Source organism: Agromyces sp. NPDC058064 (genome assembly GCF_042885275.1).
In the GTDB taxonomy this organism is placed as follows: Bacteria; Actinomycetota; Actinomycetes; order Actinomycetales; family Microbacteriaceae; genus Agromyces.
Map to the genome: position 1 here is coordinate 1 of NZ_JBHVSE010000005.1, position 56795 is coordinate 56795.

Consider the following 56795-nt stretch of genomic DNA (forward strand, 5'->3'; position numbering starts at 1 on the left):
GCGCCCGCCCCCGCCCGGGCGGGGTTTTTGGGGGGCCCGCGCGGGGGGCCCCGCGGGGCGTTTTTGCACGGGGGGGGGCGGGGCCCCCCCGGGGCGCCCCCCACCGGCGCACCGAACGCCCGGTGCAGGCCCCGACGACGAAGCGAGCGGATGCCGTACGGCATCCGCTCGCTTCGTCGTGTCGAGTCGCGGCTTCGGCTAGAGCGTCGTCGCGCGGCGCACCAGCTCGGCCTGCTCGGTGGCGTGGCGCTTCGCCGAGCCGGTCGCGGGCGACGCCGCGGCCTGGCGGGCGACGACCGTGACCTCGCGCGGGCCCAGCTTGTTCGTCTCGATGATGAAGTACGGCCAGGCGCCCTGGTTCTCGGGCTCGTCCTGGGCCCACATCAGCTCGGCCTCGGGGTACGAGTCGGCGACGGCCTTGAGCTCGCCCGCGGGCAGCGGGTAGAGCTGCTCGAGGCGCACGACCGCGATCTCGGTGTTCTGCTGCTTGTCGAGCTCGGCGATCAGGTCGTAGTAGATCTTGCCCGAGACGAACACGACGCGCTTGATCGCCGACTTGTCGGTGATGCGCGGGTCGTCGAGCACGGGCTCGAAGCGGCCCTCGGTGAAGTCGGAGACCTCGCTGGTCGCGCCGCGCAGGCGCAGCATCGCCTTCGGCGTGAACACCACGAGCGGGCGACGGGGCCGTGCGTAGGCCTGACGACGCAGCAGGTGGAAGTACGACGCCGGCGTCGAGGGACGGGCGACCGTCATGTTGTTCTCGGCGCAGAGCTGCAGGTAGCGCTCGATGCGGGCGCTCGAGTGGTCGGGGCCCTGGCCCTCGTAGCCGTGGGGGAGCAGCAGCACGACGCTCGAGCGCTGGCCCCACTTCTGCTCGGCCGAGGAGATGAACTCGTCGATGATCGTCTGCGCACCGTTGGCGAAGTCGCCGAACTGCGCCTCCCACATGACGAGCGCGTCGGCGCGTTCGACCGAGTACCCGTACTCGAAGCCCATCGCCGCGTACTCGCTGAGGAGCGAGTCGTAGATCCAGAACTTCGCCTGGTTCTCCGACAGGTTCTGCAGCGGCAGCCACTCCTGGCCGTTCGCACGGTCGTGCAGCACCGCGTGGCGCTGCACGAAGGTGCCGCGGCGCGCGTCCTGGCCGGCGAGGCGCACCGGGGTGCCCTCGACGAGCAGCGAGCCGAGCGCGAGCAGCTCGCCGAAGCCCCAGTCGATCTTGCCGTTGCGGCTCATGTCGAGTCGCTTGGTCAGCAGCTGCTGGATCTTCGGGTGCACCGTGAAGCCGGCGGGCTTGTTGTTGAACGCGTCGCCGATGGCGTGCACGACCTCGACGCCGACGCCCGTCGTCTCGAGCTCGCCGGTCGGCTGCTCGGGCACCTGGGTCTGCTCGGTCGCGCCGATCACGGCGATCGCACCGGTCTGCACGGCGTGGGTCTCGGCGAAGGCGCGCTCGAGGCGGTCCTGGAAGTCGCGGTGCGCCTCTTCGTACTCGGCCTCGGTGATGTCGCCGCGACCGACGAGGGCCTCGGTGTAGAGCTTGCGCACGCTGCGCTTCTGCTCGATGAGGTTGTACATGAGCGGCTGCGTCATCGAGGGGTCGTCGCCCTCGTTGTGGCCGCGTCGGCGGTAGCAGACGAGGTCGATGACGACGTCGCGCTTGAACTCCTGGCGGTAGCGGAACGCGAGCTCCGCCACGCGGACGACGGCCTCGGGGTCGTCGCCGTTCACGTGGAAGATCGGCGCCTGGATCGTCTTCGCGACATCGGTCGAGTAGATCGAGGAGCGGGCGTCGCCCGGCACCGTCGTGAAGCCGACCTGGTTGTTGATGTTCACGTGGATCGTGCCGCCCGTGCGGTACGCGCGCAGCTGCGACATCTGCATCGTCTCGACGACGATGCCCTGGCCGGCCATGGCGGCGTCGCCGTGCACGAGGATCGGGAGGGTCGAGAAGGTGCCGATCGGCTTGCGGTCCTGCTTCGCGCGGACGATGCCCTCGAGCACGCCGTCGACGGCCTCGAGGTGCGAGGGGTTCGCGGCGAGCGAGACGGGCACCTGGTGGCCGTCGTCGGCGGTGAAGGTGCCTTCGGTGCCGAGGTGGTACTTCACGTCGCCCGAGCCCTGCCCGGCCGTGGCGCCCTCGAACTCGCGGAACACCTGGCCGTAGGTCTTGCCCGCGATGTTCGTGAGCACGTTGAGGCGGCCGCGGTGCGCCATGCCGATGGCGACCTCGTCGAGGCCCTCCTTCGCGGCGCCCTGGAGGATCTCGTCGAGGAGGGCGATGACGGACTCGCCGCCCTCGAGGCTGAAGCGCTTCTGCCCGACGTACTTCGTCTGCAGGAAGGTCTCGAACGCCTCGGCCTCGTTGAGCTTGCCGAGGATGCGCATCTGCTCGTCGTGGGTCGGCTTCTCGTAGGGCCGCTCGACCTCGTTCTGGATCCACTGACGCTGCACCGGGTCCTGGATGTGCATGTACTCGATGCCGATGGTGCGGCAGTAGGAGTCGCGGAGCACGCCGAGGATGTCGCGGAGGAGCGCGGTGCGCTTGTTGCCGAAGCCGCCGGTGACGAACTCGCGATCGAGGTCCCAGAAGGTGAGGCCGTGGCTCGCGATGTCGAGGTCGGGGTGCGAGCGCTGCACGTACTCGAGCGGGTCGGTGTCGGCCATCATGTGGCCGCGCACGCGGAAGGAGTTGATGAGCTCCTGCACGCGCGCCGTCTTGTCGATCGCGCTCGCGATGTCGACCGCGATGTCGGGCGCCCAGCGGATCGGCTCGTACGGCAGGCGGAGAGCGGCGAAGATGCCCTCGTAGAAGCCGCGCTGGCCGATGAGGAGCTCGTGCACCTTCTTCAGGAACTCGCCCGAGCCGGCGCCCTGGATGACGCGGTGGTCGTAGGTCGAGGTCAGCGTGATCGTCTTGCCGATCGCGAGGTTCGCGAGCGTCTTGTCGCTCGCGCCCTGGAACTCGGCCGGGTACTCGAGGGCGCCCGCGCCGATGATGCAGCCCTGGCCCTTCATGAGGCGGGGCACCGAGTGCACGGTGCCGATGCCGCCCGGGTTCGTCAGCGAGATCGTCGCGCCCGAGAAGTCGTCGGCCTTGAGCTTGTTCTGGCGCGCCCGCGAGACCAGGTCTTCGTAGGCGGTCAGGTACTCGTTGAACGACATCGTCTCGGCGCGCTTGATCGCGGGCACGAGGAGGGCGCGGGTGCCGTCGGGCTTCGGGATGTCGATCGCGATGCCGAGGCCGATGTGCGCGGGCTTCACGAGGCTCGGCTTGCCGTCGACCTCGGAGTAGAAGACGTTCTGGCTCGGGAACTCCTTCAGCGCCTGGATGAGCGCCCAGCCGATGAGGTGGGTGAAGCTGATCTTGCCGCCGCGGGTGCGCCGCAGGTGGTTGTTGATCACGATGCGGTTGTCGATCATGAGCTTCGCGGGCACGGTGCGCACGCTCGTCGCGGTCGGCACGGTGAGCGAGGCGTCCATGTTGGCTGCGAGGGCCTTGGGCATGCCCTTGAGCGGCACGACCTCGTCTTCGGCGGGGGCGTCGGCCACCACCGGCTGCGGGCTCGTCATGGGCACGTCGGCCGGCACCGGCTGCGTGCGCGGGGCCACCGAGGTCGTGCGCGCGGCCGGGGTCTGCCCGATCACGGGCACCGGCGCGGTCGCGGGGGAGGCGGGCGTGCCCGCGTCGGCGGCGGGGGCCGCCTGCGGGGGAGCCGCGGGCGCCTCGACCGACGTCTCTGCGGCCGGCGCGGCCGCGTCGCCCTGCGGGGCGGTGCCGTTCGTCGGGGCCGATGCGCCCTGTTCGCTCTGCGCGCGGCGCCGCTCGAGCACCGGCCTCCAGGTCTGGTCGACCGAGTCGGGATCGGCGAGGAACTTCTCGTACATCTCGTCGACGAGCCACTCGTTGGCTCCGTATTCGCCCGACGCCGTTTCGTCGGATCCCGCTCCGGTCAATTGGCTCGACACAGCCGCTCGCCCACTCTCTCCGTTGATGCTGGATTCTCGGAGATCGACCCGGCCGCGAACGCGTCGTGGCCGATCACCCACACAAGCCTAAACCCCGCGCGAGGCGCCTCGTGCACGCCGCAGGGGCGCGGCCTACGCTGAGGGCATGGAGTTCTACCGGACGGCCCCGACCCACGACCTGACCTACTCCGACGTGTTCCTCGTTCCGAGCCGCTCCGGAGTGACGAGCCGGCTCGACGTGTCGCTCGCCCCCGACGACGGCTCGGGGGCATCCGTGCCGATCGTCTCGGCCAACATGAACTCGATCACCGGGCCGCGACTCGCCGCGACGCTCGCCCGGCGCGGCGGCATCGGCGTGCTCCCGCAGGACCTCCATCTCCAGGACCTGGCCGAGTCGATCCGCTCGGTGAAGGCGCAGTCGCCCCGCTTCGACACCCCGCACGACTTCCACCCCGATGCGACGGTCGCCGACGCGCTCGAGTCGCTGCCGCCGTTCGAGGGCCACGGCATCGTTCTCCACGACACGGCGGGGCGCTACGTCGGATGCCTCGCCGCGACGCGGCTCGCGAGCGCACTGCCCGACGCCCGCCTCGGCGACCTCGTGCACGGCGGCATCGCCTCGCTCGACGCCGACGACGTCGACAGCCCGCGGCGCGCGTTCGACCTCATGGTCGAGGCCGAGCTCGACTTCGCCCCGGTGCTCGAGCACGGCCGGGTCGTCGGCACCCTGAGCCGGCGGAGCGCGCTGCGCGGCACGATCTACGAGCCGAACGTCGACCGCGAGGGTCGGCTGCGCGTCGCGGCGGCGGTCGGGATCAACGGCGACGTGGCCGCGAAGGCGCGCGCGCTCGCGTCGGCCGGCGTCGACATGCTCGTCCTCGACACGGCCCACGGGCACCAGGAGGGCATGATCCGTGCGGTGTCGACGGTGCGCGACCTCGATCTCGGCATCCCGATCGTCGCGGGCAACATCGTCACCGCGGCCGCGGTCGCCGATCTCGTCGAGGCGGGCGCCGACGTGCTGAAGGTGGGGGTCGGCCCCGGCGCGATGTGCACGACCCGCATGATGACGGCCGTCGGCCGGCCGCAGTTCTCCGCGGTGCTCGAGACGGCCGAGGCCGCGCGCGAGCTCGGCGCCCGGGTGTGGGCCGACGGCGGCGTGCGCTACCCGCGCGACGTGGCGCTCGCGCTCGCGGCCGGCGCAGCCTCGGTGATGATCGGCTCGTGGTTCGCGGGCACGGTCGAGGCGCCCGGCACGCTGCGGCGCGACGCGTCCGGCCGCCTCTTCAAGGAGAGCTGGGGCATGGCCTCGACGAAGGCCGTGCGCGAGCGCTTCGACCGCCTCTCGCCGTACGAGCTCGCCCGCAAGGAACTGTTCGCCGAGGGCATCTCGTCGTCGTCGATCTACCTCGACCCACTGCGGCCGTCGCTCGAGGACCTGCTCGACATGATCACCTCGGGGGTGCGCAGCTCGTTCACCTACGCGGGCGCGCGCACGCTCGCCGAGTTCCGCGAGCGCGCGCTCGTCGGCATCCAGTCGGCCACGGGCTACGAGGAGGGCAAGGCGCTTCCGGTCAGCTGGTAGGCGGCACGGCGTCCGCACGGGTCGCCCGCATATACTTGAACGACCATGGATGATCCTCCCTCTGCGAAGAACCCCGGCCATAGACCCTCGCCCGTGACCGTTCGGGGAGGCAGCGTTGTCTGAGTGGATACTGCTCGGCTTCGGACTCCTCCTCACGATCGGCACGGGCTTGTTCGTTGCGAGCGAGTTCGCGCTCGTCAATCTCGACCGCGCCGATCTCGAGGCGCGTCGCGAACGGGGTGAGACCCGCCTCGGCATGACGATCGCCGCGCTGAAGATCACCTCGACCCACCTCTCGAGCGCGCAGCTCGGCATCACGCTGACCACGCTGCTCACCGGCTACACGATGGAGCCGGCGATCTCCTCGCTCCTCGCGGAGCCGCTGGCCGCGATCGGCGTTCCGGCTGCGCTCGTGCGTCCCGTCGGCGCCACGACGGCGATCGTCGTCGCGACCCTGCTCTCGATGATCATCGGCGAACTGGTGCCGAAGAACTTCGCGCTCGCGCTGCCGCTCGCGACCGCGAAGGTCGTCATCCCGTTCCAGGCGGCGTTCACCTGGGTGTTCCGGCCCGCGATCGGCCTCCTGAACGGCAGCGCCAACGCCATCCTCCGCGCCTTCGGCATCGAGCCGAAGGAGGAGCTCTCGGGCGCGCGCTCCGCCGAGGAGCTCTCCTCGCTCGTGCGCCGCTCGGCCAGTGCGGGCCTGCTCGAGAAGGACACCGCGACCCTCCTCGGCCGCACGCTGCGCTTCTCCGACCACGACGCCTCCGACGTCATGACCCCGCGCCCGCGGGTCGCCGCGGTGCAGCGGCTCGAACCGGCCGAGGCCGTGCTCGAGCTCGCGCGCCAGACCGGCTTCTCGAGGTTCCCCGTCTACGACGAGAACCTCGACGACGTCGTGGGCGTCGTGCACGTGAAGCAGGCCGTCGCCGTCCCGCGCGAGCGTCGCGCCGAGGTGCCCGCGTCGGCGCTCCAGTCCGACGCGCTGCGCGTGCCCGAGACGATCAAGCTCGACGCGCTGCTCGGCGAGCTCCGCGGCCGCGGGTTCCAGATGGCGGTCGTCGTCGACGAGTACGGCGGCACCGCCGGGGTCGCGACCCTCGAAGACCTGGTGGAGGAGCTCGTGGGCGAGGTCGCCGACGAGCACGACCGCACGCGCGCGGGCATCGTGCGCCGCGGCGACAACGTGAGCTTCCCCGGAATACTGCGACCCGACGAGCTCGTCGAACGCACCGGCATCCGCGTGCCCGAGAACGGCGACTACGAGACGGTCGCCGGCTACGTGATGGCCGAGCTCGGGCGACTGCCCGTCGTGGGCGACGAGGTCGCGATCGACGAGGGCACCCTCAGCGTGCAGCGCCTCGACGGCCGCCGCATCGACCGGCTGCGCTTCGTCCCGAGACCCGTGCCGGCCGACGAGGCCGCCGGTGACGAGGAGGCGGGCCGATGAGCGCAGTGATCCACGGTCCGGCCGACCGGGTGGACCAGAACGAGGAGGCGGGCCGATGAGCGCAGTGACGCACGGTCCGGCCGACCGGGTCGACCAGAACGAGGAGGCGGGCCGATGAGCGCAGTGACGCACGGTCCGGCCGACCGGGTCGACCAGAACGAGGAGGCGGGCCGATGAGCGACTGGGCCGGCATCGCCTGGCTGTTCGTGCTGCTCGCGGCGAACGCCTTCTTCGTGGGCGCCGAGTTCGCCGTCATCTCGGCGCGGCGCTCGCAGATCGAGCCGCTCGCCGAGCAGGGCAAGCGCAGCGCCAAGACCGCGCTCTGGGCGATGGAGCACGCGACGCTCATGCTCGCGACGAGCCAGCTCGGCATCACGGTGTGCTCGCTGCTCATCCTGAACGTCTCCGAGCCGGCGATCCACCACCTGCTGGAGGTGCCGCTGCACCTCACGGGCTGGTCGGAGGAGGTCGTCTCGACGGTCGCGTTCATCGTGACCCTGGTGCTCGTGTCGTACCTGCACGTCGTGTTCGGCGAGATGGTGCCGAAGAACCTCTCGTTCTCGGTGCCCGACCGGGCGGTGCTGCTGCTCGCGCCGCCGCTCGTGTTCGTCGCACGCGTCTTCAAGCCGATCATCGTCGCCCTGAACGCGACGGCGAACGGGGTGCTGCGCCTGTTCGGCGTCGAGCCGAAGAACGAGGCCACCTCGACGTACACGCTCGAGGAGGTGCAGACGATCGTGCACCAGTCGCGCCGCGAGGGCGTGCTCGACGACGCGAGCGGCACGCTCACGGCGGCGTTCGAGTTCACGACGAAGCGGGTGAAGGATGTCGCGGTGCCCATGGCGGGCCTCGTGAGCCTGCCGCCCGGGGCGACGCCCGGAGACGTCGAGCGGGCCGTCGCCCGTCGCGGCTTCTCGCGCTACCCGATCCTCGGGGAGGACGGCGAGCCCGACGGCTACGTGCACCTGAAGGACGTGATCGACCTCGACGACGACGAGTTCGACGACCCGATCCCCGCGAAGCGGGTGCGACGGCTCGTCTCGATCTTCGACGGCACCGACCTCGAGGACGCGCTCGCCACGATGCGCCGCCTCGGCACGCACGTCGCGCGCACCTTCGAGGAGGACGGCTCGACGAGCGGGGTGATCTTCCTGGAGGACATCATCGAGGAACTGGTGGGCGAGGTGCAGGACGCGACCCGTCGAGGGTAGTCGCGAATGGGGGAGGGCGGCTGCCGGGTCGGCGGCGTAGAATTCTGTCGACCCGAGGAACACGAGGAATCATCATGTTCGAGAAGCTCATGGCGTGCGCCGTCCTCCCCGCCGCCGACATCGACCGGGCGCGAAGCTGGTGGCACGACGTACTCGGTCGCGACCCGGTGTACGAGGAGACCGAGGGCGGGATGCTGTTCTACGACGTCGGCGGGGTGGGGGTCATGGTGTACCGCACCGACTACGCCGGCACTGCGCAGAACACCGCGTTCAACTTCTTCACCGACGACCTCGACCGCGACATGACGGCCCTCCGCACGCACGGGGTCGTGTTCCACGACTACGACCTGCCGGGGCTCACGACCGTCGACGGCGTCGCCGAGATCGGCGACGAGCGCAGCGCCTGGTTCAGCGACAGCGAGGGCAACATCTTCGCGATCGGGCAGATGTCGGCCGAGTCGGCTGAACGCATGGCGAAGATGCGTTCGGGCTCGATGGGCTAGCCCCGAGCGGTCGTCGTCACCACTCGCCGTCGTTGTGCTCGGGCCTCGCCCGCAGGTACTGCGGCGGCCACATCGAGGTGCCCGCGCCCAGCTCGTGCGCGGCCCGCATCGCGAAGTGCGGGTCGCGCATCATCGCCTTGCCGAACATGACGGCGTCGGCTCGGCCCTCGGCGACGAGCTCCTCGGCGTGACGGGCGTCGGTGATGCGGCCGACGGCCGACACCGCGGCCTCCGCGTGCTCGCCGACGTACTCGGCGAAGTGCGCCTGGTACCCCGGCGCGACCGGGATGTCGGCCGCGGCGACGAGCCCGCCCGTCGAGATGTCGAAGAAGTCGGCACCCGCATCCTGCGCCCACGCGACGACGACGGAGGTCTGGTCCTCGTCCCAGCCGCCTGGCACCCAGTCGGTCGCCGAGAACCGCACGAACAGCGGCATCGCCTCGCCGATCTCGGCGCGCACCGCACGCACGATCTCGAGCAGGAGCCGGGCCCGGTTCTCGAGGCTCCCGCCCCAGCGGTCGTCGCGCTGGTTCGAGAGCGGGGAGAGGAACTGGTGCACGAGGTACCCGTGCGCGGCGTGGACCTCGACGAGGTCGAACCCGGCCTCGACCGCGCGCCGGGCCGCCGACCGGAAGTCGTCGATGACGCGGGCGATGCCGGCCTCGTCGAGGGCCAGCGGTTCGCGATAGCCGTCGAACGCGACGGCCGAGGCCGACACGGTCGGCCAGCCGCCCTCGTCGAGCGGCTGCGAGCCGCGTCGGCGCATCGGCTCGGGCCAGACCGAGGCCTTGCGCCCGGCGTGCGCCAGCTGGATGCCGGAGGCGGCGCCCTGCGAGCGGATGAACCGGGTGATCCGCGACCACGCCTCGGCCTGCTCGTCGTTCCAGAGCCCCGTGTCGTGATCGGAGATGCGGCCCTCGGGGCTGACCGCGGTCGCCTCGGCGACCACGAGCCCCGCGCCGCCCGCGGCCATCGCTCCGAGGTGCACGAGGTACCAGTCGTGCGGCACCCCGTCGCGCGCCGTGACCGAGTACTGGCAGAGCGGCGGCACCCAGACGCGGTTGCGGATCTCGAGTCCGCGGACCGTGATCGGGCGGAAGAGCGCGGGGCCGGCGGGCCCGGGCGCGCTCACGCGAGGCTCCGGAGCCAGCGCTCGAGCGCCGCGGCATCCGTGAAGACGTGCCCGTCGCCGCCGACCGCGCGGGCGCCCTCGACGTTCTCGGACCGGTTGTCGACGAAGAGGAGCTGCGCCGGCTCGATCGCCAGCGCGTCGATGACGTGCTCGTAGATCGCGGCCTCGGGCTTCACGAGCTCGAGCTCGCCGCTCACGAACACCTGATCGAAGAGCGGCGCGAACGAACCGTGGCGGAGCCAGCCCGAGAAGTCCGCCCCGGCGTTCGAGAGGAGCGCGATCCGCGTGCCGCCGTCGACGAGGGCGTGCAGCACCGCGAGGGTGCCCGGGTCGACCGACAGCCAGCTGCGATGGTCGATCGCCCAGAGCTCGTGCACGTCGAGCGAGCCCCACGTCGCCCCGGTGTCGTCGGCGACCGCCCGCCAGTAGCGGGCGATCGAGGTCGTCCCGCGGTCGAGGCCCTCCCGATGCGCCCAGTACGCGCCCCAGAACTCGTCGGCCGGCACGCCGGCGCGCGCGAGGAGCGCGGCTCGGTCGGCCTCGCTCGGCTCACGGGAGATCACCTCGCCGTAGTCGAAGACGACGACCGAGGGCGAGAGGCTGATCGGGGGGAGGGCTGTCGGAGTCATCCTGCTCAACCTATCGTTGGTACATGGGCGAACCGTGGCAGGAATGGACCGCCGACGAGGCGGCCGGCTGGGTGAGGGCGCCCGGCTCGGGCGACGACAAGTACACGCGGGGCGTGCTCGGCGTGATCACCGGGTCGACCGACTACCCCGGGGCCGCAGTGCTCGGGGTCGAGGCCGCGACGCGCGCCGGCGTCGGCATGGTCCGCTACACCGGTCCGCGCGGCGTGCGCGCCGCCGTGCTGCTGCGCCGGCCCGAGACCGTCACGGTCTCGGGGCGCGTGCAGGCCTGGCTCATCGGCTCGGGCATCGACCCGGGCCGGCGCTCGTTCATGCTGCAGGGCGACCTGCAGCACGCACTCGCCTCCCGCCTGCCCGTCGTGCTCGACGCCGGAGCGCTCGACCTCGTCGGCACCCACACCGCGCCCACCGTGATCACCCCGCACGCGCGCGAGCTCGCGAACCTGCTCGTCACCCGCGAGGTCGACGTGACCCTCGCCGAGGTGCGGGCCGACCCGGCCGGGTGGGCCGACCGGGCCGCGCGCGAGCTCGGCGTCGCCGTGCTGCTGAAGGGGGCGGTGACCCACGTCGCCGACCCCGACGGCGACCGCTACACGGTCACCGCGCCGACACATTGGCTCGCGAGCGCCGGCACCGGCGACGTGCTCGGCGGCATCCTCGGCGCCCTCGTCGCGACCCATCACCAGGAGCTCGCGGTGAACGCCGAGGCGCTGACGAAGCTCGCCGCCACCGCCGCGTGGATCCACGGGGAGGCCGCGCGTCGCGCGAGCGCCGCGGTCGAGGGCGGGCCCGTCGCCGCGCTCGACATCGCCGCGACGGTGCCGCAGGTGATCGGCGGGCTGCTGCAGCGCTGAGTCGTCGGCCGCGGGCCGCTCCGGCGCCCGCGTGCGCGCGGGGCCGCGAGCCCGCGGGTCGCGGGGCGTGGGGCGCGCGCGTCGCGGTGCTCAGCCGTCGAGGAAGCGCGACAGGAACTCGCGCGTCCGCGGCTCGCGCGGCGACGCGAAGAACTCGGCGGCCGGAGCCTGCTCGAGGATGCGACCGCCGTCGAGCAGCACGACGCGGTCGGCGACGTCGCGCGCGAAGGCCATCTCGTGGGTCGCCATCACGATCGTCGTGCCGCGCTCGGCGAGCGAGCGGACGAGCTCGAGCACCTCGCCGACGAGGGCGGGGTCGAGGGCGCTCGTCACCTCGTCGAGGAGCAGCAGCTCGGGGTCGCCCGCGATCGCCCGCACGATCGCGGCCCGCTGCTGCTGGCCGCCCGAGAGCCGGTCGGGGAACGCGTCTGCGAACTCGGCGAGGCCCACCGAGTCGAGCAGCTCCCGGCCGCGGCGCTCGGCCTCGCGCCGGGGTTTCCGATGCACGAGACGGGAGGCGAGCGTGACGTTGTCGAGCACGCTGAGGTGCGGGAAGAGGTTGTAGTGCTGGAACACGACGCCGATGCGGGCGCGCACCGCGTCGGCGTCGACGCGGGGGTCGCTGATGTCGTCGCCGCGCAGCACGATGACGCCGTCGTCGATCGGCTCGAGGAGGTTGATGGAGCGCAGCAGGGTCGACTTGCCCGAGCCGCTCGCGCCGATGAGCGCCACGACCTCGTGCGCGCCCACGTCGAGGTCGATGCCGTCGAGCACGACGGTGTCGCCGAAGGCGCGCCGGATGCCGCGGAGGCGGAGGAGGGGTTCGGCCGTCGCGGTCATACGATGCTGCCGATCTGCTCGCGCTCGCGCATGCGCGCGGTCACCCAGTCGGTGAGCCGGATCATCGGCCAGGCGAGCAGCACGAACAGCAGGCCCGCGACGACGTACGGGGTGAAGTTGAAGTAGTGGGCGGTCTCGATCTGGGCCGCGCGCACGGCGTCGACCGCGCCGAGCACCGAGATGAGCCCGACGTCCTTCTGCATGGCGACGAAGTCGTTCATGAGGGCCGGGGTCACCTTGCGCATCGCCTGCGGCAGCACGACGCGCCGCATGGTCTGGCCATGGCTCAGGCCGAGCGACCGCGCGGCGAGGCGCTGCGAGGGATGCACCGCCTCGATGCCGGCCCGGAACACCTCGGAGACGTACGCCGAGTAGGTCAGGACGAGGGCGATCGTGCCCCAGAACGCCACGGGCAGCGGCGGGAAGAAGTCGAGGCCGGGGATGCCGTAGCCCACGAGGTACAGCACGATGAGCAGCGGGACCCCGCGGAACAGGTCGGTGTAGCCGGCCGCGAGCGCCCGCAGCGGGAAGAACACCGGACCGCGGAGGGTGCGGAGCGTCGCGAGCACCAGGGCGAAGACCAGCACGCCGACGCTCGCCGCGACGAGCACCTGGATGTTCAGCCAGAGACCCTCGAGGATGCGGGGGAGCGACGCGATCGCGACCTCGGGGTCGAAGAACGACTGCTGCACCGCGGCCCAGCCGGGCGAGCCGATGAGGGCCCAGCCGAGCAGGGCGGCGAAGACGACGGTCGAGCCCGCGCTGATCAGGACCGAACGTCGGGTCTGCCGCCGCCGGAACGCGCGTCGGTCGAGTTCGAGCGCGCTCGGCCGCCACGCGGTCGCGCCGGCGTCGTCGGGGCGGGTCGCGGTCACGACGACCACGCTCGCGGCAGCACGGGGTTGCCTCGGCGGCCCGCGTTCGGCCGGAGGATCACTCGAGGACCGGTGCCGCGCCCTCGCCGCCGAGCCACTCCTCCGCGAGGGCGTCGAGGGTGCCGTCGGCCCGGAGCGCGTCGACCGCGGCGGTCACCTCGGCGGTGAGCGGCGAGTCCTTCGCGAGCACGAAGCCGAACTCGTCGCCGCCGGCCGAGGTCTCGGGCAGCTGCCCGATGATCTCGCCGCCGTCGAGCTCTGCGCCGGTCAGATAGAACGCGGTCGGCAGGTCGACCACGATGGCGTCGACGGTGCCGTTCTGCAGCGCGAGCTTCGCGTCGTCGTTCGTGTTGAAGACGCTCGCACCGGCGGTCGGCTCGATGATCTCCTCGACGGCGTCGAGGCTCGTCGTACCGGTCTGCGCGCCGACCTTGAGCTCCTTCAGCTCGGCGATCGACGTCGCGCCCGAGGCGGGCGAGCCGGCGACCGTGATGACGACCTGCGTCGTCGCGTAGTACGGCGACGAGAAGTCGACGTTCGCCGCGCGCTCCTCGGTGATCGAGAACTGCTGGAGGTTGAGGTCGAACGCCTTCGGGCCCGGCGCGATGGCCTGGTCGAAGGTCGTGCGCACCCAGACGACGTCGTCGTCGGCGTAGCCGAGCTGCTCGGCGACGGCGTAGGCCACGGCCGCCTCGAAGCCCTCGCCGTTCTCGGGGGCGTCGTCGACGACCCACGGGAAGTACGCGGGCTCGCCGGTGCCGATCGTGAGCTTGCCCGCCGTGACGTGGCCGTCGCCCGCCGCCTCTGCACCGGCGTCGCCCGACCCGGCGGAGGCGCAGCCCGCGAGCGCGAGCGCCGCCGACGCGACCAGGGCGAATGCGGCGAGCGTGCGTCGGGTGTTCGTGCGTCGAGTCATGGTGGCCTCCCGGGTTCCGTCGTCGTCCAGCATCCCCGATCCCGCCGACGCGGCGCGTGCGCGTGGCGGAATATGACGCTCGGCTAGGCTCGACGCGTGACCGGGGGAGGCGAGCGCGAGACATCCGCTGCCCGAGTTCGACGTGTCCTCGCCGGTCGCGGCGCCCTCTGGACGGCCTTCGTCGCCGTGCACCTGCTGCTGGCCTGGCTGAACCTCTCCGCCCCCGGCTACCCGATGGGCGACGTCACGGGCGTCTACCGGCTCTGGGCCGAGAACGCCTCGCACGGCTGGCTGCGGATGGGCATCGACGCGCCCTGGGTCTACCCGATCCTCGCGTTCGCCCCGATGGCGGCGGCGCTCGCGTTCGGCGAGGCGTACATGGCCCAGTCATGGCTGGCCATCGTCATCCTGCTCGACGCCATCGCCTTCTCGATCCTGCTCGGCCGCGCGGCGCTCTCCCGACCGCGACGGGCGGCGGCGTGGTGGTGGCTCGGGTTCCTCGCCCTCCTCGGGCCGATCGCGCTCGGCCGGATCGACGCGGTGACCGTGCCGTTCGCGATCGCCGGCCTCCTGTGGGCGGCCGGCCGACCCCGGGTCGCGGCGACGCTGCTGACGATCGGCGCGTGGATCAAGGTGTGGCCGGCCGCGCTCGTGGCCGCGCTCGTCATCGTCTCGCGCCGGCGCGGCGAGGTCGTGACGATCGCGCTCTCGCTGAGCGCCGCGATCATCGGCGTGAGCCTGCTCGCCGGTGCCGGCACGAACGCGTTCGGCTTCATCGCCGAGCAGACCGGTCGCGGGCTCCAGATCGAGGCGCCCGCCGCCGTGTTCTGGCTCTGGCGGATCGTCGCGGGCGCGCAGGACGTCTCGATCGAGTACTCGCGGGACATCCTCACCTTCCAGATCGTCGGACCGGGGGCCGACGTCGCGGCCGCGCTCACGACCCCCCTCATGCTCGTCGCGGCGCTCGTCGTCGCCGGGCTCGGCGCCCGGGCGGTGCGTCGCGGTGCGCGGTTCGTCGTGCTCATGGCCCCGCTCTCGCTCGCCTTCGTCGTCGTGCTGATGCTCGCCAACAAGGTCGGCTCGCCCCAGTTCGCCACGTGGCTCGCGGCGCCCGTCATCCTCGGGCTCGTGCTGCGCCCGGCGCGCTTCGCCGCACCCGCGCTGCTCGCCGCTGCGGTCGCGCTGCTGACGCAGATCATCTACCCCTACTGGTACGGGTGGCTCCTCATCGCCGACCCCGCGTTCGTGTTCCTGCTCACGATGAAGGTCGCGCTGCTCGTCGCCCTGCTCGTCTGGTCGCTCGTCGTCGTGTGGCAGGCTGGCAGCAGGCGGGATGCCGCGCTCGCGACGAGCTGAGCGACCGATCGATCGCACCCGCCGGGGAGGCAGCATGCTGGTGGCGTTCTCCGTCGCGCCGAGCGGCACGGGCCGCGCCGACGGCTCAGTGCACGACGCCGTCGCCGCGGCGGTCAGGATCGTCCGCGAGTCGGGGCTCCCGAACCGCACGACCTCGATGTTCACCGAGATCGAGGGCACGTTAGCACGGCAGGGGAGTTAGGGGACGGATCATGCTTGTTGCATTCTCAGTAGCGCCGAGCGGCACGGGCCGCGCCGACGGATCCGTGCATGACGCGGTCGCGGCGGCCGTGAAGATCGTCCGGGACTCGGGGCTCCCGAACCGGACGACGTCCATGTTTACCGAGATCGAAGGTGAGTGGGAAGAAGTCTTCGACGTGATCCGTCGGGCGACCGAGGCCGTCGGCGAGTACGGGTCGCGGGTGTCGCTCGTGCTAAAGGCCGATATGCGGCCGGGTTACGTCGGCGAGCTCGACGCGAAGGTCGAGCGACTGGAGAGGGCTCTTGGCGACGAGTGAAGACGAGGACCCGTTCGACTTCGGGGGCGAGGGCAACGCGGCGCTCGATACGATCGACGCTTCGCTGCACGACGAGGGATGGGCGACGCACTACACCACAAGGCGCGGCCTCCGTACTTGGTTCGCGGTGGCCGAAAAGAGATGGGCGGACTCCGATACCGTCGATGACTACACCAACGATGTCTGTGCTCGGGATGCGCTCGAACTAGCGCTGGGACGATCTCACGGCGCGCTTCATGATCGCCTGGCCGCCCTCATCGCCCGGGCGGACCAAGAGTTCCTCGCTTCGACGAAACCCGATACCGATCGCCTGCTTGAGGGCTTCCTTCGGATCGACGCGGAAGACGGCTGGTGGTGGCGACGTATTCCCTCTGACGGCGCCGTTATCGAGGAGTTGCGAGCGTCGCGCTGAAGGTGCCAACGCTTCCGCGTTCGAGGGCGAGTGGGACGAGGTGTTCGACGTGGTGCGCCGGGCGACCGAAGCCGTCGGCGAGTACGGCTCCCGGGTCTCGCTCGTGCTGAAGGCCGACCTCCGTCCTGGGTACTCGGGCGAGCTCGACGCGAAGATCGATCGGCTCGAGACCGCGATCGGCGAGGCCGACGCGGGCGCGGGCGACACGCGGGACTGAGGCGTGCGGGGCGCGGCGTCGAGGATGCGTCGCCCGCGTCATCGCTCGCGGCGCGCGCTCGAATCGATTCGATTTCTGTGAGAGAATCGCTCGGTGACCCACGCCTCCGATGAACCGACGACCCTGTCGCCGGCACGCACCCGCTTCGCGCTGCTCGCGCTCGCCCTCGGCGGGTTCGGCATCGGATCGACCGAGTTCGTCGCCATGGGGCTCCTGCCGAACATCGCGGCCGACCTGCTGCCCGGCACCTACGCCGCCTCGCCCGACGCGGCCAACGCGACCGCCGGGTGGATCATCTCGGCCTACGCGCTCGGCGTCGTCGTCGGCGCGCCGACGATCGCGGCGGTCGCCGCGCGCTGGCCGCGCCGGCGGCTCCTGCTCGCCCTCGTCGCCGCATTCACCGTCGGCACCATCGCCTCGGCGCTGCTGCCGAGCTTCGAGCTCGTGCTCGTCGCCCGATTCCTCTCCGCGCTGCCGCACGGCGCCTACTTCGGCATCGCCTCGCTCGTCGCGGCGAGCCTCATGGGCCCGGGCAAGCGCGCCCGCGGCGTCGCCCTCGTGCTCTCCGGGCTCACCATCGCCAACGTCATCGGCGTGCCCGCGATCACCTGGCTCGGGCAGGCGGCGGGCTGGCGCATCGCCTACCTCGCGGTCGCCGCGATCTTCGCGCTCACCTTCGTGGCCGTGCTCGCGGCGGTGCCGTGGCAGCCGGGCGACCCCGACGCCAGCGTCCGGCGCGAGCTCGGCGCGTTCACCCGCCCCCAGGTGTGGTTCGCGATCGCGATCGGGGCCATCGGCTTCGGCGGCTTCTTCGCGATGTACAGCTACATCGCGCCGCTCGCGACGGAGGTCACGGGCCTCGCGGCCGCGGCCGTGCCGCTCGTGCTCGTCTCGACCGGCCTCGGCATGACGGTCGGCAACCTCGTCGGCGGACGCCTGGCCGACTGGAGCGTCCGGCGCACGATGTACGGCGCCTTCGTCGCGCTCGCGCTCTCGCTCGCCCTGCTCGCGCTCACCGCGCAGTGGGCCGTCGGACTCTTCGCCGGGGCGTTCCTCATCGGCGCGACCTCCTCGGCGCTCGCGCCGACCATCCAGACGCGGCTCATGGACGTCGCCCGAGACAGCCAGTCGATCGCCGCGGCGCTGAACCACTCGGCCCTCAACGTCGGCAACAGCCTCGGCGCGCTGCTCGGCGGCACCGTGATCGCCGCAGGATTCGGCTACGTCGCGCCGATCTGGGTCGGCCTCGTGCTGACCTTCGCCGGGATCGCGCTCGCGCTCGCGAGCTTCGCCCTCGACCGCTCGCGCCAGCGGCGCGGGCACGCGGTGCCGTACGCGACGGGAGCGACCCCCGCGATCGACTGAGCCGGGCGGCGGAGGCGCAGGCTCGCGCGGCGGGGCCGCATCGGCGGACGCCGAGGCGGTGTCGACCCCCGCGCGCGAGCGTCAGTCGGACTGCAGCAGGATGCCGTCGGCGATCGCCCGCTTGCGCAGCGCCACCTTGGTGCCGACGTCGTAGCCGGCCGCGCGGTACTTCTCGCGGATGCGCTTGAGGTAGCTCTTCGCCGTCTCCTCGGAGATGCCCAGCTGGAATGCGACGGCCTTCACCGGCTGACCGGCGCCGTACAGCGCCATCACGCGGCGCTCCTGGGCGGACAGCTTCGGCAGGGTGCCGTCGTCGAGCAGCGCCGCCTCGAGCTCGGGGGTCAGGTACGACTCGCCCTGGCGCGCCGAGCGGATCGCCTCGATGATCGACTCGACGGGCTCGGACTTGATGAGGTACCCCATCGCGCCCGCGCTCAGCGCCTCGCGCACGACGGCAGGCTCGGAGTAGTTGCTCATGAGCATCGTCTGCACCTCGGCCGACTTCAGCATGGAGAGCTTCAGCGAGATCGGGATGTTGTCGCGCAGGTCGAGGTCGAGCAGCACCACGTCGACGGGGAAGTCGGGGTGGGCGAGCAGCTCGGACCACGAGGGGACGGCAGCGACGAGTTCGATCTCGGCGGAGGCGCCGCGGAGCCACTCGGTCAGGGCGCCGAGCAGCATGCGGTGATCGTCGACGATCGCCAGGCGGATCGGTGGAGCGATGTCGGGCATTCAGCTTCCCCTCGGACGGGCCGACTCGTCGGCCGACGCACTCACCGGAACGGTCGGGTCCGTCCGGCATTCGATTTCGATGCGGAAGGAATCGGACCCCGCGACGACGTCGTGTGATCCGACACTACCGACAGCATCCCACGTCGCGGGGTCCAGACGTCGTCGGACGACGCCGGAGACCTCGATCACGAGACGCACCACGGGGGAATGGTGCTCGCCGTCGTCGTCGCCGTCGGGCGTGGAGACGACGACCTGGATCGGCTCGGGCTGCCCCTTGCGGCGCTCGCCGACGAGGAGCCACAGCGCGAGCAGCAGGTTGTCGCGCTGCTCCTGCGCGAGGAGGCCGGCCGAGCCCTCGGGGTCGTCGACGACGACCCGGTCGTTCAGGTAGGCCGACTCCGTCACCGCGTGTCGGAGCCACGTGTCGGTGCGGCCCGCGATGAGGCGGAGCCGCAGCGCCGCGGCCAGGCGGCCGGCGCGCTCGGCGTCGGCCGCGGGCAGCGGGATCGCGATGCGCCCCGAGCCGACGTCGTCGAGCAGCGTCTCGGCATCGAAGTCGAGCTGTGCCAGCTCCTCCGAGGCGCGCATGCCGAATGCGGCACGCGGCGTCGAGACCGTGGACTGCACGATCGAGAGGTCGAGCTCGCGCCCGACCAGCCGGCGGAAGCCGCGGGTCGCGACGACGGCGAGGACGAGCGGGAGCACCGCCGAGGCGGCGACGGAGATGCCGGTCGCCGTGTAGGGCCCCGCCGAGGTCGCCTGCAGGAGCGTCGCGACCAGGAGCACCGTGCCGATGGCGGAGGCGACGACGAGCGAGACGCGGGTGCCGCGGATCGCGGCCACGGGCATCAGCACGGCGCCCGTCGCCGCCGCGGCGGTCGGCGTGATGCCGAGGTGGAGCGACCCCCAGGTCGCCGAGACGTCGAGCCACACGGGAACGGCGAGCGCGGCGAGCAGCACCGCGTAGAGCACGTCGGGCAACGGCTGCGCGCGGGAGAAGATGCGCGAGACGACGCCCGCGGCGACGATCGCGAGGACCGCCAGCCACGCGCCCCACGGGCTCGCCCCGGGCGGGAAGACCGGCGCGAGCAGAATCGCGCGGGTCAGGTGCCACAGGATGATGATCGCCGCGGCGATCGTGATCCCGGTCGCCAGGCGTCGTCCGCCGTGGCGTTCGCGCACGTCGCCGACGGCGCGCGCGGTGCGCCTCGGGCGGCGGAAGCCCGGGAGCCCGCCCGTCTCGATCGTCCCGGTGCTCACGGCTTCGGCACCTCCAGCATCACCGTGGTGCCCGAGCCGGGCGAGGAGAAGATGCGCGCCCGCCCGCCGACGGTGTTCAGGCGGCCCACGACCGACTCGGCGTAGCCGAGTCGCGCGGCCCCGATCGACTCGGGCTCGAAGCCGTGCCCGGCGTCGGTCACCATCGCCCGCACCGTGCGGTCGTCGTCGCTGACCGTGACGTCCGCCTCGTTGACGCCCGAGTGCCTGCGGACGTTCTCGAGGCACTCGCCGAGCGCGCCGAGCAGCGCGTCGAGGGTCTCCCGGGGCAGCGCGAGCTGCCCGACGCCGTGCCAGTTCACGTCGAGCCCCATCCGGGCGAAGCGCTGCCTGACCGACTCGAAGGTGGTGCTGAGCATGTCGTCGTCGGAGTCGGGGGAGAAGATCGCGTTCGAGGCGTTGTCGAGCGGGGCGCCGAGGCGCAGCTGCTTGAGCAGGCGCGCGTCGTCGCCCGCCTGCTGGCGGAGCGCCGCGGAGCCGACGCCAACGCCCGAGTGGGCGAGCAGGCTGAGCGTGGCGAGCACCGTGTCGTGCAGCACCCTGGCGTCCTGGCGCTGCCGCGACTCGAGCTCGCTCGCCAGTCGTTCGGCCTCGTGCGCGCGCCCGACCTCCTCGATGCGCTCGGCGGCCCCGTCGATGGCGTGATCGACGACCGATCCAAGGGTGGCCCCGACGGCCCAGCCCGCGACGGTCGCGAGCACGACCGTCGTCATCGGGTGCCCGGCGAGGGCGATGAGACCGACGGCGACGAGGAAGAGCGCGGCGAGGCCGCCGACGAGCGGCACGCCGTCGCGGCGGACGACGAGCGTGATCGCGACCGACGGGGCCGTGACCGCTGAGGCGAGCGAGATCGCGGCGATCGCGACCGGATCGATGACCGGGGCGCTGCCGAGGACGGCGACCGTGGCGAGCGCCGCGGCGACGGCGCCGAGCGCGGCCGCCACGTTGCCGTGCAACGAGTGCACGACGACCAGCACGGCGGCGGCGAGCGACAGCAGCACCACGAGCGCGAACTCGAGCGTCGTCGACGCACCGGGGATGAACATGCATGCGAGCGTGCCGAGCGCGCCGGTGAGCCCGGCGATGCGCGCGAGCCTGCGCAGCAGCCGGTCGCGCTCCTTGTGGATGCGCTTCATGTCACCCCCTCGGCGACGACGGTTCGCAGCTCGGGGCGTCCGTCACCTCGAACTGTAGCCGAGTCGCGCCCCGATCGGCGCGGATCGAGGCGTTTCGAGACGCCCGCGACTACGCGGCGAGCAACCGGGCGAGCTCGGTGCCGACCGCATCGTCCTCGATGAGGAAGGCGTCGTGGCCGAACTCGGAGGTGATGACGACCGGCTCGGGCCCGTGCACGCTGTGCGGGAGGAGCGCGGCGATCTCGCGCTGCCCGGCGAGCGGGAAGTAGCGGTCGCTGTCGATGCCGAGCACGAGGCTCTTCGCCTGCACCCGCGCGAGCGCCGCCGCCACCCCGCCGCGCCCGCGCCCGACGTCGTGCGAGTTCATCGACTCGGTGAGCACGATGTAGCTGTTCGCGTCGAAGCGCCGGGTGAACTTGTTGCCGTGGAAGTCGAGGTACGACTCGACCGCGAAGCGCCCGTCACCGCCGAGCGGGTCGAGCTCGGACTGCCAGCTGCGCTCGAACCGGTCGTTGAGCTCGGCGGCGGTGCGGTAGTTCAGCATCGCCATGCGGCGGGCGAGCGCGAGCCCGCGGGTGGGGCCCTCGCCGTCGGGCGCGTCGTAGAATGCGCCGGCGGCGAACGCCGGATCGGTGCGGACGGCCTCGATCTGCACCGAGTTCAGGGCGATCTGGTCGGCGGTGGTCGCGGCCGGCGCGGCGAGCACCGCGATGCGCTCGACGGCCTCCGGCGCCTCGATCGCCCACTCGAGCACGTGCATGGCACCCATCGAGCCGCCCACGACGGCGGCGAACCGATCGATGCCGATCGCCCGTGCGAAGGCGATCTGCGCCCGCACCTGGTCGCGGATGGTGAGGAACGGGAACCGGGCGCCCCACTCGCTGCGGTCGGGCGCGAGGGAGGCCGGGCCGGTCGAGCCCTGGCAGCCGCCGAGCACGTTCGGCGCCACCACGAAGTAGCGGTCGGTGTCGATCGCGAGTCCGGGGCCGACGACGCCGCGCCACCAGCCCGCGCTCGGGTGCCCGGGGCCGGCCTGGCCGATCACGTGGCTGTCGCCGGTGAGGGCGTGCAGGACGAGCACCGCGTTGTCGCGCTCGGGCGAGAGCGCCCCCCACTGCTCGTAGGCGATGCGGGCCCCGGGGAGCTCGCGCCCGGACTCGAGGGCGAGGTCGCCGATGCCGACGAACCGGCGGTCGCCGACCGGGTCTCCCTCGCGCCACGCGCCCGTCGCGGGGGCTCGGCCGAGCAGCGCGAGGGCGCCCGCAGCGGGCACGATGCTCGCGGGAACCGCGTCGGCCGTCGTCTGCCAATCCATGTTCCGATTCTCCCGCGTCCCCGGCACCCGGCGCCCCATTGTTACGCCCCCTGAGACGGCGGATGCCGCGAGCCGGGGTCGGCTCGCGGCATCCGCCGTCGGTTCGGGGCGTGTCAGACGCGCGCCGCCTCGGTCGCCGCGCGGGCGGCCGCGAAGCCGGCCTCGAGGTCGGCCTTGAGGTCGTCGATGTTCTCGATGCCGACCGAGAGCCGCACGAGGCCCGGCGTGACGCCGGTCGTGAGCTGCTGCTCGGGGGTCAGCTGCGAGTGCGTCGTCGACGCGGGGTGGATGACGAGCGAGCGGACGTCGCCGATGTTCGCGAGGTGCGAGAACAGCGAGAGGTTGTCGACGAGCGCGCGGCCGGCGTCGACGCCGCCCTTGAGCTCGAACGAGAGCACCGCGCCGACGCCCTTGGGCGCGTAGGTGTTGGCGGCCGCGTACCAGGGGCTCGACGGCAGGCCCGAGTAGTTCACGCTCGCGACGTCGGCGTGGTCGTCGAGCCACTCCGCGATCTCCTGCGCGTTCTGCACGTGGCGCTCGACGCGCAGCGACAGGGTCTCGATGCCCTGGATGAGCTGCCAGGCGTTGTTCGGCGCGATCGCCGCACCGAGGTCGCGGAGCAGCTGCACGCGCGCCTTGATGATGTAGGCGAGGCCGTCGCCGACCGCGGCGGTGTAGCTCGCGCCGTGGTACGACGGGTCGGGCTCGGTGAGGCCGGGGAACTTCTCGACGTTCTTCGACCACTCGAACCGGCCGCCGTCGACGATGACGCCGCCGACCACGGTGCCGTGACCGCCGAGGAACTTCGTCGCCGAGTGCACGACGATGTCGGCGCCGTGCTCGAACGGGCGGATGAGGTAGGGCGTCGCGATGGTGTTGTCGACGATGAGGGGCAGGCCGGCCTCGTGCGCGACGGTCGAGACGAGGCCGATGTCGAGCACGTTGATCTTCGGGTTGCCGATGGTCTCGGCGAAGAAGAGCTTCGTGTTCGGGCGGACCGCGCGGCGCCACTCCTCCGCGTCGTCCTGGTTCTCGACGAAGGTCGTCTCGATGCCGAGCTTCGCGAGCGTGTACTTGAAGAGGTTGTAGGTGCCGCCGTAGATCGACGACGAGGAGACGATGTGGTCGCCGGCCTGCGCGATGTTCAGCACTGCGAAGGTCTCGGCGGCCTGGCCCGAGGCGACGAGGAGCGCCCCGGTGCCGCCCTCGAGCGCGGCGATGCGCTCTTCGGCGACCGCCTGGGTCGGGTTCTGGATGCGCGTGTAGATGTTGCCGAACTCGGCGAGCGCGAACAGGTTCTGCGCGTGCTCGGCGCTGTCGAACACGTACGAGGTGGTCTGGTAGATCGGCGTCGCGCGCGCCTTCGTGGTCGGGTCGGGGGCGGCGCCCGAGTGGACCTGCTTGGTCTCGAAACGCCAGGCGGCGGTGTCGCTCATGGGTGGCTCCTCAGAAGTCGGGTGGCGGCGGGGCCGCGGGTGTTGCAGTCACGTTAGGCGGGCGCGGCGGCGCGGGCAACGGACCCCGCAACACGGCGTCACGGGCACGGGAGCGCGGCTCGGCACCGCGCGGGTCGCTCGGCGCCGTCAGCGCCGATCGGGGTCGGGCGGCAGCACGAGCGTGCCGGTCGCGGTCGACGGCTCGGGGCGGAACATCCAGCGCGCCCGGGGCTGGACGAGCGGCCGGAACACCCGGCGCACGGGTTTCAGCGAGAGCACGATCGAGATGCCGATGCAGAACAGCATCATCGCGGGCAGCACCCAGAACGGCTGGTCGCCGGCGAGGAGGTCGGTCTCGCGGAACGGGAACAGGATGAAGGTGTGCAGCAGGTAGATGTACATCGTCGCGCCGCCGAACGAGGTGAACCAGTGCGCGCCGCGCGGCATGAGCAGGAGGAAGGCGACGGTGAGCACCATCGCGGCGAGCAGCAGCACGAGGCGGATGGCGCCCGACCAGGGCTCGTCGTAGCCGATCGCCTCGTACGACTCGTCGTACAGCATGAAGCGGCGCAGCTTCAGGTCGCGGAGGGTCTCGATCGTCATCGGCATGAACGCGAGCACGAGGGCCAGCAGCGCGATCGCGCCCGCCCGCCAGCGCCAGGCGACGGCGGCGCGCAGCTCGAGCCAGCGCCCGGTGAGCTGCCACTGCCTGAGCTTCCACCCGAAGACGAAGAAGGGCAGCATGCCGAAGGTGCGGCTGAGGGCGAGCGTCGAGTCGATCGTCTCGGTGTACCCGGCGCCGATCGAGATGACGATGGCGATGATGAGCGGGGCGCGCAGCAGCACGAGGTAGGGGAGCGCGATGCGCCAGATGGCGAGGGCGATGAGGAACCACAGCGTCCACGAGGCGGTCGTGTAGTCGAGCGCGAACTCGCCGCCGAGCGCCCAGCGGATCACCGTCCAGATCGTCTCGAAGATCAGGAACGGGAAGACGATGTCGGTGAGGACCTGCTTCAGGGCCCTCGCGTTCGGCGGGCCCGACTTCGCGAAGTAGCCGCTCACCGTGACGAACACGGCGACGTGGAACGAGTAGATGAACAGGTAGACGCTGTACGCCGAGTCGGACTCGGCGATGAGCGGGAGGATGCCGTGGCCGATCACGACGAGCGTGATCGCGATCCAGCGGGCGTTGTCCCAGAGGGGAACGCGTCTGCGCGTCGGCTTCAGGGGTTCGAGCCTCGTGTGCATCAGTCCATTCAACCGCACGCCGGTCGCGGACGCCGAAGCGGAGGCCGATCGGCCCTCGGCCGCGCGGCTCGCCCTCCCGGGCGATTCGCCGAGTCGGTCGCCGGTGTTCCCGCGTCGGCGCCCCGATTGCGGGCAGAATGGGCGCATGGCGAATCTGCGGGCGGTCGTGACGGGTGCGAGTTCGGGAATCGGTCGCGCGACCGTCACCGCGCTGCGCGACGCCGGATGGGACGTCGTGGGCGTCGCCCGCCGCGAGGACCGGCTGCGTGAGCTCGAGGCCGAGACCGGGGCATCCGTCGTCGTCGCCGACCTCACGAAGCAGGCCGACGTCGACGCGCTGCGCGACCACCTCGCCGCGACCGGGCCCGTGCACGCGCTCGTCAACAACGCGGGCGGGGCGAAGGGGCTCGACTCGGTCGAGGCCTCCTCGATCGACGACTGGGCGTGGATGTTCGAGGTGAACGTGCTCGCGCTCAAGCGGGTGACGAGCGCGCTCCTGCCGCTGCTGCGCCGCGGCGCCGTGGAGCGGGGCGTCGCCGACATCGTCAACATCACCTCGATCGCCGGGCACGTCGCCTACGCCGGCGGCGGGGGCTACAACGCGGCGAAGTTCGCCGCCCACGCCCTCACCGAGGTGCTGCGCCTCGAACTCAACGGCGAGCCGCTGCGGGTCATCGAGGTCGCCCCCGGCATGGTGAAGACCGACGAGTTCGCCCTGGTGCGGTTCGGCGGCGACCGGGCGCGCGCGGACGCGGTGTACGACGACGTGCCCGAGCCGCTCACCGCCGAGGACATCGCGGGCGTCGTCGCCGACGCGGTGCGGAAGCCGCGCCACGTCGACCTCGACCTCATCGTCGTGAAGCCGGTCGCCCAGGCGGCGCCGTACCGTCTGGCCAAGGGCCGGCTCGCCGTCCGCTCGGACGAGGAGGGGTGAGCGTGGCCGCCGAGGCTCCGGCACCGCGTCGCGAGGCCTGGGAGCGTCGCACCACGGTGCCGCTCGTGGTGCTCGGCGTCGTCTTCATCGTCACCTACACGATCTACGTCCTCGCCCCCTGGGTCCCGCGCGGCCCGGGTTCTCCGCTCTTCGTCGCCCTGATCGTCACGTGGCTCGTCTTCGTCATCGACGTGGTGGTCCGCATCTCGCTCACGCCGCGAGGCGGCAGGTGGGCGTTCGTCCGGTCCCATCCGATCGACGTGCTCTCGGCGATCATCCCGCTGTTCCGCGCGTTCCGCGTGCTGGCCCTCCTGCACAACGTGCCCTATCTGCAGCGGCGCAGCGGGGCGGCCGTCCGCGCGAACATCATCATCTACGGGTCGACCTACGCGGTCGTCTTCGTCTACTTCATCGCGCTCGCCACCCTGCAGGCCGAGCGCCCGGTCGCCGGCGCGACGATCACGACGTTCGGCGATGCGATCTGGTGGGCGATCGTCACGGTCGCGACCGTCGGCTACGGCGACATGTATCCGATCACGGCCGAGGGGCGCTTCTACGCCGTGTTCCTGATGGTCGGCGGCGTCGCCATCGTCGGCACCGCGTCGGCGACGATCATCTCCTACATCGGCGAGAAGGTGAGCCAGGTGCACTCCCGCCGGCAGCACGACGCCGCGGGAACGGCCGAGGACGGCGACGAACCCGGGATCGAGCCGCCCGGCCGCGCGATCCAGACCGCGATCGAGGAGGCCGGCGCCGCCGAGGACGAGCCCGGCGCGTGACGACCGCCCGCTGAGGGGCGAGGCATCCGGGTACGCTTTCCAGATGACGTTCGATGCGAATGACGCGGCGACCGGAGACCCCGGCATCCGTCGCGAGATCCTCGATTGGGACCAGTTCGGCGAGGCCGCGCGCTCGCTCGCGGGGGAGGTGCTCCTCTCGGGCTTCCGGCCCGACGTGGTCATCGCCATCGCCCGCGGCGGACTGCTGCTCGCCGGGGCGATCTCGTACGCCCTCGGCACCAAGCAGTGCGGCTCGATCAACGTCGAGTTCTACACCGACATCGAGAAGGTGCTGCCCGAGCCCGTCGTGCACCCGCCGATGCTCGACGCTCCGGCGCTCGCCGGCAAGCGCGTGCTCCTCGTCGACGACGTCTCGGACTCGGGTCGCACCCTCGCGAAGGTGCTCGACCTCCTGACCGAGGTCGGCGCCGAGGTGCGCACCGCAACCCTCTACACGAAGTCCCGCACGATCCTCGTGCCCGACTTCAGCTACCGCGACACCGACGACTGGATCGTCTTCCCCTGGTCGTCGAAGCCGCCGGTGCGGGTCGACGCATGAGCGTGCACCTCGTCGGGGGCGGCGCCCTCGCGATCGCGGACGCCCCGCTGTACGCACCGTTCGTCGCCGAGGCCGCCGCGCGGGCGCGCACGGCGGGCCGTGCGCGCCCGCGCATCGCGGTGATCTCGATCCACCCCGAGGCCGCCGAGCGGGCGGGCGTCCTCGTCGACGTCCTGACCGCGGCCGGCGAGCTCGACGCGCACGTGACGGCGCTGCCCGGCCGCGAGGCCGTCGAGCCGATCGCGCTCGCCGAGGTCGACGGCATCGCCGTGGGCGGCGGCATCGTCGAGCACGTGCGGGCGGGCCTCGAGCCCGTGTTCGGCGAGCTCCGCCGCCAGGTCGCCGCGGGCGTGCCGTATCTCGGCGTCTCGGCGGGCGCGATGGTCGCGGCCGAGGGCGCGCTCGGGGGCGGCACGCGCATCGACGGCGTGCAGGTCGCACCCGAGGACGCCGACTGGACGCCGGACGAGTTCGAGATCGAGGCGGGCATCGGGCTCGTCGACGTGGCGATCGACGCCCACGTCGCGCAGCGCGGCATGCTGTCGCGATTGGTCGCGGCGGTCGAGTCGGGCCTCGTCGAGGGCGCGCTCGGCATCGACGAGCGCACGGCGCTCATCGTCGGCGAGGGCGGGCTCCGCGTCGAGGGCTCGGGCAGCGTCTGGCGCGTCCTGCCGGCCGACGGCGGGGTGCTGGTCTCGACGATCGGCGCCTGATGGCGGCGACGGGCCTCGACGAGCTCGCCGCCGCGAGTCGCATCGACCCCGGCTGGGCCGGGGCGCTCGAGCCCGTGGCGCCGCAGCTCGCCCGCATGGGCGAGTTCGTGCGGGCCGAGCGCGCGGCGGGCCACGCGGTGCTGCCGGCCGACGAGCACGTGCTGCGGGCCTTCGCCGCCCCGCTCGCCGACGTCCGGGTGCTCATCGTCGGGCAGGATCCGTACCCCACGCCGGGGCATCCGATCGGGCTCTCGTTCGCGGTCGACCCGCACGTGCGCCCCCTGCCGCGGAGCCTGCAGAACATCTACCGGGAGCTGCGCGACGACCTCGGCATCGAGACGCCCGCGCACGGCGACCTCACCCACTGGAGCCGCGGCGGGGTGCTGCTGCTGAACCGAGTGCTGACGGTGCGCCCCGGCGCGGCGGCCTCGCACCGCGGCAAGGGGTGGGAGCCGGTGACCGACCACGCGATCCGCACGCTCGCGGCGCGCGGCGGCCCCCTCGTCGCGATCCTGTGGGGGCGCGACGCGCAGCAGCTGCGCCCGCTCCTCGGCGCGACGCCCGTGATCGAGTCGGCGCACCCGAGCCCGCTGTCGGCGTCGCGCGGCTTCTTCGGCTCGCGTCCGTTCAGCCGGGCGAACGCGCTCCTCGTCGAGCAGGGCGCCGCCCCGATCGACTGGCGCCTGCCGGACTGAGGCGGCGGCGGGGCATCCGGTTCGCGAAACATGCGCGTGATCTCGGCGACGTAGGCTGGCGGAATGCTCGAAGAGGAATACCAGGAACGGCGGGTGCTGCCGCGGCACCTGCGCCCGCAGCCGCCGGCCGAGGCGCCGTTCGAGTACGCCATCCGCGACGCCGTGGCGGCCGACCTGCCCTCGGTGCGCGAGATCTACAACTACTACGTCGCGAACTCCACGGTCACCTTCGACGAGGACGCGATGACCCTCGCAGAGTGGCGCGCGAAGTTCGCCCAGCTCACCGAGCTCGGCATGCCGTTCCTCGTCGCCGAGTCGCCGTCGGGGCAGCTGCTCGGCTACGCCCTCGTCACGCCGTGGAAGCCGAAGCGGGCCTACCGCTACACCGTCGAGAACTCGATCTACCTGGGCCCTGCCGCGTCGGGCAAGGGCCTCGGCCGGGTGCTGCTCGGCGAGCTCATCGACCGTTCGAAGGCCGCGGGGCTGAAGGAGATGATCGCGGTCATCGCCGACCAGGGGGCCGAGGCGTCGATCGCGCTGCACGAGAAGTTCGGGTTCACCGAGATCGGCCGGATGGGGCGCGTCGGGTTCAAGTTCGACCGCTGGCTCGGCACGGTGCTGCTGCAGCGTTCGTTGAAGTAGGCCGGATGCCACGGGCCGCCGCCGGCCGGCCGTGCCGCGAGCCGGCGTCGCCCGGTGCCGCCTCCGCAGGGCGCCGCGCCGTAGGCTCGACGTCATGAGCGAGCTGCACGACCACACCGCCCTCGAGCTCCATCAGCTGCTGCAGCGGGGCGGGGTGTCGCCGGTGGAGCTCGCGAGCCACTACCTCGAACGCATCGAGCGGCTGAACCCCGAGGTCGGCGCCTTCGAGACGGTCACGCGGGAGGCCGCCCTCGAGCGCGCCCGGCTCGTCGAGCGCGAGGTGCCGCACTCGAGGCCGCTCTGGGGCATGCCGCTCGCCGACAAGGACCTGCAGCGGCGGGCGGGCGTGCCGGCGCGGTTCGGGTCGCGCGCCTTCGCCGACTTCGTGCCCGAGGAGTCGGACGAGCTCGTGCAGGCGGTCGACGCCGCCGGCGCGGTGAGCCTCGGCAAGACGGCGACGCCCGAGTTCGGCCTGCCCTCCTATACCGAGGGGCTCGCCTCGCCGCCCGCGCGCAACCCGTGGGACCTCGCGCTCGGCGCGGGCGGATCGAGCGGGGGAGCGGCGGCGGCCGTCGCCTCGGGCATGCTGCCGTTCGCGCCCGGCTCCGACGGCGGCGGCTCCATCCGGATCCCGGCGGCGGTGTGCGGGCTCGTGGGCGTGAAGCCCTCGCGCGGGCGGGTGCCGGGCGGGTCGGGGCTCGCGAGCCTCGCCGGACTCGGCGTGGCCGGGCCGATCGCGCGCACGGTCGCCGACGCGGCGCTGCTCCTCGACGGGCTCATCGCGCCGGAGGGCTACCCGGCCGCCCACCGCTTCGCCGTGCGCGCGCCCGGCGACGACGGGCCCTTCCTCGGTGCCGCGGTGCGCGGCGAGGGGCGGTTCCAGCTCGGGGTGCTGCTCGACAGCCCGTGGGACGAGGCGTACGAGATCGCGATCGACGAACCGTCGCGTACGGCGCTCGAGCTCGCCGTCGGCGTGCTCGCGGGGCGCGGTCACGGCGTCGAGGAGCTGTCGCCCGCGCCCGAGCCCGGCTACCCCGAGGCGTTCCGCACGATCTGGCAGGCGGGCGCCGCGACGATCCCCGTCGACGGCGAGCGCGAGGCGCTGCTCGATCCGCTCACGCAGTGGCTGCTCCGCCGGGGGCGCGCCGTGCCGGCCCGGCAGCTCGCCGAGGCCCTCGCCTGGCTCGCGGGCTTCGAGCAGCGGGTCATCCGCCGCTTCGCCGCGTACGATGCGGTGCTGACGCCGGCCCTCGCGCTGACGCCCCGGCCGGTGGGCTGGTACGACGCGGAGGACGGGGAGCGGAACTTCGCCCAGCAGGTGCAGTTCACCCCGTTCACCTCCTTCGTGAACGTCTCGGGACTGCCCGCGATCACGGTGCCGGTCACGGAGACCGAGTCGGGCGTGCCGCTCGGCGTGCAGCTCATCGGCCGGCCGGGCGGCGAGGCCGTGCTGTTCGCGATCGGGGCGCAGCTCGAGCGTCGCGTGCGACGCGGGACGCGGCATCCGGCCCTCTGGTGACGCCCGGCGACGACGTCGAGTTGACGCACTTAGGTAAGCCTCACCTATAGTGGAGGCATGCTCGGTCTCGACCTCACGATCTCCTACAATGGCACGCCCGTCGTGCACGGCGCGGAGCTCCACCTCGAACCGGGCAAGGTCACCGCGCTCGTCGGTCCGAACGGCAGCGGCAAGTCGACGCTGCTGCGGGCGCTCGCGCGTCTCCACCAGCCCGACTCCGGCCGGGTGCTGCTCGCCGACGGCGACGTGCACACGGTCTCCGAGGGCGGCGCCACGACGGCCGGCCACCTCGCCGAGCACGGCGTCGACGCGGCCACGCTGAGCGCACGCGAGTTCGCGCGCCGCGTCACGCTCCTCGCGCAGAGCCGGCCCACGCCCGGCGGCCTGACCGTGCGCGAGCTCGTCGAGTTCGGCCGCCATCCGCACCGCGGCCGCTTCATCACGGGCGACGCGGGCGGCGCCGCGATCGTCGACCGCGCCATGGAGCTGACCGGGGTGGCGAACCTCGCCGGCAACGCCGTCGACCAGCTCTCCGGCGGGCAGCTGCAGCGGGTGTGGCTCGCCGCCTGCCTCGCGCAGGACACGGGCGTGCTGCTGCTCGACGAGCCGACCACGTACCTCGACCTCCGCTACCAGGTCGAACTGCTCGACCTCATCCGCGAACTCGCCGACGAGCACGGCGTGACCATCGGCGTGGTGCTGCACGACCTCGACCAGGCCGCCGCGATCGCCGACCGCATCGTGCTGCTCGAGTCGGGTCGCGTGCGCGCCGTCGGAACCCCTGCTGAGGTGCTCGTGAGCGACGTGCTGAGCTCGGCCTACGGCATCCGCGTCGACGTCGACGTCGACGAGCGCGGTTGCATCACCACCTGTCCCATCGGTCGCTACAACACGCGGCAGCGCACCGAACGTCTCGTCGTCGCCTAGCGGCGACCCCGTCCACCACCCCCCCCCAACGCGCGGTCAGTCATGCCCGCGCGCCGATCCGTGAGGAAACCTCCCCCCATGAGAACACCCGCCATCACCCTGGGCGCGGTCGCTGCGGCGTCGCTTCTGCTCCTGACCGGCTGCGGCACCACCGAGACGCCCGAGGCGTCGACCGGTGGCGACGCCGCCGCGATCACGGTGACGGACGACCGCGGCGAGGAGATCTCGCTCGACGCCCCGGCCGAGAAGGTCGTCGCCCTCGAGTGGAACACCGCGGAGAACCTCGTCGCGCTCGGCGTGATGCCGACCGGTGTCGCCGACGTGGCCGGCTACAGCACCTGGGTGCAGTCCGAGGCGCTCGACGACAGCGTGACCGACGTCGGCATGCGCGGCGAGCCCTCGGTCGACGCGATCGCCGGGCTCGCACCCGACGTGGTGCTCACCACGAGCGACCTGCCCGAGACCGTGATCTCGCAGATCGAGGAGTTCGCACCGGTGCTCGTGGTGCGCGGCGCCGACGCGTCGAACCCCATCGGCCAGATGGAGACGAACCTCGAGCGCATCGCCACCCTCACCGGCACCGAGGAGGAGGGCGAGGAGCTGCTCGCCGGGTTCCACGCGAAGATCGACGAGGGCAAGGCCGCGCTCGAGGAGGCCGGGCTCGCCGGCACCCAGTTCATGATGAGCGACGCATGGGCCAGCGGCGGCCAGGTCTCGATCCGCCCGTTCACCGAGGGCGCCCTGCTCACCGCCGTGACCGAGGAGCTCGGCCTCGAGAACGCGTGGACGGGCGAGGGCGACGCCGACTACGGCCTCGGTTCGACCGACGTCGAGGGACTGACCGGACTCGGCGACCTCGAGTTCCTCTACATCACCGGTGACGGCGTCGACGCGTACGGCGTCGACCTCGCCGACAACGCGGTCTGGAAGTCGCTGCCGTTCGTCGCGAACGGCAACGTGCACCGCCTGCCCGACGGCATCTGGATGTTCGGCGGCCCGTCGTCGATGAACGACTACATCGATGCGGTCGTCAGCACCCTCGCGGGCTGAGACGGTCGCGGCGCCGGCCGGGGGCGAACGCCGCCCCCGGCTCGGCGCCGTGCTGCTCATCGCCCTGGGGCTCGTGGTCGCGACGCTGCTCGCCGCCGTCCACGTCACCCAGGGATCGGCCGACGTGGGGCTCCCCGAGCTCCTCGGCCTGCTCACCGGCACCGGCGGCGACGAGCAGTCGGCCGCGGTCTTCCTCGCCTCGCGAATGCCGCGGATGGTCGCGGGCGTCGTCGTCGGCATCGCGCTGGGCGTCGCGGGCCTCGTCCTGCAGTCGGTGTCGCGCAACGTGCTCGCCTCGCCCGACACCCTCGCCGTGAACGCCGGCTCGTACCTCGCGGTCGTCGTGGTCGCCGCCTTCGGCATCTCGCTGCCCGTGCTCGGCGGGGGAGCGGTCGCGTTCCTCGGCGGACTCGCGGCGGCCGGCCTCGTGCTCGCACTCTCGGCCGGCGGCTCGCGTTCATCGGGCTCGGGCGGCGGCACCGTCAGGCTCGTGCTCGCCGGCTCGGCCATCGCGCTCGCGCTCACCGCGCTCACGACCATGCTGCTGCTGCTCTTCCCCGAGCGCACCAACGGCCTCTACGCGTGGAGCCAGGGCACCCTCGCCCAGACCGGCATCGGACCGGCCGCCCAGCTCGCACCCGTCGTGATCGTCGCCGTCGTCGCGCTCCTCGTCTTCGCCCGCCAGTTCGACCTCGTCGCGCTCGGCGACGACACCGCCACCGTGCTCGGCGTCCACGTGCGGCGCACGCGTCTCATCGGCGTCCTGATCGCCGTGCTGCTCTCGGCGGCCGCGGTCGCCCTGGTCGGCCCCATCGGGTTCGTCGGCCTCTCGGCGCCGGCGATCGTCCGGCTGATCGCCGTGCGCGTCCCCGGCATGCAGAAGCACGTGCTCCTCATCCCGGCCGCCGCCGTCATGGGCGTCATCGTGGTGCTGGGGGCCGACGTGCTGCTGCGGCTCGCGTTCGGCGGCCAGGCCGGCGTCGAGGTGCCCACCGGCATCGTGACCACGATCTTCGGCGCGGTGTTCCTCGTGGCGCTCGCGCTGCGCTCGCGCGCGACCTCCGAGGCGGCGAGCGGCTTCGTGATCGGCGCTGGGCTGTCGCGGCGCGGGCGCCGCCTCGTCATCGGCGGCTCCGTCGTCCTCCTCGTCGTGCTCGCGTTCGTCTCGCTCCTGCTCGGCGACGCGAAGCTGCTCGGCGGCGACGTGCTCAACTGGCTCACGGGCCAGGCCGGGCCGCTCGTCGAGTTCGTCATGAACACCCGCGCCCCGCGCGTGGCCGCCGCGATCCTCGCCGGCGCCGCACTCGCGGTCGCCGGCACCGTGGTGCAGGCCGTCTCCCGCAACCCGCTCGCCGAGCCGGCGATCCTCGGCGTGACCGGCGGCGCCGGGGTCGGCGCCGTGCTCGTCATCACGTTCTGGCCGCTCGCGACCTTCGTCGGCGTGACGACCGGCGGCTTCGTGGGCGCCGCGGTCGCGGCGCTCATCGTCTTCGGCCTCTCGCTCCGCGGCGGGCTCGCCACCAGCCGGCTGATCCTCGTCGGACTCGGCGTCTCCGCCGCGGCCTCGGCGATCGTCGCGATGCTCATCATCGCCACCGACCCGTACAACGCGGCGAAGGCGCTCACCTGGATGTCGGGGTCGACCTACGGCCGTACCTTCCCGCAGCTGATCCCGCTGCTCGTCGTGCTCGCGGTCTCGCTGCCGGTGCTCGCCGGCATGCGCCGCGAGCTCGACCTGCTCGCCTTCGACGACGACACCCCGCGGGTGCTCGGCGTCCGGCTCGGGAACGCGCGCCTCGGGCTGCTCGCGATCGCCGTCGCCCTCACCGCGACCGCGGTGTCGGCCGTCGGCGTCGTCGGGTTCGTCGGCCTCGTGGCGCCGCACGCCGCGCGCGCCCTCGTCGGCGCCCGGCACGGCCTCGTCCTGCCGCTCGCCGCGCTGCTCGGCGCGCTGCTCGTCACCGTGGCCGACACCATCGGCCGAACCGTGATCGCGCCCGGCCAGCTTCCCGCCGGCCTCGTCACCGCGGTCGTCGGCGCGCCCTACTTCGTCTGGCTGCTCTGGCGCTCGCGCCGCACGGCCTGACCCGAACGCCTTCACCGATCCCTACGACAGGAGCCCCAGCATGGCCAAGCCCGGATACCGCGTCTTCGAGACCGCCGTCGGGGAGATCCGCCGTCTCAGCCCTCACTTCGTGCGGGTGACGTTCCGCGGCGACGAGCTGCGGGACCTCGGCTGGGACGGACCCGACCAGCGGATCAAGGTGATCCTCCCGCTGGACGACAGCGACGGCGACGGCGACGGCGACGGCTTCGGCCACTTCCCGACGGGCGACGACTGGTTCGGCTCGTGGCGGGCGCTCCCCGACGAGCGCCGCAACCCGATCCGCACCTACACGATCCGCGACGCGCGGCCCGGGCAGGGCGAGCTCGACGTCGACTTCGTCGCCCACGGCGACAGCGGCCCGGCGTCGCGGTGGATCGCGCGTGCCGAGGCGGGCGAGCGGATGCTCCTGATCGCCCCCGACGCGACGAGCGACGAGCCGTCGGGCGGCTGGGAGTGGCATCCCGGCGACGCGAGCACCCTGCTGATCGCGGGCGACGAGACCGCGGTGCCCGCGGTCTCCGCGATCCTCGAGCAGCTGCCCGCCGACGCGCAGGGCGCGGTCTTCCTCGAGGTGCCCGACGCGGCCGACGCTCTCGAGCTGCGGGCGCCCGCCGGCGTCTCGGTGCAGTGGTTCGACCGCGGCGGCGACGCCGGGCCCGTGCAGGAGTACGGCGGCTGCCTCGTCGAGGCCGTCCGCACGTGGGCCGACGCGTGGGCCGAGACGGCCCGGCGCGACGGGATCGACGGCGTCGCCGGCTCGCCGATCGCGGCCGCGCCCGCGGACGGGCCGGAGGCCGAGCTCCCGACGCTCGCCGAGGACGAGATCCTCTGGGAGGTGCCCGAGCCCGCCCGCGACGGCGGCTTCTACGCCTGGCTCGCCGGTGAGGCCACCGCGATCACCACGCTGCGCCGCCACCTCGTCAAGGGCCTCGGCGTCGACCGCAAGCGGGTCGCGTTCATGGGGTACTGGAAGCTCGGCCGGGCCGAGGGGTAGCCCGCCGAGGGGCCGAGCGGCGCGGCAGGTAGCCGCCCGCCTCGAGCCCCGCCTCGATCTCGAAGCGGTTCCGCAGCGGGTCGCGCCCGGCGATCAGGTACAGCAGCGGGAAGAGCATGCCGTACTTCCGCCACTGCTCGCGGTGCACGGCCTCGTGCCCGAGCACCCGGTCGCCGTCGTTCGCGCCCGTCAGGTAGCAGCCGCCGACGCACGACCCGCCGCGACCGTACGTCCAGCTCGGCATGCCGGTGAACACGACCAGCCCGTTGCGGCGACGGATCGGCCCCGTGCTCCAGATGAAGCCCCACGTGAAGCCGACGGCCGTCGCCCACCAGTAGCCGAGCCGGCTGATCGGCGAGTCCGTCAGCCGGATCCGCACGGTCGCGCTCGGCTTCGCTCCGCTCACGCTGCGGGCTCCTCGTCGTCGGCGCGGTCGGGGGCGTCGCCGGGTTCCGAGCCCGCGGCCGCGGCCTCGGCGGCGCCAGGGCGGCCGAGCGCCTCGAGCAGGCGCAGCCACACCTCGCTCATGGTCGGGAAGGCCGGCACCGCGTGCCAGAGCCGATCCAGCGGCACCTCCCCGACGATCGCGATGGTCGCGGCGTGCGCGAGCTCCGAGACATCCGGCCCGACGAACGTGGCGCCGATCACGGTGCCGAGCCCCGCGTCGACGACGAGGCGGGCCCGGCCGGTGAAGCCGTCGGCGTGGATGCCCGCGCCGCTCACCGAGCCGAAGTCGACGTCGGCGACGCGCACCGCCCTGCCCGAGCGCCGGGCCGCCTCGGCGGTCAGGCCGACGGCGGCGCACTCGGGTTCGGCGAACACGATCTCGGGCACGGCGGAGTGGTCGGCCGTCGCCGTGTGCGCGCCCCACGGCTCCAGCTCGAGCGGGCGGACGGTCGCGCGGGCGCCGATGAGGTCGCCCGCCGCGCGCGCCTGGTACTTGCCCTGGTGGGTGAGCAGCGCACGGTGGTTGACGTCGCCGACGGCGTAGAGCCACGGCGCCTCGTCGTTCGTCGACGCGCGCACGAGCAGGCTGTCGTCGACGTCGAGCCACGTGCCGGGCTCGAGGCCGACGGTCTCGAGGCCCAGCCCGTCGGTGCGGGGGCGCCGGCCGGTCGCGACGAGCACCTCGTCGGCGTGGACGAGCTCGCCGTCGCCGAGCTCCAGCCGGACCTCGCCGTTCGGCTCCCGGTCGACGCGCACCACATCGACGTCGAGGTGCACGGATGCCCCGAGCCCGCGCAGTCCGTCGACGACGGCGTCGCCCGCGAAGGGCTCCATGTCGCCGAGCAGCCCGTGCCGGGCGAGCACCGCGACCTCGGTGCCGAAGCCCGCGAAGACCGTGGCCATCTCGACGGCGACCGCGCCGCCGCCGATGACGGCGAGCCGTCGCGGGGGCGTCTTGACGCTCGTGGCCTCGCGGCTCGCCCACGGCGCGGCCAGCGCGAGCCCGTCGATGGGCGGGATGACCGGGTCGGACCCCGTCGACAGCACGACCGCGTGTCGCGCGACGAGCGTCACGGTCTCGCCGTCGGCCCGTTCGACGACGACGCGGCGGGGGCCGTCGAGCCGGCCGTGCCCGCGTTCCAGCTCGATGCCGACGCTGTCGAGCCAGCTCACCGCGCCGTGGTCGTCCCAGTCGGAGACCCAGTAGTCGCGTCGCCGCAGCACCGCGTCGACGTCGAGCTCGCCCGTGGCCGCCTCGGCGGCCCCGGGGACGCGACGGGCCGCACGCAGCGCCGCCGCGCTCCGCAGGAGCGTCTTCGACGGCACGCACGCCCAGTACGAGCACTCGCCGCCGACGAGCTCGTGCTCGACGACGACGACCTCGAGTCCGGCCGCCCGCGCCCGGTCGGCGACGTTCTCGCCCACCGGCCCTGCTCCGATCACGATCACATCGGTCTCGCGCTGCATCGCCGCCCCCTGTCGTGAGTTGTCGTGACGGGCCGCACCGCCGCCCGTCCGCGGCGCGGCCGTCCTGGGCGCCGCGCCGTCCGACCAGCCTAGGGGCGGGCGACGGCGCGCGGGTCAGCCGCGCGTGCGCGCGCCCGAAGTGAGCGCCCCGACGAGCCGGAGGATCGTGGGGAGGTCGTCGACCGCGGACTCGGGGCTCGACGGGGTGAAGCCCGCGATCGCCGCGCCCGCGACCGTGAAGCGCGCCACCACCTCGCGGACGAGGGCGGCGAGCTCGCCCGCCCCGATGCCGAACGGCATCGGATACGAGAGTCCGGCGAGCGCAGAGGGATCGAGCACGTCGAGGTCGATGTGCACGAAGACGTTCGACGCCCCCGTCGCCTCGAGCTCGGCGATGACGGCGGTCGGGTCCGAGAGGTCCTCGACGGTCAGCACCGGGACGCCGTGCTCGTCGATGAAGCGGCGCTCCTCCTCGTCGATCGCCCGGACGCCGCCGAGCACGAGCCGCCCGGGCGCGACCCGGCTCGCCTCGTCGAGGGCGAGGCCGTCGGCGCCGTCGCCGGTGATGGCCCGGAGGGTCATGCCCCCGAACCCGCCGGACGGCGAGGTCTCGGGGGTGTTGAGGTCGGGGTGGGCGTCGAGCCAGAGCACGGCGAGGTCTCCGCCCGTGCGCTCGACCGCGTGGGCGACCGAGGCCAGCGAACTGCCGCAGTCGCCGCCGATCGTGAGCGCCCAGTCGGGCACCTGCGCGAGCGCCTGCGCGGTCGACTCGCGCACCCGGCGGATCGTGCTGTACCGGTGCACGCCCGTGCCGAGCGACTCGCCGGCCTCGACCGGCACCTCGACCACGACGGTCGAGGAGGAGGGCAGGTCGCCCCGGATGGCCTCGGCCCCGTCGGCGAGGCTCATGGCGCGCGAGGAGACCGATCCCTGCCAGAGCGGAACGACGACGAAGGTGGCGGGCATGACACCAGTATCGCGCCCGGACCGTCGCTCGACCACCGGAGACGGCGGATGCCGCGACCGACGGGCGGTCGCGGCATCCGATTCGTGCCCGGAGGCGGCGCTCAGCCGCCGATCGCGCCCTGCGAGCCGCCGGCCTTCAGCGCGGCGAGGCGAGCGTCGACCTCGGTCAGCTCGCCGAGGTCGTCGAGCTCGTTGAACTGGGCGTCGAGGCTCGACGCGGCCAGTTCGGCCTGGCCGCGCACGACGGCCTCCTCGCGACGGATCTTGTCCTCGAAGCGGCCGATGTCGCTCGTCGGGTCGAGGATGTCGATCGACTTGACCGCGTCCTGCACCTGCCTCTGCGCCTGCGCCGTCTTGGCACGCGCGACGAGCTCGGAGCGCTTGTTCTGCAGCTGGACGAGCTTCTCCTTCATGCCGTTGAGGCCCGACTTCAGCTTGTCGACGACCTCGGTCTGCGCGGCGATCTGCGGCTCGGCCGCCTTCGCCTCGTTCTCGGCCGAGATCTGGCGGCTCAGCGCGACCTTCGCGAGATTGTCGAACTTGTCGCCGCCCGAGGCGTCGCCCGCGGCGCGCAGCTCGTCGCCCTTGCGGCTCGCCGCGACGGCCTTCTCGCCCCACTCGCGCGCCGCCTCGACGTCCTCGCGGTGGTCGTCCTCGAGCAGGCGCAGGTTGCCGATCGTCTCAGCGATCGCGGCCTCGGCGTCGGCGATCGAGTTGGTGTAGTCGCGCACCATCTGGTCGAGCATCTTCTGCGGGTCTTCCGCCTGGTCGATGAGGGCGTTGATGTTGGCTCGGACGAGCTGCGAGATCCGCCCGAAGATGGACTGCTTGGTCATGGTTGCTCCCTGTTCGTGGTTCTGCGGTCGGTCGTTGGTCGATGCGGGTGGGGTCGTGCGCGGTCGTCGCGGTGGCGGTCGTCGCGGTGGCGGTCGTCGCGGTGGCGGTCGTCGTCGTTCAGAATCGGCCCCCGCTTCCGCGGCGCGAGCGGGTCGAAGAGCCGCCGAAGCTGCCGGGGGAGCGTCGACCGCCTCCGCCGAAGCCGCCGCCGCCGCCGAAGCCGCCGCCTCCGCCTCCGCCGAAGCCGCCGCCTCCGCTGCCGCCGCCGAGCACCGAATTGATGAGGATGCCGCCGAGCACCGCGCCGAAGAGATCGCCGCCTCCGCCGCCCGTGCCGCCCTGTGCGGGGCCCGCGCCGCCGTAGCCGCCGAAGCCGCCGACGTCCTGCTGGGCGAGCTGCATCGCCGATCGGGCGAGCTGCTCGGAACGCTGGGCCGCCGCGAGGGCCGCCGCGGCATCGCCCTGCGCGGTCTGCTCGGCCTGCACCAGCAGGCGGCCGGCCTCGGCGAGGCGCGTTCGGGCCTCGGCTCCGACGGCGCCGCGTCGCGCGACGAGGTAGTCCTCTGCGGCCTGCACCTGGCTGCGCGCGGACTGGAGGCTCCGCCCGAGCTGCGCCTGCGTGCGCGCGGCCTGCTCGGCGGCGTCGCGTGCGCCCTGGATGGCGGCGTCGATCTCGCCGTCGACCTGCTCGAGGCGCGCCTGGAGCGCGAGGGGGTCGCGACCCGGGGCGGCGATCGCGCGGCGCAGCTCGGATGCCTCGCCCGCGACCCGATCGGCGAGCGCGCTCGTGCCGTCGCCGGCGAGGCCGCGGGCGGTCTGCACGTCGCGGTCGAGTTCGTCAGCCCCGGCGGCGACCGCACGGTCGGCGGCAGCGAGCTCCGCCGCGAGCCGCTCGATCGACACCGAGAGCAGCTGGGCCTGGTCGACCGCCTCCTCCGCGGCGCGGATCTCGACGGCGGCGGGGCCGCCCTCGCCGCGGCCGACCGCGGCCCGGGCCTCGTTCAGCGCCTCACGGGCGAAGGCCATGCGGGTCTGGGCCTGCGCCGGGTTGTCGGCGACCGGGGCGAGCGCCGAGGCGGCGTACTGCGACTGGAGGGCGGCGAGGCGCTGGGCCGCCGGGGCGATGCCGCGCTCGACGGTCGCGGCGAGCGCGTCGACGCGGGCCAGCGCCTCGGGCGCGTTGCGCTCGAGGTCGCGGAGCTCGTCGAAACGGGCGGCCTGCTCGTCGAGCAGGGCGTCGGCCTCGCCGGTGAGCGTGATGATGCCGCCGTACCAGGCGCGACGCTCCTCGTCGGTGTCGGGCTCGGCGTCGTCGAGCCGCTGCTGCAGCGCGAAGGCCTCCGCGATCTTCGCCTTCGCGCCCTCGAGCGCGGCGCGGAAGTCCGCGGTGGCCTCGTCGCCGTAGGAGGCGACGGCGAAGCCGAGCTCCTCCTCGCTCGTCTTCAGCGCGTCGTCGGCCTGCACGAGCGCGCCGCCGGCCCGGCGTCGCAGCTCCTCGATCGACGGTTGCGGGGGGCCGGCGCCCTCGGCCTGCTTCCGCTTCTTGCGACGGGCGAGCACGATCCAGACGATCACGACGACGGCGGCGGCGATGACGAGGAACCAGATGAAACCGGCGCCCCAGGCCCCGCTGCCGGCGTCGTCGCCGGCGATCGCCGCGGACCCGGCGATCGCGGCGCCCGCCCAGTCCTCGTCGCGCAGCTCGGGCTCGATGACCTCGAGGCTGATGCGGTCGAGCTCCTCGTCGGAGAGCGAGGCGTCGCTCGCCGCGGAGAGGAAGTACTGGCGCCCCTCGACCGCGACCGCGAGCAGGTAGTCCTCGTTGCCGAGGCCGTTGTCGATCGCCGTCTGCTCGGCCCAGGCGTCGGCCGCCGAGGGGTTCTCGAACTCGTCGACGTAGGCGACGAAGAGCTGGCGTCCGCTGCGTTCGGCGTCGGCCGCGAGCGCGGACTCGACCTCGGCGGTGCGGGCGCCGAGCGCGCCCGCCGTGTCGACGACGGGGGAGGAGCCGAAGGAGACCGGGTCCTCAGCCCAGGCGGCGCCGGCCGCTCCGACTCCGATCGACCCCGCGATCACCGCGGCCGTCACGAGCCATCTGCGTCCTGCGCGCATGCACCAGTGCCTTTCCCCCGTCCGGACGGACGCCTCCGAGTCTAGGGCGACCCCGGCCGCCACGTCCACGAGGTGCCGTCGTGGTGGGGCCGGTCGCCCGGCTGCGCGCCGCCGGCCTGTTCGGCGGCGTCGATCGCGGCGGAGGCGCGGTCGAGGAGCCCCGCGAGGAACTCGGAGACGCGCCCGTCGCCGCCGGAGGCGAGGTCGAACATCCGACCATCGGCGGCGGGGGTGTCGGCGACGCCGTCGCGTGCGATGGCCATCGCACGACGGGCGAGGTGCGCGGCCGCGTCGGCGTGGTCGCGGGCGTCGGCGGGGGGCAGGTCGGCGCGCGAGGCCTGGGCGAGCGCTTCCCGCGCTTCGGCGAGGAGCCCGAGCGCCTCGTCGCGGCGGATGCGTGCGGCGTCGTCGGCCGGCTGCGTTGCGAGCGAGTTGGTCGCCGTGCTGACGAGCATCCGCGCGCCGGCGAGGGCGCTCGAACGCTCGGCGGCGGTGCGCTCGACGGCGCGCGACGAGTCGGCCGAGGCGCGGATCTCGGCGTCGATCGCGGCGTCCGCCCGGACGACGCGCCGCCCGAGCTCGGCCGGGTCGCGGCCGATCGAGGCGAGTGCGTCGCGGAGCTCGAGGGCTTCGGCCGCGAAGCGGTCGGCGACCTCGGCGAGCCGCGTGCTGCCGAGGGCGCGTGCGTGCTCGACGTCGCGCTCGAGCGCCGCGATGCCCTCGGCGACGGCGAGGTCGGCGGCGGCGAGCTCGGCGCAGTGCGCCGTGCCGGTGGCGACGCCGGCCGCCGCCCGTCGCAGCTCGCCGCGCGCGGACTCGAGCTGCAGGCCCGCGAGGGCGGCGCTCCCGCCCCCCGTCGGGCCGGTCGCAGTGAGCCGCGCGCGGGCGCGGGCGAGCGCGGCGCGAGCCTCGCCGAGCGCTGCGATGCCGGGCTCGACGGCGTCCGCCGCGTAGCTGCGCCCGGCGTCGTCGAGCCGTGCGGCGGCCGCGGCGGCCGCGACGTCGAGCGTCTCGAGCTCGGCGGCGAGCGTCGCCGTCTCCTGCGGCGCCCGGGCGCCGAGCCCGCGGAGCCGTTCGAGCGAACTGCGGGCCCCGTCGAGCGAGGCGTCGACCTCGGCGGTGAGCTGCAGGATGCGCTCGAACGCACCTCGCCTGGTCTGCTCGTCGGCGACCGCGGAGCCGGCCTCGCGCTGCAGCGCGAAGGCCGCGGCGAGCTGTTCGCGCGCGACGTCGAGGTTCGCGGCGAGCGCATCGGCGACGTCGTCGCCGTCGATCGCCCTGGCGTACTCGGTCTCGGCGGTCTCGGCGCTCACGCGGTCGTCGGATGCCACGAGGGCGAGGCCCGCGCGACGCTCGAGCTCGGCGAGCCCGACGGCCGGCGCGGGCGACGCGGCACGCGCCGCACGACGCGGAGGGGGCAGCGAATCGCGGCGCTTCGCACGTGCGTCGAGGATCCGGAGCACGCTCATCACGACGATCGCGCCCGCGACGAGGATCACGATCAGGGCCGGGCCGGAGTCCCACTGGGGAGCGAACCCGGGCGGCACGGCTGCGAGCGGGACGTCTCCGGTGCCGAGGCGCATGCGCGAGGCCTTCCTCATCGAGTGATCGGGGTCAGCCGAGTCTATGGTCGCGGCCGGCCCGAGGGATGCGAAAAGCCCCGGCCGCGGCCGAGGCTTCTCGAATCCGGGAGGCCGACGCGAGGCGTCGGCTTCACCACTTGCAAACGTGCCCCCGGAGGGATTCGAACCCCCGACCTACGGTACCGGAAACCGGCGCTCTATCCCCTGAGCTACGGAGGCGCACAGTTGAAAACCCTACCACTCCCGGACGCCCCCGCTCGTCGCGTGCGGACGGCCGGACGAGCGGTCGACTGCGGCTCAGGGCACCGCCAGGCGGGCGACCCGGCCGAGCAGCTCTTCGCGCACCTTCGCCGTGAGGAACGCGTGCGCGCCCTGCAGGACGGCGTCGCCGACGATGTGCGTCGCGACGACCTCGGGGTACCAGCGGCTGAGGCGGCGGATGTCCCGTTCGACGGCCTCGGCGAGCCGGGTGCCGCCGACCGCGGCGGTCGGGCCCGCGAGCACGAGCAGGCCGGGGTCGAGGGTCGCGAGGAGCGGCAGCGAGACGTGGGCGATGCGCAGCCCGATCTCGTCGATGATCTCGTCGCGGGCGTCGCTCGCGGCGATCGACTCGAGCACGGCGGGGAACTCGGCGCCGCCGATGCCGTGCGCGGCGGCGATGCGGCGGACGGCCGCGGCGCCCACGAGGTCGGTGCTGGTCGTGGCGTGCTCGTCGAGCGCGTGCGCCTCGACCGAGAGCGGGAGGAAGCCGATCTCGCCCGCGCCGCCGAAGGTGCCTCGGTGGAGGTCTCCGGCGACGTCGAAGGAGGTGCCGACGCCGTTGCCGAGCCAGAGCAGGGCGAACACGTCGCGCCCGGCGCCCGCGCCGCTCTCGCGCTCGGCGAGGGCGGCGAGGTTCACGTCGTTCTCGATGAACACGGTGATGCCGAGCGCCTGCTCGAGCACGCCGCGCAGCCCCGTGGTCGGCCAGCCGGGCAGGGTCTCGCTGAACAGCTCGCCCTCGCCGCCCGGGTCGACGTAGCCGGCCGTGCCGATGCAGACCGTGTGCACCGTCGAGGGGTCGGTCCCGGCGGCGGCGCTCGCCTCGCGGATCGCGGCCGACACCTCGTCGACGGCCGAGCGCTCGGACGCGTCGCGGGGCAGCACGATGGTGACGGCGGGCCGGTCGCCGCCGGCGGCGTCGACGATGCGCGCCCGCAGCCGGAACGCGTCGATCGCGATGGCGACGCCGAGGGGGCGGTCGGTCCGCGCCGAGTAGAGCACCGCGTTGCGCCCGGGGCTGCCCGCGAGCTGCCCGCTCTCCTCGACGACGCCGGCGGCGATGAGCCGGGTCATCATCATCGAGGCGGTCGGCTTCGAGACGCCCACCAGCTCGCAGATGCGGTTGCGGGTGAGCGGCCCGTGGTCGAGGAGGGCCGAGAGCCCGACCCGGTCGTTGACCGCGCCGAGCCAGGACGGGGTGCCCTGGCTCCGTCGCGTGGTCGGCGCGTCCATCAGGCGGCCGCCAGGTTCTCGAGGATCGCGGCGACGAGCACCTGGGCGTCACCGGGCTCGACGAAGTCGACCGAGTCCATGACGATCCAGTAGGGGCCGGAGAAGACCTGGGCCTCGCCGTGCTCGCCCGAGACGGTGAAGTAGCCCTCGACCTCGGGCGGCGTGCCGTACGTGGGCACCGGCTTCGAGCCGAGGGCGGCGTCGTTCTTGCGCGCCTCGAGCGCCCCCTCGGGCGGGGTCGCGACGCCGAACTCGACGAGGGCGCCGCTCGTCTGGTTGAGGAGGCCGCACGTCGTGCCCTCCTCCTCGGCGACGCCGAGCACTCCGGCGGCGGCCGGCTCGTAGTCGGGGGCGGTGCCGAGGTTCGGGTTGTACGCGTAGACGTCGTCGGGTGAGAGCAGCACCGCGCAGTCGATCTCGAACGGCGTCGGCTCCTCGGCGGGCGCCTCGCTCTCGCCGGGCGCGGCGGTCGCGCCGGGCTCCCCGGTCGCCCCGGCGGTCGGCTCGGCGGGCGCGGGAGCGGGCTCGGCGCAGCCCGCGAGGGCGAGGACGGATGCCGCGACGGCGAGCGCGACGCCCGTCGATCGCAGTCGGGGCAGACGGTGGAGGCGCGGCATGTGACGAACCTTACCAATCGCCACCCGGTAGGATTTGCGGGTGACTCCCACCGACCTCTCACTGGCCCTGTACGACCTCGTCCTCGCCCTCGCCGAGCGACGCCGGTCCGCCGGTGCGGAGGTCGAACTCGCCCTCGCCCCCGGCGATGTGACGCTCGAGCGCCCGAAGCTGCGCGAGCACGGCGACTGGGCGTCGAACATCGCCATGCGCATCGCGAAGCCGTTCGGCCAGAACCCCCGCGAGCTCGCCGGCGAGCTCGCCGAGGCGATCGCCGGCCTCGACGGCGTCGCGAGCGCAGAGGTCGCCGGTCCCGGCTTCATCAACATCCGACTCGAGGCGGCCGCGGCCGGCGCGCTCGCGAAGACGATCGTCGAGGCGGGCGCCGAGTACGGGCGCAGCGACTCGCTCGCGGGCAGCGTCATCAACCTCGAGTTCGTGTCGGCCAACCCGACCGGCCCGCTCCACATCGGGCACACCCGCTGGGCCGCGCTCGGCGACTCGATCAGCCGGGTGCTCCGCGCCGCCGGGGCCGAGGTGGCGAACGAGTACTACATCAACGACGCCGGCAACCAGATGGAGATCTTCGGCGCCTCCGTGCTCGCCGCGGCAAAGGGCGAGCCGACCCCCGAGGGCGGCTACCCGGGCAGCTACATCGCCGACCTCGCGACCCGCGTGCTCGAGCGCGAGCCGAAGCTCGCCGAGCTCGACCACGACGTCGCGCTGCACACCGCGACCGAGATCGCGTACGAGCTCCAGCTCGCCGAGATCCGCGCCTCGCTCGAGCGCTTCAACGTGCACTTCGACGTGTGGACGAGCGAGCGCCGCCTGCACGCCCGCGGCGACGACGGCCTGAACGACATCGACACGGCGCTCGGCCGGCTGCGCGCGCAGGGCCACGTCTACGACGCCGACGACGCCGTGTGGGTGAAGACGACCGACTTCGGCGACGACAAGGACCGCGTGTTCGTGCGCGGCAACGGCGTGCCGACCTACTTCGCCGCCGACGCCGCCCTGTACCTCGACAAGGGCGATCGCGGGTTCAAGCACAAGATCTACCTGCTCGGCGCCGACCACCACGGCTACGTCCACCGCCTCAAGGCGCTCGCCGGCGCAGCGGGCGACGACCCCGAGCGCGACATCGAGGTGCTCATCGGGCAGCTCGTCAGCGTGAACGGCGCGAAGCTCTCCAAGCGCGCCGGCAACATCATCGAGCTCGACGACCTCCAGGCCTGGCTCGGCACCGACGCGCTCCGCTACACGCTGGGCCGCTACCCGGCCGACTCGCCGCTGACGATCGACCCCGAGATCCTGCAGCGCCGCACCAACGACAACCCCGTCTTCTACGTGCAGTACGCGCACGCCCGCACCTCGGCGGTCGCGCGCAACGCCGCGGCATCCGGCGTCGACCGCTCGTCGTTCGCCCCCGAACTGCTCACGCACGAGACCGAGTCGGCGCTCCTCGGCGCGCTGCAGGAGTTCCCGCGCATCGTGGCCCAGTCGGCCGAGCTGCGCGAGCCGCACCGCGTCGCGCGCTACGTCGAGGAGCTCGCCGGCCTCTACCATCGCTGGTACGACAACTGCCGCGTGCTGCCGCTCGGCGACGAGCCGGTCGGCGAGCTGCACCGCACGCGCCTCTGGCTGAACGACGCCACGGGCCAGGTCATCCGCAACGGCCTCGGGCTCATCGGGGTCTCGGCGCCCGAACGCATGTAGCCCATCCGCAACGATCCCGAAGGAGCAGCGATGTCCGACGAGCACGCGACGGTCGAGCTGGATGCCACGGATCCCGAGCCCGAGCCGCGCCGTCGACTCGGCCGGGGCGCTCGCGTCGGGCTCATCGTCGCCGGGTGCGTCGTCGGTCTCGCCGCCCTCCTCGTGGTCGCCGACGTGGTGGCCCGCGGCATCGCCGAGCAGCGCGTCGCCGACGAGGTGCGTGCGAGCCTGCCCGCCGGGGTGGAGGGCGACGTCGAGGTGACGATCGGCGGCTTCTCGGTGATCGCGCAGTACCTCTCGGGCACCATGGAGCAGGTCTCGCTCAGCGCCCCCGAACTCGTCGTCGAGGGCGCGCCGCTCGACGTCGAGGTGTCGCTCATGGGGGTGCCCGTCGACCTCGGCAGCCCCGTCGACCGGCTCGAGGCCACCGTCACGGCCGAGCAGGACGCGGTGAACAGCCTCGTCCAGGTTCCCAACTCCACGGGCTCGATCACCCTCGGCGACGCCACCGTCGGCTACGAGGGCGCGATCGAGTTCCTCGGCCAGTCGATCGCCTACCAGGTGACCGCGACGCCGACCGCGGCGGGCACCGAGGTGCTGCTCGAGCCCGTCGGCGTCGAGGTCGGCGCCGGCGGCGGTTCGCTCGACCTCTCGGGCATCGTCGAGCGCGTGCTCGGCGGCGATCCGATCGCGGTCTGCGTCGCCGAGCAGCTGCCGGAGGGCATCGAGGTCACCGACATCGCCGCGGCCCCGGGCGTCGTCAGGGTCGAGCTCGAGGGCTCCGCGGTCACGCTCGACGAGGCGCACCTGCAGCAGACCGGCAGCTGCGACTGACGCGTCGATTCGGCCTCGCCGTGCGGCCTCGGTAGACTCGCCGTACGCCGACCCACAAGGTCGGCACGCATCAGGCTTCAGGAACCGATCCGGGTTCGCTCGCCGCGAGCGACCGTCGATTCGTCCCCTCCGTGAGGTTTCTCCGTGGCATCCGTCTCCAACGCCGTCCCCTCGGGCCCCGCCGTGCCCGATGACGTCAACGGACTCGTGCCGCTGGTGTGGCCCGATTCCGCGCACCGCGACGACGCGGGCCGGCTGGTCCTCGGCGGGCTCGACGCGACATCGCTCGCCGCCCGGTTCGGCACGCCGCTCTACGTCGTCGACGAGGCCGAGGCGCGCGGGCGCGCCCGCCGGACGCGGGAGGCCTTCGAGGCCGCGGCGCGGGCCGCGGGCACCGATGTGACGGTCTATTACGCGGGCAAGGCATTCCTCTCGGGCGCGGTCGTGCGCTGGGTCCTCGACGAGGGCCTCGCGGTCGACGTCTGCACCGGCGGCGAACTCGCGGTGGCGCTCGGCGCGGGCGCCGACCCCTCCCGCCTCGGCTTCCACGGCAACAACAAGTCGCTCGCCGAGATCGACGCCGCGGTCGCCGCGGGCGTCGGCGCGATCGTCATCGACAGCGAGGTCGAGATCGAGCGGGTCGCGGCGGCGGCCGCAGGGGCGGGGCGCCGCCAGCGGGTGCGCCTCCGGGTGAACAGCGGCGTGCACGCCTCGACGCACGAGTTCCTCGCCACCGCCCACGAGGACCAGAAGTTCGGCGTGCCCCTCGAGCGCGCCGCCGAGCTCGGCGCCCGCATCCGCAGCCACGGCAGCCTCGAGTTCATCGGCCTGCACTGCCACATCGGCTCGCAGATCTTCGACGCGGAGGGCTTCGCCGAGTCCGCCTCCCGGCTGCTCGAGGCGCACGCCGAGCTCACGGCGGCCGCCCCCGTGCCCGAGCTCAACCTCGGCGGCGGCTTCGGCATCGCCTACACCGCGGCCGACTCGCCGCAGCCGATCGAGGAGATCGCCCGGGGCATCCTCGACGCCGTCGTCGCCGGCTGCCGCGAACGCGGCCTGCCGCTGCCGAGGCTCGCGTTCGAACCCGGCCGCTCGATCATCGGGCCCGCCGGGGTCACGCTCTACACGGTCGGCACGATCAAGTCGGTGCCGATCGACGGCGGCGAGCGCCGATACGTGAGCGTCGACGGCGGCATGAGCGACAACGCCCGCACGGCGCTCTACGGCGCCGAGTACTCGGCCCGCCTCGCCTCGCGCGTCACCGAGGCCGCGCCCGCGCTCTCGCGGGTCGTCGGCAAGCACTGCGAGTCGGGCGACATCGTCGTCGACGCCGAGTACCTGCCGGCCGACACCGCGCCCGGCGACCTGCTCGCCGTGCCCGCCACGGGCGCCTACTGCTGGTCGCTCGCCTCGAACTACAACCACGTGCCCCGCCCGCCCGTCGTCGCGGTGCGCGACGGCGACGCCCGCCTGATCGTGCGGGGCGAGACGATCGACGACCTCCTCGGTCGCGATCTCGGGCTCGAGCCATCCGCGACCGAAGGGACCCCCGCATGATCGAGTACCGTTCCATCCGAGTCGGACTGCTCGGAGCCGGATCGGTGGGCTCGCAGGTGGCGCGTCTCCTGCTCGAGCACGCCGACGAGCTCGCGCAGCGCGTCGGCGCCCGCATCGAGCTCGTCGGCATCGCCGTGCGCGACACGAGCGCGAAGCGCGACGTCGAGCTGCCGGCGGAGCTGCTCACGACCGACGCCGAGTCGCTGATCCTCGGCTCCGACATCGTGATCGAGCTGGTGGGCGGCATCGAGCCCGCGCGCAGTCTCGTGCTGCAGGCGATCGGCTCGGGCGCCGACGTCGTGACGGGCAACAAGGCGCTCCTGGCCTCGCACGGCCCCGAGCTCTTCGCCGCGGCCGAGCAGGTCGGCGCGCAGCTCTCGTACGAGGCGGCGGTCGCCGGGGCGATCCCGATCATCCGCCCGCTCCGCGAGAGCCTCGCCGGCGACCGGGTGGACCGCATCCTCGGCATCGTCAACGGCACCACGAACTTCATCCTCGACCGCATGGACACGACCGGGGCATCCCTCGAGGACGCCCTCGCGACCGCGACGGAGCTCGGCTACGCCGAGGCCGACCCGACCGCCGACATCGGCGGCTACGACGCCGCGCAGAAGGCCGCCATCCTCGCGAGCCTCGCGTTCCACACGAGCGTGCCGGTCGAGGCCGTGCACCGCGAGGGCATCACCGAGGTCTCCGCCGACCAGGTCGAGTCGGCCCGTCGCGCGGGCTACGTCGTGAAGCTCCTCGCGATCTGCGAGCGGCTCACCGACCCCGAGACGGGCGACGAGGGCGTCTCGGCCCGCGTCTACCCCGCCCTCGTGCCGCGCAGCCACCCGCTCGCCGCCGTGCACGGCGCGAACAACGCGGTCTTCGTCGAGGCGTCCGCCGCCGGCCCGCTCATGTTCTACGGCGCCGGCGCCGGGGGAGTGCAGACCGCCTCCGCGGTGCTCGGCGACCTCGTCGCGATCGCGCGCCGCCGCGTCTCGGGCGGCCCCGGCACGGCCGAGTCGACGCAGGCCGAGGTGCCCGTGCTCGAGATCGGCCGCATCACCACGCGGTACGCGATCACCCTCGAGGTCACCGACGAACCGGGTGTGCTCGAGCAGATCGCCCGCATCTTCGCCCTGCACGGCGTCTCGGTCGAGCAGCTCCAGCAGAGCGTCAGCGAAGGCAGCCAGCGGGCTACGCTGGTCATCGGGACGCATGAGGCGAAGGAGTCCGCGCTCGCCGAGACCGTCGCCGCCCTCGCCCAGAGCCCCGTCGTCGCATCCGTCGCGTCCGTCCTCCGAGTCGAAGGAGCACTGTGAACCAGCCCACCCCCAAGGCCAACTCCCGCCAGTGGCGCGGCGTCGTCCGCGAGTACGCGGACCGCCTCGACGTCACCGACGCCACCCCGGTCGTCACGCTCGGCGAGGGCGGCACGCCGCTGCTGCCCGCCCCCGCGCTGTCGGCACGCACCGGCGCGGACGTCTGGGTCAAGTTCGAGGGCATGAACCCGACCGGCTCCTTCAAGGACCGCGGCATGACCATGGCCGTCACGAAGGCCGTCGAGCACGGCGCCAAGGTCGTCATCTGCGCGTCGACCGGCAACACCTCGGCCTCCGCCGCCGCCTACGCCACGCACGCCGGCATCAAGGCCGCGGTGCTCGTGCCCGAGGGCAAGATCGCGATGGGCAAGCTCAGCCAGGCCATCGCGCACAACGCGGAGCTCCTGCAGGTGCAGGGCAACTTCGACGACTGCCTCGACATCGCCCGCGACCTCGCCGCGAACTACCCGGTGCACCTCGTGAACTCGGTCAACAACGACCGCATCGAGGGGCAGAAGACCGCGGCGTTCGAGGTCGTCGAGGTCCTCGGCGACGCGCCCGACTTCCACTTCATCCCGGTCGGCAACGCCGGCAACTACACGGCCTACACGCGCGGCTACCGCGAGGACATCGCGGCGGGCAACGCCACGCGCCTGCCCCGCATGTTCGGGTTCCAGGCGGCGGGCTCGGCGCCGATCGTGCGCGGCGAGGTCGTGCGCGACCCCGACACGATCGCGAGCGCGATCCGCATCGGCAACCCCGCGTCGTGGGAGCTCGCGCTCCAGGCGCGCGACGAGTCGGGCGGCTACTTCGGCGCCATCGACGACGCCAAGATCCTCGAGGCGCAGCGCATCCTCTCGGCCGAGGTCGGCATCTTCGTCGAGCCCGCGTCGGCGATCTCGGTCGCCGGCCTCCTCGAGCGCGCCGAGGCGGGCGTGGTACCGAAGGGCGCCCGCGTCGTGCTCACGGTCACCGGCCACGGCCTGAAGGACCCGCAGTGGGCCCTTCGTACCGCCGACGGCTCCGACGTGCAGCCGACCGTGGTGCCGGTCGACACCGCGCAGGTCGCGTCGGTGCTCGGGCTCGCCTCGTGACCGGCACCCTCGTCGCTCCGGCCGAGACCCCGCTCGCGGGCCGCGCCGTGCAGGTGAAGGTGCCGGCGACCTCGGCCAACCTCGGCCCCGGCTTCGACACCCTCGGACTCGCGCTCGCGCGCTACGACGAACTCGAGGTCGAGGCCACCGACGCTGGCGTCGTCGTCGAGGTGCACGGCGTCGGCGAGGGCGAAGTGCCCCTGGACGCCTCGCACCTCGTCGTGCGATCGATCGCGCACACCTTCGAGCGCGCCGGCGTCGCCCTGCCGGGCCTGAAGCTCGTCGCGCACAACACGATCCCGCACGGCCGGGGCCTCGGCTCCTCGGGTGCGGCGATCGTCGCGGGCGTCGTCGCGGCGAAGGGGCTGCTCGAGGGCGTCGTCGACTTCACCGCCGACGAGCTGCTCGAGCTCGCGACGGAGCTCGAGGGGCACCCCGACAACGTCGCGCCGGCGCTGTTCGGCGGGCTGACGATCGCCTGGGTGACCCCCGAGGGTCCCCGGCACAAGAAGCTCATCGTGCACCGCGGGGTCTCGCCGCTCGTCCTGGTTCCCGAGCACGAGATGTCGACGGCGCTCGCCCGGTCGCTGCAGCCCGAGTCGGTGCCGCACGAGGACGCGGTCTTCAACGTCTCGCGTTCGGCGCTGCTCGTCGCGGCCCTCATCCAGAGTCCCGAGCTGCTCTTCCAGGCCACCGAGGACAAGCTGCACCAGCACTACCGCGCCGCGGCCATGCCCGAGACCGATCGGCTGATCCGTGCGCTGCGCGAGGCGGGGCACCCCGCAGTCGTCTCGGGCGCGGGCCCGTCGATCCTCGTGCTCGCGAGCGACCCGAGCGAGCGCGCCGCCGCGACCGCGCTGGTCGAGCGCGTCGCCGAGACGGTCTGGCAGGCGCTGCCCCTCGCCGTGGACTTCAAGGGCGCGACAGTCGTCAACGCGGAGCGTTGACGACTGTCGCGCAAGGCGGCATCCCAGCGTCCGCGGCGCTCCAGCGCCGCCCGCCCAGCACCTCGCCGCCCGCCCCGGAACGGCGCCGGGAGAGCGCGCCCACGCCCCAACGGAAACACGTTCTCCACAGCGCGCGTCGCATGGCGGAACCGCCCGGTGCAGGGTGTTAGACTGACACCGCACCCGGCAGGCGACGTACTGCAGACACATGCACTGTTCGTACTCCCGGCCGCATCGTGCAATTCCCGGCAATCTCTTGCTTTCGCTCTCGCGCATGTCTGAGCCACCGCGCGCCGACCTCGCTCGAGGAGCGATCAGCTCTCCTGCCGCGCAACTCTTGCGCCAGGGGAAAGGAAAACACCCCAGTGACCAACGCATCCGACCACGCTGCAGGCGTGGCGAACGGCGCCCCCCTCACCGGCCTCAAGGTCGCCGAGCTCCAGGAGCTCGCGGTCTCGCTCGGCATCGTGGGCGCATCCAAGCTCCGCAAGGGCGAGCTCGTCGAGGCGATCACCGCCCGTCAGGCCGAGCAGGCGGGCGACGTCGCCCCGACGCTCGACCTCGACGGCGCGGCGGACGCGCCCGCCGAGACCCCCGCGGTCGAGACCCCCGCCGCCCCGGCGGCGGAGGCGGCGCCGATCGAGGCGCCCGCCGCCGAGCAGGGCGCGCCCGAGGCATCCGCCCCCGAGCAGACCGCGCCCCGCCGCGGCCGCCAGCCGCGTCGTGCGACGAGCGCGACCACGGCCGCCGCGCAGCACGTCAACGGCGGCGGCGCAGGCCTCGGCCTCGTGCCCACGACCGACGACGAGGCCCGCGAGGCCGCCCGCGCCGCCGTGCGCGAGGAGCTCGCCGCCGCGACCGGCGAGAGCGCCCGCCCCTCCGCGTCCGAGGGCGAGGGCGAGCAGGCCCCGACCGACGAGCCCCGTCAGGGCCGCGGCCGCAACCGCGGCCGCCGTGGCGGCGAGCGCGGCGAGCGCGGCGGCGCCGACCGCGGTGAGCGCGGCGACGACGCGCAGAAGCAGGGCGGCGACCGCCGCCAGAACGGCCAGGGCGGCCAGAACGACGCCCAGGGCGGCGAGCAGCGCGGCAAGCGCGACGAGGCGGGCAAGTCGTCCGAGCGCCAGGGCGAGTCCGAGAAGGGCAAGGGCGGCCAGAACCAGGGTCGCGACGGCCAGAACCGCGACGGCCAGAACCAGGGCGGCCGCGACGGCCAGAACCAGGGCCAGAACCAGGGTCGCGACGGCCAGAACCGCGACGGCCAGAACCGCGACGCGCAGCAGGGCGAAGGCGAAGGCGGCCGTCGCAGCCGCTACCGCGACCGCAAGCGCCGCGGCCAGGGCGGTGCCGGCGACGAGCTCGAGCCCGAGATCCTCGACGACGACGTGCTGATCCCGATCGCGGGCATCCTCGACGTCCTCGACAACTACGCCTTCGTGCGCACGACCGGGTACCTTCCCGGCCCGAGCGACGTCTACGTCTCGCTCGGCCAGGTCAAGAAGTACCACCTGCGCAAGGGCGACGCGGTCGTCGGCTCGATCAAGCAGCCGCGCGACAACGAGGCGAACAGCCGCCAGAAGTACAACGCCCTCGTCAAGGTCGACTCGGTCAACGGCCAGTCGATCGACGAGGCGGCCGCTCGCGTCGAGTTCCAGAAGCTGACGCCCCTCTACCCGCAGGAGCGCCTGCGCCTCGAGACCGAGCCGACGAAGCTCACGCAGCGCATCATCGACCTCGTCGCACCGATCGGCAAGGGCCAGCGCGGCCTCATCGTCGCGCCCCCGAAGGCGGGCAAGACGATCGTGCTGCAGCAGATCGCGAACGCCATCTCGATCAACAACCCCGAGGTCCACCTCATGGTCGTGCTCGTCGACGAGCGCCCCGAAGAGGTCACCGACATGCAGCGCACGGTGAAGGGCGAGGTCATCGCCTCGACCTTCGACCGTCCGGCCGAAGACCACACGACGGTCGCCGAGCTCGCCATCGAGCGCGCGAAGCGCCTCGTCGAGCTCGGCCACGACGTCGTCGTGCTGCTCGACTCGATCACCCGCCTCGGCCGCGCCTACAACCTGGCCGCGCCCGCGTCGGGCCGCATCCTCTCGGGCGGTGTCGACGCCTCGGCGCTGTACCCGCCGAAGCGCTTCTTCGGCGCCGCGCGCAACATCGAGAACGGCGGCTCGCTGACCATCCTCGCCACCGCGCTCGTCGAGACGGGTTCGAAGATGGACGAGGTGATCTTCGAGGAGTTCAAGGGCACCGGCAACAGCGAGCTGCGCCTCTCGCGCCAGCTCGCCGACAAGCGCATCTTCCCGGCCGTCGACGTCAACGCCTCGTCGACACGTCGCGAGGAGATGCTGCTGAGCCCCGACGAGGTCAAGATCACCTGGAAGCTGCGCCGCGCCCTCGCCGGCCTCGACCAGCAGCCGGCCCTCGAGGCGGTGCTCGGTCGCCTGAAGGAGACCCAGTCGAACGTCGAGTTCCTCATGCTCATGCAGAAGTCGATGCCGGTCGCCGGCCACGGCAACTCGCACGGGCACGAGACCGACCACCGCTGAGGCTCGCGTGTTCGAATCGGTCCAGCCGCTGCTCGCCGAGCACGCGCAGCTCCAGGAGGAGCTCGCCGACCCGGCGCTGCACGCCGACGCGGCGCGCGCGAAGAAGGTCAACCGGCGCTACGCCGAGCTGAGCCGGATCGTCGCGGCGAACACGGCATGGCACGAGGCGCAGGACGACCTCGCGGCGGCCCGTGAGCTCGCGAAGGAGGACGACGCCTTCGCCGAGGAGGTGCCGGCCCTCGAGGAGGGTCTCGCGCAGGCGCAGGAGAGGCTCCGTCGACTCCTGATCCCGCGCGACCCCGACGACGGCCGCGACGTGATCATGGAGATCAAGGGCGGCGAGGGCGGCGCGGAGAGCGCCCTCTTCGCCGCCGACCTCCTGCGCATGTACATCCAGTACGCGCAGTCGAAGGGGTGGAAGACCGAGCTCCTCGAGCGCAACGAATCCGACCTCGGCGGCTACAAGGACGTGCAGGTCGCGATCAAGTCGAACGCGAGCGACCCGTCGCAGGGCGTCTGGGCGCACCTCAAGTACGAGGGCGGCGTGCACCGCGTGCAGCGCGTGCCCGTCACCGAGACGCAGGGGCGCATCCACACCTCGACGACGGGCGTGCTCGTCTTCCCCGAGGTCGACGAGCCCGAAGAGGTCGAGATCAACCAGAACGACCTCAAGATCGACGTCTACCGTTCCTCGGGCCCCGGCGGCCAGTCGGTGAACACGACCGACTCGGCCGTGCGCATCACCCACCTGCCGACGGGCATCGTCGTCTCGATGCAGAACGAGAAGTCGCAGCTCCAGAACCGCGAGGCGGCGATGCGCGTGCTGCGCGCCCGCATCCTCGCGCGCCAGCAGGAGGAGCTCGACGCCGCGGCGTCCGACGCGCGCAAGTCGCAGATCCGGTCGATGGACCGCTCCGAGCGCATCCGCACGTACAACTTCCCCGAGAACCGCATCGCCGATCACCGCACGGGCTACAAGGCGTACAACCTCGACCAGGTGATGAACGGAGCACTCGACCCGCTGATCGAGTCGGCCATCCAGGCCGACGAGGAGGCGCAGCTCGCCGGTCGCGACGACTGAGCGGCGCGGTCACCGCGAACGAGCGAGGGCGGATGCCCCGGGGCCGGCCCCGGGGCATCCGCCCTTCGCGGTTCGGGCCTCAGATGTGCCAGTCGTGCACGCCGCGGGCGGCGTCCGCGGTCTGGTGCGAGAGCGGGCGCACGGTCGCGGGCACGCCGACGACGAGCGAGTGCGGGGGAGCGCTGCGCGTGACGACGGCGTTCGCGCCGACGGCGCTCCACGCGCCGATCGTGATGTCGCCGAGGATCTTGGCGCCGGCGCCGACCGTGACG

General features: G+C 73.2%; 51 protein-coding genes and 1 tRNA gene (1 of these 52 running past the window's edge). 30 read left to right on the forward strand and 22 right to left on the reverse strand.

The features are described from left to right. Nucleotides 1–198: 198 nt before the first annotated feature. Complete coding sequence (locus ACFVSL_RS15545; protein WP_386941883.1) at nucleotides 199–3969, reverse strand: multifunctional oxoglutarate decarboxylase/oxoglutarate dehydrogenase thiamine pyrophosphate-binding subunit/dihydrolipoyllysine-residue succinyltransferase subunit; 3771 nt, start codon at nucleotides 3967–3969, stop codon at nucleotides 199–201. Nucleotides 3970–4114: 145 nt separating this feature from the next. Here ACFVSL_RS15545 and ACFVSL_RS15550 point away from each other — a divergent pair, with 145 nt between their 5' ends. The 4 genes from ACFVSL_RS15550 (at nucleotide 4115) to ACFVSL_RS15565 (ending at nucleotide 8718) form a co-directional block, all read left to right on the forward strand. Further along, complete coding sequence (locus ACFVSL_RS15550) at nucleotides 4115–5554, forward strand: GuaB1 family IMP dehydrogenase-related protein (protein WP_386941884.1); 1440 nt, start codon at nucleotides 4115–4117, stop codon at nucleotides 5552–5554. Nucleotides 5555–5669: 115 nt separating this feature from the next. Beyond that, on the forward strand, nucleotides 5670–7004 hold the full coding sequence (locus tag ACFVSL_RS15555) for a hemolysin family protein (protein ID WP_386941885.1): 1335 nt from the start codon (nucleotides 5670–5672) through the stop codon (nucleotides 7002–7004). Nucleotides 7005–7177: 173 nt separating this feature from the next. Beyond that, entirely contained in the window at nucleotides 7178–8215 is a 1038-nt protein-coding gene (locus tag ACFVSL_RS15560) for a hemolysin family protein (protein WP_386941886.1), read from the forward strand. 74 nt (nucleotides 8216–8289) lie between these two features. Continuing rightward, nucleotides 8290–8718, forward strand: coding sequence for a VOC family protein (locus ACFVSL_RS15565; protein ID WP_386941887.1), 429 nt, complete (start codon nucleotides 8290–8292; stop codon nucleotides 8716–8718). A gap of 16 nt (nucleotides 8719–8734) precedes the next feature. Here ACFVSL_RS15565 and ACFVSL_RS15570 read toward each other — a convergent pair whose 3' ends face one another. Continuing rightward, nucleotides 8735–9850: an NADH:flavin oxidoreductase/NADH oxidase gene (locus tag ACFVSL_RS15570; protein WP_386941888.1), complete on the reverse strand. Its 1116-nt coding sequence runs from the start codon at nucleotides 9848–9850 to the stop codon at nucleotides 8735–8737. Continuing rightward, nucleotides 9847–10479, reverse strand: coding sequence for an HAD family hydrolase (locus ACFVSL_RS15575; protein WP_386941889.1), 633 nt, complete (start codon nucleotides 10477–10479; stop codon nucleotides 9847–9849). The genes ACFVSL_RS15570 and ACFVSL_RS15575 overlap by 4 nt, the downstream gene beginning before the upstream one ends. A 23-nt stretch (nucleotides 10480–10502) precedes the next feature. On the opposite strand from ACFVSL_RS15575, the gene ACFVSL_RS15580 reads away from it, so the two are divergent. Further along, a complete protein-coding gene (locus ACFVSL_RS15580) occupies nucleotides 10503–11351 on the forward strand; it encodes an NAD(P)H-hydrate dehydratase (RefSeq protein ID WP_386941890.1) in 849 nt (282 codons plus the stop codon). A 90-nt stretch (nucleotides 11352–11441) separates the two neighbouring features. Here the strand turns inward: ACFVSL_RS15580 and ACFVSL_RS15585 are convergent, their stop codons facing one another. The 3 genes from ACFVSL_RS15585 to ACFVSL_RS15595 are packed head-to-tail and all read right to left on the reverse strand — an operon-like array spanning nucleotide 11442 to nucleotide 13982. Beyond that, on the reverse strand, nucleotides 11442–12191 hold the full coding sequence (locus ACFVSL_RS15585; protein WP_386941891.1) for an amino acid ABC transporter ATP-binding protein: 750 nt from the start codon (nucleotides 12189–12191) through the stop codon (nucleotides 11442–11444). Further along, nucleotides 12188–13066 (reverse strand): amino acid ABC transporter permease, encoded by an 879-nt coding sequence (locus ACFVSL_RS15590; protein ID WP_386941892.1) that lies wholly within the window; start codon nucleotides 13064–13066, stop codon nucleotides 12188–12190. Before ACFVSL_RS15590 ends, ACFVSL_RS15585 begins: the two co-directional genes overlap by 4 nt. 58 nt (nucleotides 13067–13124) lie before the next feature. Next, nucleotides 13125–13982 carry a transporter substrate-binding domain-containing protein gene (locus ACFVSL_RS15595; RefSeq protein ID WP_386941893.1) on the reverse strand — a complete coding sequence of 286 codons (858 nt, stop codon included), beginning with the start codon at nucleotides 13980–13982 and terminating at the stop codon, nucleotides 13125–13127. Between the two features lie 96 nt (nucleotides 13983–14078). Here ACFVSL_RS15595 and ACFVSL_RS15600 point away from each other — a divergent pair, with 96 nt between their 5' ends. The 6 genes from ACFVSL_RS15600 (at nucleotide 14079) to ACFVSL_RS15625 (ending at nucleotide 17850) form a co-directional block, all read left to right on the forward strand. Beyond that, on the forward strand, nucleotides 14079–15338 hold the full coding sequence (locus ACFVSL_RS15600) for a glycosyltransferase 87 family protein (protein ID WP_386941894.1): 1260 nt from the start codon (nucleotides 14079–14081) through the stop codon (nucleotides 15336–15338). Nucleotides 15339–15378: 40 nt separating this feature from the next. Next, on the forward strand, nucleotides 15379–15540 hold the full coding sequence (locus tag ACFVSL_RS15605; protein ID WP_386941895.1) for an MTH1187 family thiamine-binding protein: 162 nt from the start codon (nucleotides 15379–15381) through the stop codon (nucleotides 15538–15540). Nucleotides 15541–15550: 10 nt separating this feature from the next. Next, complete coding sequence (locus ACFVSL_RS15610) at nucleotides 15551–15856, forward strand: MTH1187 family thiamine-binding protein (RefSeq protein WP_386941896.1); 306 nt, start codon at nucleotides 15551–15553, stop codon at nucleotides 15854–15856. Then, complete coding sequence (locus ACFVSL_RS15615; RefSeq protein ID WP_386942161.1) at nucleotides 15843–16268, forward strand: hypothetical protein; 426 nt, start codon at nucleotides 15843–15845, stop codon at nucleotides 16266–16268. Before ACFVSL_RS15610 ends, ACFVSL_RS15615 begins: the two co-directional genes overlap by 14 nt. Then, entirely contained in the window at nucleotides 16171–16485 is a 315-nt protein-coding gene (locus ACFVSL_RS15620; RefSeq protein WP_386942150.1) for an MTH1187 family thiamine-binding protein, read from the forward strand. The genes ACFVSL_RS15615 and ACFVSL_RS15620 overlap by 98 nt, the downstream gene beginning before the upstream one ends. Before the next feature lie 93 nt (nucleotides 16486–16578). Continuing rightward, complete coding sequence (locus tag ACFVSL_RS15625; protein ID WP_386941897.1) at nucleotides 16579–17850, forward strand: MFS transporter; 1272 nt, start codon at nucleotides 16579–16581, stop codon at nucleotides 17848–17850. Between the two features lie 81 nt (nucleotides 17851–17931). Here ACFVSL_RS15625 and ACFVSL_RS15630 read toward each other — a convergent pair whose 3' ends face one another. The 6 genes from ACFVSL_RS15630 to ACFVSL_RS15655 form a co-directional block, all read right to left on the reverse strand. After that, nucleotides 17932–18582, reverse strand: a complete 651-nt coding sequence (locus tag ACFVSL_RS15630) for a response regulator (protein WP_386941898.1) — start codon at nucleotides 18580–18582, stop codon at nucleotides 17932–17934. Continuing rightward, complete coding sequence (locus ACFVSL_RS15635) at nucleotides 18583–19842, reverse strand: hypothetical protein (RefSeq protein ID WP_386941899.1); 1260 nt, start codon at nucleotides 19840–19842, stop codon at nucleotides 18583–18585. It lies immediately after the preceding gene. Further along, the gene (locus ACFVSL_RS15640; protein ID WP_386941900.1) at nucleotides 19839–20996 is read right to left on the reverse strand and encodes a sensor histidine kinase; all 1158 of its coding nucleotides are present in this window, start codon (nucleotides 20994–20996) and stop codon (nucleotides 19839–19841) included. Before ACFVSL_RS15640 ends, ACFVSL_RS15635 begins: the two co-directional genes overlap by 4 nt. A gap of 109 nt (nucleotides 20997–21105) precedes the next feature. Further along, nucleotides 21106–22311, reverse strand: a complete 1206-nt coding sequence (locus ACFVSL_RS15645) for a homoserine O-acetyltransferase (protein WP_386941901.1) — start codon at nucleotides 22309–22311, stop codon at nucleotides 21106–21108. 113 nt (nucleotides 22312–22424) lie between these two features. Further along, complete coding sequence (locus ACFVSL_RS15650) at nucleotides 22425–23747, reverse strand: bifunctional o-acetylhomoserine/o-acetylserine sulfhydrylase (RefSeq protein WP_386941902.1); 1323 nt, start codon at nucleotides 23745–23747, stop codon at nucleotides 22425–22427. 147 nt (nucleotides 23748–23894) lie between these two features. Then, complete coding sequence (locus ACFVSL_RS15655) at nucleotides 23895–24995, reverse strand: acyltransferase family protein (RefSeq protein ID WP_386941903.1); 1101 nt, start codon at nucleotides 24993–24995, stop codon at nucleotides 23895–23897. A gap of 145 nt (nucleotides 24996–25140) precedes the next feature. Between ACFVSL_RS15655 and ACFVSL_RS15660 the strand changes: the two genes are divergently transcribed. From ACFVSL_RS15660 to ACFVSL_RS15710, 11 genes are all read left to right on the forward strand, one after another. After that, nucleotides 25141–25929 (forward strand): SDR family oxidoreductase, encoded by a 789-nt coding sequence (locus ACFVSL_RS15660; protein WP_386941904.1) that lies wholly within the window; start codon nucleotides 25141–25143, stop codon nucleotides 25927–25929. A 2-nt stretch (nucleotides 25930–25931) separates the two neighbouring features. Beyond that, the gene (locus ACFVSL_RS15665; protein WP_386941905.1) at nucleotides 25932–26708 is read left to right on the forward strand and encodes a potassium channel family protein; all 777 of its coding nucleotides are present in this window, start codon (nucleotides 25932–25934) and stop codon (nucleotides 26706–26708) included. A gap of 43 nt (nucleotides 26709–26751) precedes the next feature. Next, complete coding sequence (locus ACFVSL_RS15670; RefSeq protein WP_386941906.1) at nucleotides 26752–27267, forward strand: phosphoribosyltransferase; 516 nt, start codon at nucleotides 26752–26754, stop codon at nucleotides 27265–27267. Then, entirely contained in the window at nucleotides 27264–27980 is a 717-nt protein-coding gene (locus ACFVSL_RS15675) for a Type 1 glutamine amidotransferase-like domain-containing protein (protein ID WP_386941907.1), read from the forward strand. The genes ACFVSL_RS15670 and ACFVSL_RS15675 overlap by 4 nt, the downstream gene beginning before the upstream one ends. After that, nucleotides 27980–28675, forward strand: a complete 696-nt coding sequence (locus ACFVSL_RS15680) for a uracil-DNA glycosylase (protein ID WP_386941908.1) — start codon at nucleotides 27980–27982, stop codon at nucleotides 28673–28675. The genes ACFVSL_RS15675 and ACFVSL_RS15680 overlap by 1 nt, the downstream gene beginning before the upstream one ends. Nucleotides 28676–28738: 63 nt before the next feature. Next, nucleotides 28739–29317, forward strand: a complete 579-nt coding sequence (locus ACFVSL_RS15685; protein ID WP_386941909.1) for a GNAT family N-acetyltransferase — start codon at nucleotides 28739–28741, stop codon at nucleotides 29315–29317. A gap of 94 nt (nucleotides 29318–29411) precedes the next feature. Beyond that, the gene (locus ACFVSL_RS15690; RefSeq protein ID WP_386941910.1) at nucleotides 29412–30836 is read left to right on the forward strand and encodes an amidase; all 1425 of its coding nucleotides are present in this window, start codon (nucleotides 29412–29414) and stop codon (nucleotides 30834–30836) included. A 57-nt stretch (nucleotides 30837–30893) separates the two neighbouring features. Next, a complete protein-coding gene (locus ACFVSL_RS15695; RefSeq protein ID WP_386941911.1) occupies nucleotides 30894–31763 on the forward strand; it encodes an ABC transporter ATP-binding protein in 870 nt (289 codons plus the stop codon). A 78-nt stretch (nucleotides 31764–31841) separates the two neighbouring features. Then, nucleotides 31842–32813: an ABC transporter substrate-binding protein gene (locus tag ACFVSL_RS15700; protein ID WP_386941912.1), complete on the forward strand. Its 972-nt coding sequence runs from the start codon at nucleotides 31842–31844 to the stop codon at nucleotides 32811–32813. Continuing rightward, nucleotides 32785–34899, forward strand: a complete 2115-nt coding sequence (locus ACFVSL_RS15705) for an iron ABC transporter permease (protein WP_386941913.1) — start codon at nucleotides 32785–32787, stop codon at nucleotides 34897–34899. The genes ACFVSL_RS15700 and ACFVSL_RS15705 overlap by 29 nt, the downstream gene beginning before the upstream one ends. Before the next feature lie 40 nt (nucleotides 34900–34939). Next, nucleotides 34940–35914: a siderophore-interacting protein gene (locus ACFVSL_RS15710; RefSeq protein WP_386941914.1), complete on the forward strand. Its 975-nt coding sequence runs from the start codon at nucleotides 34940–34942 to the stop codon at nucleotides 35912–35914. Here ACFVSL_RS15710 and ACFVSL_RS15715 read toward each other — a convergent pair. From ACFVSL_RS15715 to ACFVSL_RS15755, 9 genes are all read right to left on the reverse strand, one after another. Then, nucleotides 35877–36320, reverse strand: coding sequence for a Fe-S oxidoreductase (locus ACFVSL_RS15715; protein ID WP_386941915.1), 444 nt, complete (start codon nucleotides 36318–36320; stop codon nucleotides 35877–35879). The two genes, ACFVSL_RS15710 and ACFVSL_RS15715, sit on opposite strands and share 38 nt — an antisense overlap. Next, a complete protein-coding gene (locus ACFVSL_RS15720) occupies nucleotides 36317–37828 on the reverse strand; it encodes a dihydrolipoyl dehydrogenase family protein (RefSeq protein WP_386941916.1) in 1512 nt (503 codons plus the stop codon). Before ACFVSL_RS15720 ends, ACFVSL_RS15715 begins: the two co-directional genes overlap by 4 nt. A 114-nt stretch (nucleotides 37829–37942) precedes the next feature. Continuing rightward, nucleotides 37943–38794 (reverse strand): arginase family protein, encoded by an 852-nt coding sequence (locus ACFVSL_RS15725; protein WP_386941917.1) that lies wholly within the window; start codon nucleotides 38792–38794, stop codon nucleotides 37943–37945. 101 nt (nucleotides 38795–38895) lie between these two features. Next, complete coding sequence (locus tag ACFVSL_RS15730; RefSeq protein ID WP_386941918.1) at nucleotides 38896–39630, reverse strand: PspA/IM30 family protein; 735 nt, start codon at nucleotides 39628–39630, stop codon at nucleotides 38896–38898. A 118-nt stretch (nucleotides 39631–39748) separates the two neighbouring features. Beyond that, on the reverse strand, nucleotides 39749–41743 hold the full coding sequence (locus tag ACFVSL_RS15735; protein WP_386941919.1) for a TPM domain-containing protein: 1995 nt from the start codon (nucleotides 41741–41743) through the stop codon (nucleotides 39749–39751). Between the two features lie 41 nt (nucleotides 41744–41784). After that, on the reverse strand, nucleotides 41785–43326 hold the full coding sequence (locus ACFVSL_RS15740; protein ID WP_386941920.1) for a hypothetical protein: 1542 nt from the start codon (nucleotides 43324–43326) through the stop codon (nucleotides 41785–41787). A gap of 146 nt (nucleotides 43327–43472) precedes the next feature. Then, nucleotides 43473–43545, reverse strand: a tRNA-Arg gene (locus tag ACFVSL_RS15745). A gap of 78 nt (nucleotides 43546–43623) precedes the next feature. Next, nucleotides 43624–44820, reverse strand: coding sequence for an ROK family protein (locus tag ACFVSL_RS15750; protein ID WP_386941921.1), 1197 nt, complete (start codon nucleotides 44818–44820; stop codon nucleotides 43624–43626). Continuing rightward, nucleotides 44820–45437: an iron ABC transporter ATP-binding protein gene (locus ACFVSL_RS15755; protein WP_386941922.1), complete on the reverse strand. Its 618-nt coding sequence runs from the start codon at nucleotides 45435–45437 to the stop codon at nucleotides 44820–44822. Before ACFVSL_RS15755 ends, ACFVSL_RS15750 begins: the two co-directional genes overlap by 1 nt. Before the next feature lie 40 nt (nucleotides 45438–45477). Between ACFVSL_RS15755 and ACFVSL_RS15760 the strand changes: the two genes are divergently transcribed. The 8 genes from ACFVSL_RS15760 to prfA all read left to right on the forward strand — a co-directional run bounded on the left by ACFVSL_RS15760 (nucleotide 45478) and on the right by prfA (nucleotide 56523). Continuing rightward, nucleotides 45478–47151 (forward strand): arginine--tRNA ligase, encoded by a 1674-nt coding sequence (locus ACFVSL_RS15760; protein WP_386941923.1) that lies wholly within the window; start codon nucleotides 45478–45480, stop codon nucleotides 47149–47151. A gap of 30 nt (nucleotides 47152–47181) precedes the next feature. Further along, a complete protein-coding gene (locus ACFVSL_RS15765; RefSeq protein ID WP_386941924.1) occupies nucleotides 47182–47985 on the forward strand; it encodes a DUF2993 domain-containing protein in 804 nt (267 codons plus the stop codon). A 144-nt stretch (nucleotides 47986–48129) separates the two neighbouring features. Then, nucleotides 48130–49542 (forward strand): diaminopimelate decarboxylase, encoded by a 1413-nt coding sequence (gene lysA, locus ACFVSL_RS15770; protein WP_386941925.1) that lies wholly within the window; start codon nucleotides 48130–48132, stop codon nucleotides 49540–49542. Beyond that, nucleotides 49539–50849 (forward strand): homoserine dehydrogenase, encoded by a 1311-nt coding sequence (locus ACFVSL_RS15775; RefSeq protein ID WP_386941926.1) that lies wholly within the window; start codon nucleotides 49539–49541, stop codon nucleotides 50847–50849. The genes lysA and ACFVSL_RS15775 overlap by 4 nt, the downstream gene beginning before the upstream one ends. Next, nucleotides 50846–51943 (forward strand): threonine synthase, encoded by a 1098-nt coding sequence (gene thrC / locus ACFVSL_RS15780; protein WP_386941927.1) that lies wholly within the window; start codon nucleotides 50846–50848, stop codon nucleotides 51941–51943. The genes ACFVSL_RS15775 and thrC overlap by 4 nt, the downstream gene beginning before the upstream one ends. After that, nucleotides 51940–52890, forward strand: a complete 951-nt coding sequence (thrB, locus tag ACFVSL_RS15785; RefSeq protein ID WP_386941928.1) for a homoserine kinase — start codon at nucleotides 51940–51942, stop codon at nucleotides 52888–52890. The genes thrC and thrB overlap by 4 nt, the downstream gene beginning before the upstream one ends. A 365-nt stretch (nucleotides 52891–53255) precedes the next feature. After that, a complete protein-coding gene (rho, locus tag ACFVSL_RS15790; protein WP_386941929.1) occupies nucleotides 53256–55442 on the forward strand; it encodes a transcription termination factor Rho in 2187 nt (728 codons plus the stop codon). A 7-nt stretch (nucleotides 55443–55449) separates the two neighbouring features. Continuing rightward, nucleotides 55450–56523: a peptide chain release factor 1 gene (gene prfA, locus ACFVSL_RS15795; protein ID WP_386941930.1), complete on the forward strand. Its 1074-nt coding sequence runs from the start codon at nucleotides 55450–55452 to the stop codon at nucleotides 56521–56523. 79 nt (nucleotides 56524–56602) lie between these two features. On the opposite strand, the gene epsC is transcribed toward prfA, so the two are convergent. Continuing rightward, nucleotides 56603–56795, reverse strand: partial view of a serine O-acetyltransferase EpsC gene (gene epsC / locus ACFVSL_RS15800; RefSeq protein ID WP_386941931.1) — the 3' end only. 386 nt of this gene lie beyond the right edge of the window; the window shows 193 of its 579 coding nt (coding positions 387–579); its start codon lies beyond the right edge, outside the window; it ends in the stop codon at nucleotides 56603–56605.

Bases quoted from the DNA above. Each gene is read 5' to 3' on its own strand.
- ACFVSL_RS15670 (WP_386941906.1), top strand. From the start codon at position 26,752: ATGACGTTCGATGCGAATGACGCGGCGACCGGAGACCCCGGCATCCGT.
- ACFVSL_RS15700 (WP_386941912.1), top strand. From the start codon at position 31,842: ATGAGAACACCCGCCATCACCCTGGGCGCGGTCGCTGCGGCGTCGCTT.
- ACFVSL_RS15585 (WP_386941891.1), bottom strand. From the start codon at position 12,191: ATGACCGCGACGGCCGAACCCCTCCTCCGCCTCCGCGGCATCCGGCGC.
- ACFVSL_RS15650 (WP_386941902.1), bottom strand. From the start codon at position 23,747: ATGAGCGACACCGCCGCCTGGCGTTTCGAGACCAAGCAGGTCCACTCG.
- ACFVSL_RS15735 (WP_386941919.1), bottom strand. From the start codon at position 41,743: ATGCGCGCAGGACGCAGATGGCTCGTGACGGCCGCGGTGATCGCGGGG.
- ACFVSL_RS15705 (WP_386941913.1), top strand. From the start codon at position 32,785: ATGCGGTCGTCAGCACCCTCGCGGGCTGAGACGGTCGCGGCGCCGGCC.
- ACFVSL_RS15595 (WP_386941893.1), bottom strand. From the start codon at position 13,982: ATGACTCGACGCACGAACACCCGACGCACGCTCGCCGCATTCGCCCTG.
- ACFVSL_RS15645 (WP_386941901.1), bottom strand. From the start codon at position 22,311: ATGGATTGGCAGACGACGGCCGACGCGGTTCCCGCGAGCATCGTGCCC.
- ACFVSL_RS15750 (WP_386941921.1), bottom strand. From the start codon at position 44,820: ATGGACGCGCCGACCACGCGACGGAGCCAGGGCACCCCGTCCTGGCTC.
- ACFVSL_RS15755 (WP_386941922.1), bottom strand. From the start codon at position 45,437: ATGCCGCGCCTCCACCGTCTGCCCCGACTGCGATCGACGGGCGTCGCG.
- ACFVSL_RS15610 (WP_386941896.1), top strand. From the start codon at position 15,551: ATGCTTGTTGCATTCTCAGTAGCGCCGAGCGGCACGGGCCGCGCCGAC.
- ACFVSL_RS15655 (WP_386941903.1), bottom strand. From the start codon at position 24,995: ATGCACACGAGGCTCGAACCCCTGAAGCCGACGCGCAGACGCGTTCCC.
- ACFVSL_RS15550 (WP_386941884.1), top strand. From the start codon at position 4,115: ATGGAGTTCTACCGGACGGCCCCGACCCACGACCTGACCTACTCCGAC.
- ACFVSL_RS15640 (WP_386941900.1), bottom strand. From the start codon at position 20,996: ATGAAGCGCATCCACAAGGAGCGCGACCGGCTGCTGCGCAGGCTCGCG.
- ACFVSL_RS15710 (WP_386941914.1), top strand. From the start codon at position 34,940: ATGGCCAAGCCCGGATACCGCGTCTTCGAGACCGCCGTCGGGGAGATC.
- ACFVSL_RS15675 (WP_386941907.1), top strand. From the start codon at position 27,264: ATGAGCGTGCACCTCGTCGGGGGCGGCGCCCTCGCGATCGCGGACGCC.
- ACFVSL_RS15580 (WP_386941890.1), top strand. From the start codon at position 10,503: ATGGGCGAACCGTGGCAGGAATGGACCGCCGACGAGGCGGCCGGCTGG.
- ACFVSL_RS15695 (WP_386941911.1), top strand. From the start codon at position 30,894: ATGCTCGGTCTCGACCTCACGATCTCCTACAATGGCACGCCCGTCGTG.
- ACFVSL_RS15680 (WP_386941908.1), top strand. From the start codon at position 27,980: ATGGCGGCGACGGGCCTCGACGAGCTCGCCGCCGCGAGTCGCATCGAC.
- ACFVSL_RS15725 (WP_386941917.1), bottom strand. From the start codon at position 38,794: ATGCCCGCCACCTTCGTCGTCGTTCCGCTCTGGCAGGGATCGGTCTCC.
- ACFVSL_RS15685 (WP_386941909.1), top strand. From the start codon at position 28,739: ATGCTCGAAGAGGAATACCAGGAACGGCGGGTGCTGCCGCGGCACCTG.
- ACFVSL_RS15565 (WP_386941887.1), top strand. From the start codon at position 8,290: ATGTTCGAGAAGCTCATGGCGTGCGCCGTCCTCCCCGCCGCCGACATC.
- ACFVSL_RS15765 (WP_386941924.1), top strand. From the start codon at position 47,182: ATGTCCGACGAGCACGCGACGGTCGAGCTGGATGCCACGGATCCCGAG.
- ACFVSL_RS15690 (WP_386941910.1), top strand. From the start codon at position 29,412: ATGAGCGAGCTGCACGACCACACCGCCCTCGAGCTCCATCAGCTGCTG.
- ACFVSL_RS15575 (WP_386941889.1), bottom strand. From the start codon at position 10,479: ATGACTCCGACAGCCCTCCCCCCGATCAGCCTCTCGCCCTCGGTCGTC.
- ACFVSL_RS15730 (WP_386941918.1), bottom strand. From the start codon at position 39,630: ATGACCAAGCAGTCCATCTTCGGGCGGATCTCGCAGCTCGTCCGAGCC.
- ACFVSL_RS15775 (WP_386941926.1), top strand. From the start codon at position 49,539: ATGATCGAGTACCGTTCCATCCGAGTCGGACTGCTCGGAGCCGGATCG.
- ACFVSL_RS15720 (WP_386941916.1), bottom strand. From the start codon at position 37,828: ATGCAGCGCGAGACCGATGTGATCGTGATCGGAGCAGGGCCGGTGGGC.
- ACFVSL_RS15660 (WP_386941904.1), top strand. From the start codon at position 25,141: ATGGCGAATCTGCGGGCGGTCGTGACGGGTGCGAGTTCGGGAATCGGT.
- ACFVSL_RS15560 (WP_386941886.1), top strand. From the start codon at position 7,178: ATGAGCGACTGGGCCGGCATCGCCTGGCTGTTCGTGCTGCTCGCGGCG.
- ACFVSL_RS15630 (WP_386941898.1), bottom strand. From the start codon at position 18,582: ATGCCCGACATCGCTCCACCGATCCGCCTGGCGATCGTCGACGATCAC.
- ACFVSL_RS15740 (WP_386941920.1), bottom strand. From the start codon at position 43,326: ATGCGCCTCGGCACCGGAGACGTCCCGCTCGCAGCCGTGCCGCCCGGG.